This is a genomic window from Shewanella corallii (genome assembly GCF_023349125.1).
GTDB lineage: Bacteria > Pseudomonadota > Gammaproteobacteria > Enterobacterales > Shewanellaceae > Shewanella > Shewanella corallii.
Genome location: NZ_JAKIKT010000008.1, coordinates 56,120 through 113,516, shown reverse-complemented (window position 1 = coordinate 113,516; position 57,397 = coordinate 56,120). Strand labels below are relative to the sequence as shown.

At 50.0% G+C, this 57,397-nt stretch carries 55 protein-coding genes (1 of these 55 only partly in view); 36 read left to right on the top strand and 19 right to left on the bottom strand.

Annotated features, from left to right (window positions below; translation table 11 throughout):
* Window positions 1–120 precede the first annotated feature (120 nt).
* Both L2725_RS18320 and L2725_RS18315 read right to left on the bottom strand, forming a co-directional pair.
* Window positions 121–990: an alpha/beta hydrolase gene (locus tag L2725_RS18320; RefSeq protein WP_249250280.1), complete on the bottom strand. Its 870-nt coding sequence runs from the start codon at window positions 988–990 to the stop codon at window positions 121–123.
* Window positions 991–1,136: 146 nt separating this feature from the next.
* Entirely contained in the window at window positions 1,137–2,483 is a 1,347-nt protein-coding gene (locus L2725_RS18315; protein ID WP_249250279.1) for a DEAD/DEAH box helicase, read from the bottom strand.
* Between the two features lie 180 nt (window positions 2,484–2,663).
* On the opposite strand from L2725_RS18315, the gene rssA reads away from it, so the two are divergent.
* The 5 genes from rssA to ribA all read left to right on the top strand — a co-directional run bounded on the left by rssA (window position 2,664) and on the right by ribA (window position 8,124).
* Window positions 2,664–3,611, top strand: a complete 948-nt coding sequence (gene rssA, locus L2725_RS18310; RefSeq protein WP_115138150.1) for a patatin-like phospholipase RssA — start codon at window positions 2,664–2,666, stop codon at window positions 3,609–3,611.
* Window positions 3,612–4,007: 396 nt separating this feature from the next.
* Window positions 4,008–6,125, top strand: coding sequence for an anaerobic ribonucleoside-triphosphate reductase (nrdD, locus tag L2725_RS18305; RefSeq protein ID WP_249250278.1), 2,118 nt, complete (start codon window positions 4,008–4,010; stop codon window positions 6,123–6,125).
* An 85-nt stretch (window positions 6,126–6,210) separates the two neighbouring features.
* The gene (nrdG, locus tag L2725_RS18300; protein ID WP_249250277.1) at window positions 6,211–6,684 is read left to right on the top strand and encodes an anaerobic ribonucleoside-triphosphate reductase-activating protein; all 474 of its coding nucleotides are present in this window, start codon (window positions 6,211–6,213) and stop codon (window positions 6,682–6,684) included.
* Between the two features lie 163 nt (window positions 6,685–6,847).
* Window positions 6,848–7,204 carry a YibL family ribosome-associated protein gene (locus L2725_RS18295; RefSeq protein ID WP_248935816.1) on the top strand — a complete coding sequence of 119 codons (357 nt, stop codon included), beginning with the start codon at window positions 6,848–6,850 and terminating at the stop codon, window positions 7,202–7,204.
* Window positions 7,205–7,509: 305 nt separating this feature from the next.
* Window positions 7,510–8,124 (top strand): GTP cyclohydrolase II, encoded by a 615-nt coding sequence (ribA, locus tag L2725_RS18290; RefSeq protein ID WP_248935815.1) that lies wholly within the window; start codon window positions 7,510–7,512, stop codon window positions 8,122–8,124.
* A 71-nt stretch (window positions 8,125–8,195) separates the two neighbouring features.
* On the opposite strand, the gene L2725_RS18285 is transcribed toward ribA, so the two are convergent.
* The 7 genes from L2725_RS18285 to L2725_RS18255 all read right to left on the bottom strand — a co-directional run bounded on the left by L2725_RS18285 (window position 8,196) and on the right by L2725_RS18255 (window position 14,505).
* Window positions 8,196–8,552 carry a VF530 family protein gene (locus L2725_RS18285; RefSeq protein WP_249250276.1) on the bottom strand — a complete coding sequence of 119 codons (357 nt, stop codon included), beginning with the start codon at window positions 8,550–8,552 and terminating at the stop codon, window positions 8,196–8,198.
* 86 nt (window positions 8,553–8,638) lie between these two features.
* Window positions 8,639–9,220: a DUF6151 family protein gene (locus tag L2725_RS18280; RefSeq protein WP_249250275.1), complete on the bottom strand. Its 582-nt coding sequence runs from the start codon at window positions 9,218–9,220 to the stop codon at window positions 8,639–8,641.
* 71 nt (window positions 9,221–9,291) lie between these two features.
* Complete coding sequence (locus tag L2725_RS18275) at window positions 9,292–9,690, bottom strand: MerC domain-containing protein (RefSeq protein WP_249250274.1); 399 nt, start codon at window positions 9,688–9,690, stop codon at window positions 9,292–9,294.
* 244 nt (window positions 9,691–9,934) lie between these two features.
* A complete protein-coding gene (locus tag L2725_RS18270; protein ID WP_249250273.1) occupies window positions 9,935–10,219 on the bottom strand; it encodes a DUF3861 domain-containing protein in 285 nt (94 codons plus the stop codon).
* 174 nt (window positions 10,220–10,393) lie between these two features.
* A complete protein-coding gene (locus L2725_RS18265) occupies window positions 10,394–11,830 on the bottom strand; it encodes a carbon starvation CstA family protein (protein WP_248935810.1) in 1,437 nt (478 codons plus the stop codon).
* Window positions 11,831–12,109: 279 nt separating this feature from the next.
* Window positions 12,110–12,820, bottom strand: a complete 711-nt coding sequence (gene btsR, locus L2725_RS18260; protein WP_248935809.1) for a two-component system response regulator BtsR — start codon at window positions 12,818–12,820, stop codon at window positions 12,110–12,112.
* Window positions 12,821–12,822: 2 nt separating this feature from the next.
* A complete protein-coding gene (locus L2725_RS18255) occupies window positions 12,823–14,505 on the bottom strand; it encodes a sensor histidine kinase (RefSeq protein ID WP_249250272.1) in 1,683 nt (560 codons plus the stop codon).
* 118 nt (window positions 14,506–14,623) lie between these two features.
* Between L2725_RS18255 and L2725_RS18250 the strand changes: the two genes are divergently transcribed.
* Window positions 14,624–14,866: a YecH family metal-binding protein gene (locus L2725_RS18250; protein WP_249250271.1), complete on the top strand. Its 243-nt coding sequence runs from the start codon at window positions 14,624–14,626 to the stop codon at window positions 14,864–14,866.
* On the opposite strand, the gene L2725_RS18245 is transcribed toward L2725_RS18250, so the two are convergent.
* From L2725_RS18245 to suhB, 4 genes are all read right to left on the bottom strand, one after another.
* Entirely contained in the window at window positions 14,860–15,162 is a 303-nt protein-coding gene (locus L2725_RS18245) for a PilZ domain-containing protein (protein ID WP_249250270.1), read from the bottom strand. The genes L2725_RS18250 and L2725_RS18245 overlap by 7 nt on opposite strands.
* Window positions 15,163–15,276: 114 nt before the next feature.
* On the bottom strand, window positions 15,277–15,678 hold the full coding sequence (locus L2725_RS18240) for a phosphate-starvation-inducible protein PsiE (RefSeq protein WP_115138162.1): 402 nt from the start codon (window positions 15,676–15,678) through the stop codon (window positions 15,277–15,279).
* A 107-nt stretch (window positions 15,679–15,785) separates the two neighbouring features.
* Window positions 15,786–16,958, bottom strand: coding sequence for an NnrS family protein (locus L2725_RS18235; RefSeq protein WP_249250269.1), 1,173 nt, complete (start codon window positions 16,956–16,958; stop codon window positions 15,786–15,788).
* A 148-nt stretch (window positions 16,959–17,106) separates the two neighbouring features.
* Window positions 17,107–17,910, bottom strand: coding sequence for an inositol-1-monophosphatase (gene suhB / locus L2725_RS18230; RefSeq protein ID WP_248935804.1), 804 nt, complete (start codon window positions 17,908–17,910; stop codon window positions 17,107–17,109).
* A gap of 154 nt (window positions 17,911–18,064) precedes the next feature.
* Between suhB and trmJ the strand changes: the two genes are divergently transcribed.
* From trmJ to fdx, 9 genes are all read left to right on the top strand, one after another.
* Window positions 18,065–18,787 carry a tRNA (cytosine(32)/uridine(32)-2'-O)-methyltransferase TrmJ gene (gene trmJ / locus L2725_RS18225; RefSeq protein ID WP_249250268.1) on the top strand — a complete coding sequence of 241 codons (723 nt, stop codon included), beginning with the start codon at window positions 18,065–18,067 and terminating at the stop codon, window positions 18,785–18,787.
* Between the two features lie 260 nt (window positions 18,788–19,047).
* A complete protein-coding gene (gene cysE / locus L2725_RS18220; protein WP_249250267.1) occupies window positions 19,048–19,890 on the top strand; it encodes a serine O-acetyltransferase in 843 nt (280 codons plus the stop codon).
* A 478-nt stretch (window positions 19,891–20,368) separates the two neighbouring features.
* Window positions 20,369–20,830 carry a Fe-S cluster assembly transcriptional regulator IscR gene (gene iscR, locus L2725_RS18215; RefSeq protein WP_115138167.1) on the top strand — a complete coding sequence of 154 codons (462 nt, stop codon included), beginning with the start codon at window positions 20,369–20,371 and terminating at the stop codon, window positions 20,828–20,830.
* Between the two features lie 80 nt (window positions 20,831–20,910).
* Entirely contained in the window at window positions 20,911–22,125 is a 1,215-nt protein-coding gene (locus tag L2725_RS18210) for an IscS subfamily cysteine desulfurase (protein WP_249250266.1), read from the top strand.
* Window positions 22,126–22,158: 33 nt separating this feature from the next.
* Entirely contained in the window at window positions 22,159–22,542 is a 384-nt protein-coding gene (iscU, locus tag L2725_RS18205; RefSeq protein ID WP_115138169.1) for a Fe-S cluster assembly scaffold IscU, read from the top strand.
* An 11-nt stretch (window positions 22,543–22,553) separates the two neighbouring features.
* Window positions 22,554–22,877, top strand: coding sequence for an iron-sulfur cluster assembly protein IscA (gene iscA / locus L2725_RS18200; protein ID WP_115138170.1), 324 nt, complete (start codon window positions 22,554–22,556; stop codon window positions 22,875–22,877).
* 5 nt (window positions 22,878–22,882) lie between these two features.
* Complete coding sequence (hscB, locus tag L2725_RS18195) at window positions 22,883–23,407, top strand: co-chaperone HscB (RefSeq protein ID WP_249250390.1); 525 nt, start codon at window positions 22,883–22,885, stop codon at window positions 23,405–23,407.
* A gap of 70 nt (window positions 23,408–23,477) precedes the next feature.
* Entirely contained in the window at window positions 23,478–25,340 is a 1,863-nt protein-coding gene (gene hscA / locus L2725_RS18190; protein WP_249250265.1) for a Fe-S protein assembly chaperone HscA, read from the top strand.
* A 12-nt stretch (window positions 25,341–25,352) separates the two neighbouring features.
* A complete protein-coding gene (gene fdx, locus L2725_RS18185; RefSeq protein WP_115138173.1) occupies window positions 25,353–25,688 on the top strand; it encodes an ISC system 2Fe-2S type ferredoxin in 336 nt (111 codons plus the stop codon).
* 62 nt (window positions 25,689–25,750) lie between these two features.
* On the opposite strand, the gene L2725_RS18180 is transcribed toward fdx, so the two are convergent.
* Together L2725_RS18180 and L2725_RS18175 are read right to left on the bottom strand one after the other, a co-directional pair.
* Window positions 25,751–26,533, bottom strand: a complete 783-nt coding sequence (locus L2725_RS18180; protein WP_249250264.1) for an SGNH/GDSL hydrolase family protein — start codon at window positions 26,531–26,533, stop codon at window positions 25,751–25,753.
* A gap of 34 nt (window positions 26,534–26,567) precedes the next feature.
* Window positions 26,568–27,458 carry a CE1 family esterase gene (locus tag L2725_RS18175; RefSeq protein ID WP_249250263.1) on the bottom strand — a complete coding sequence of 297 codons (891 nt, stop codon included), beginning with the start codon at window positions 27,456–27,458 and terminating at the stop codon, window positions 26,568–26,570.
* 119 nt (window positions 27,459–27,577) lie between these two features.
* Here L2725_RS18175 and L2725_RS18170 point away from each other — a divergent pair, with 119 nt between their 5' ends.
* The 5 genes from L2725_RS18170 to L2725_RS18150 all read left to right on the top strand — a co-directional run bounded on the left by L2725_RS18170 (window position 27,578) and on the right by L2725_RS18150 (window position 39,472).
* Complete coding sequence (locus L2725_RS18170; RefSeq protein ID WP_249250262.1) at window positions 27,578–29,608, top strand: winged helix-turn-helix domain-containing protein; 2,031 nt, start codon at window positions 27,578–27,580, stop codon at window positions 29,606–29,608.
* A 229-nt stretch (window positions 29,609–29,837) separates the two neighbouring features.
* Window positions 29,838–30,269: a nucleoside-diphosphate kinase gene (ndk, locus tag L2725_RS18165; protein ID WP_115138177.1), complete on the top strand. Its 432-nt coding sequence runs from the start codon at window positions 29,838–29,840 to the stop codon at window positions 30,267–30,269.
* Window positions 30,270–30,705: 436 nt separating this feature from the next.
* Window positions 30,706–33,348, top strand: a complete 2,643-nt coding sequence (locus L2725_RS18160; RefSeq protein WP_249250261.1) for a TonB-dependent receptor plug domain-containing protein — start codon at window positions 30,706–30,708, stop codon at window positions 33,346–33,348.
* A gap of 432 nt (window positions 33,349–33,780) precedes the next feature.
* Window positions 33,781–36,402, top strand: coding sequence for a TonB-dependent receptor plug domain-containing protein (locus L2725_RS18155; RefSeq protein WP_249250260.1), 2,622 nt, complete (start codon window positions 33,781–33,783; stop codon window positions 36,400–36,402).
* Between the two features lie 421 nt (window positions 36,403–36,823).
* Window positions 36,824–39,472, top strand: coding sequence for a TonB-dependent receptor (locus L2725_RS18150; RefSeq protein WP_249250259.1), 2,649 nt, complete (start codon window positions 36,824–36,826; stop codon window positions 39,470–39,472).
* 93 nt (window positions 39,473–39,565) lie between these two features.
* On the opposite strand, the gene L2725_RS18145 is transcribed toward L2725_RS18150, so the two are convergent.
* Complete coding sequence (locus L2725_RS18145; protein WP_249250257.1) at window positions 39,566–39,907, bottom strand: TraR/DksA C4-type zinc finger protein; 342 nt, start codon at window positions 39,905–39,907, stop codon at window positions 39,566–39,568.
* Window positions 39,908–40,008: 101 nt separating this feature from the next.
* Entirely contained in the window at window positions 40,009–40,968 is a 960-nt protein-coding gene (gene dusC, locus L2725_RS18140; protein ID WP_249250255.1) for a tRNA dihydrouridine(16) synthase DusC, read from the bottom strand.
* 338 nt (window positions 40,969–41,306) lie between these two features.
* Here dusC and L2725_RS18135 point away from each other — a divergent pair, with 338 nt between their 5' ends.
* The 14 genes from L2725_RS18135 to L2725_RS18075 all read left to right on the top strand — a co-directional run bounded on the left by L2725_RS18135 (window position 41,307) and on the right by L2725_RS18075 (window position 54,841).
* Window positions 41,307–41,726 (top strand): HvfA family oxazolone/thioamide-modified RiPP metallophore, encoded by a 420-nt coding sequence (locus L2725_RS18135; RefSeq protein ID WP_115138182.1) that lies wholly within the window; start codon window positions 41,307–41,309, stop codon window positions 41,724–41,726.
* A gap of 69 nt (window positions 41,727–41,795) precedes the next feature.
* Window positions 41,796–42,623 carry an HvfB family MNIO-type RiPP peptide maturase gene (locus L2725_RS18130; RefSeq protein WP_249250254.1) on the top strand — a complete coding sequence of 276 codons (828 nt, stop codon included), beginning with the start codon at window positions 41,796–41,798 and terminating at the stop codon, window positions 42,621–42,623.
* On the top strand, window positions 42,623–43,366 hold the full coding sequence (locus tag L2725_RS18125; RefSeq protein WP_249250252.1) for an HvfC family RiPP maturation protein: 744 nt from the start codon (window positions 42,623–42,625) through the stop codon (window positions 43,364–43,366). Before L2725_RS18130 ends, L2725_RS18125 begins: the two co-directional genes overlap by 1 nt.
* Window positions 43,367–43,465: 99 nt before the next feature.
* On the top strand, window positions 43,466–43,588 hold the full coding sequence (locus tag L2725_RS23275; protein ID WP_283164365.1) for a hypothetical protein: 123 nt from the start codon (window positions 43,466–43,468) through the stop codon (window positions 43,586–43,588).
* A gap of 86 nt (window positions 43,589–43,674) precedes the next feature.
* Window positions 43,675–44,049: a YbaN family protein gene (locus L2725_RS18120; RefSeq protein ID WP_248935789.1), complete on the top strand. Its 375-nt coding sequence runs from the start codon at window positions 43,675–43,677 to the stop codon at window positions 44,047–44,049.
* Window positions 44,050–44,184: 135 nt separating this feature from the next.
* Entirely contained in the window at window positions 44,185–44,580 is a 396-nt protein-coding gene (locus tag L2725_RS18115) for a response regulator (protein ID WP_249250249.1), read from the top strand.
* A gap of 145 nt (window positions 44,581–44,725) precedes the next feature.
* Window positions 44,726–45,277 (top strand): adenine phosphoribosyltransferase, encoded by a 552-nt coding sequence (gene apt / locus L2725_RS18110; protein ID WP_115138187.1) that lies wholly within the window; start codon window positions 44,726–44,728, stop codon window positions 45,275–45,277.
* 116 nt (window positions 45,278–45,393) lie between these two features.
* Window positions 45,394–48,387 carry a DNA polymerase III subunit gamma/tau gene (dnaX, locus tag L2725_RS18105; RefSeq protein WP_249250248.1) on the top strand — a complete coding sequence of 998 codons (2,994 nt, stop codon included), beginning with the start codon at window positions 45,394–45,396 and terminating at the stop codon, window positions 48,385–48,387.
* 134 nt (window positions 48,388–48,521) lie between these two features.
* A complete protein-coding gene (locus L2725_RS18100) occupies window positions 48,522–48,851 on the top strand; it encodes a YbaB/EbfC family nucleoid-associated protein (RefSeq protein ID WP_115138189.1) in 330 nt (109 codons plus the stop codon).
* Window positions 48,852–48,863: 12 nt separating this feature from the next.
* A complete protein-coding gene (gene recR, locus L2725_RS18095; protein ID WP_115138190.1) occupies window positions 48,864–49,463 on the top strand; it encodes a recombination mediator RecR in 600 nt (199 codons plus the stop codon).
* A 151-nt stretch (window positions 49,464–49,614) separates the two neighbouring features.
* Window positions 49,615–51,528 carry a molecular chaperone HtpG gene (htpG, locus tag L2725_RS18090; protein ID WP_249250247.1) on the top strand — a complete coding sequence of 638 codons (1,914 nt, stop codon included), beginning with the start codon at window positions 49,615–49,617 and terminating at the stop codon, window positions 51,526–51,528.
* Between the two features lie 92 nt (window positions 51,529–51,620).
* Window positions 51,621–52,469 (top strand): tetratricopeptide repeat protein, encoded by an 849-nt coding sequence (locus tag L2725_RS18085; RefSeq protein ID WP_249250246.1) that lies wholly within the window; start codon window positions 51,621–51,623, stop codon window positions 52,467–52,469.
* Between the two features lie 153 nt (window positions 52,470–52,622).
* A complete protein-coding gene (gene adk / locus L2725_RS18080) occupies window positions 52,623–53,267 on the top strand; it encodes an adenylate kinase (protein WP_249250245.1) in 645 nt (214 codons plus the stop codon).
* Between the two features lie 269 nt (window positions 53,268–53,536).
* On the top strand, window positions 53,537–54,841 hold the full coding sequence (locus L2725_RS18075) for an inosine/guanosine kinase (RefSeq protein WP_115138194.1): 1,305 nt from the start codon (window positions 53,537–53,539) through the stop codon (window positions 54,839–54,841).
* Between the two features lie 111 nt (window positions 54,842–54,952).
* Here the strand turns inward: L2725_RS18075 and L2725_RS18070 are convergent, their stop codons facing one another.
* Together L2725_RS18070 and L2725_RS18065 are read right to left on the bottom strand one after the other, a co-directional pair.
* Entirely contained in the window at window positions 54,953–55,696 is a 744-nt protein-coding gene (locus tag L2725_RS18070; RefSeq protein ID WP_249250244.1) for an oxygen-binding di-iron domain-containing protein, read from the bottom strand.
* Complete coding sequence (locus tag L2725_RS18065; RefSeq protein ID WP_249250243.1) at window positions 55,696–56,325, bottom strand: chemotaxis protein; 630 nt, start codon at window positions 56,323–56,325, stop codon at window positions 55,696–55,698. Before L2725_RS18065 ends, L2725_RS18070 begins: the two co-directional genes overlap by 1 nt.
* Before the next feature lie 84 nt (window positions 56,326–56,409).
* On the opposite strand from L2725_RS18065, the gene L2725_RS18060 reads away from it, so the two are divergent.
* Together L2725_RS18060 and L2725_RS18055 are read left to right on the top strand one after the other, a co-directional pair.
* A complete protein-coding gene (locus L2725_RS18060) occupies window positions 56,410–56,904 on the top strand; it encodes a GNAT family N-acetyltransferase (RefSeq protein WP_249250242.1) in 495 nt (164 codons plus the stop codon).
* 83 nt (window positions 56,905–56,987) lie between these two features.
* Window positions 56,988–57,397, top strand: partial view of a GNAT family N-acetyltransferase gene (locus L2725_RS18055; RefSeq protein ID WP_249250240.1) — the 5' portion only. 187 nt of this gene lie beyond the right edge of the window; the window shows 410 of its 597 coding nt (coding positions 1–410); its start codon is at window positions 56,988–56,990; its stop codon lies off the right edge, out of view.

Below are 57,397 nucleotides of genomic sequence, written 5' to 3'. Positions count from 1 at the left end.
GTTATTTTTGCATGGCAATTTCAGCTCATCCCTTGAGGGTAAAACCAATATCTATTTTCCTGCGGTTATCTTGGCTTAACCTAACTGGGGCTAACCGGGAACTGAGTTCCATAAGTTTGCTTAGTGAGCGCTGGTATACCCATAATGTTCGAGGAAATCCTGCAGTGAGCTAAAGCCATCCTTTACAAACTCTGGATCAGGGTCGAAATTGCGCTCCTGAACCTTCAGGTTTCGGGTGAGCAGGTGCCCCACGCCGGGATACAGTTTTAATTCACAATGGCTTTTTAAGTCAGTCGCCTTTTGACAAAATTTACGGGCGCCGGATGTTGGTGTGAGCGTGTCCTGCTTCCCCTGAATTATCATGCTGGGAGCGATGGTGGATGTGAGCGTGTAGACAGGTGAGTAATCTGCGACTTTGGCTTTTCCTGCCAGCAAACCCGCAAACCAGTTGTCATGTTCCATATCCAATGCCGGCGACCAAAGCAGTAAAAGATCTGTGCCGCCATTTTTATACTTACCCTCCTTGTTACCGCAACCTCTGGTCGCAGTCATCGCGGCCAGGTGGCCACCGGCGGATACCCCAAAGGTAGCGACTTTTTCCGGGTCTACCAGCCACTGGCTTTGGTTACGCACCCACTTAAGGCTATCGCAGATATCCTGCACTGCATCTATCGGGGTGATTTCACCTTTGGTCAGTCGGTATTCCACTGCAACAGCCAGGATTCCCTGGTCTGCGAATTTCTTTGCTGAGTCAAAGGTCCAGGCTGCTTCTCCGACAGTCCAGCCACCACCATGGATAGTGAGAATAGCGGGTAACGCTTTATTGTGAGGCTCAGAGGGAGGAAACAGATACAGGGCAATCTGATCACCATCCTGAGTGGTGATTGTTTGTCGCAGTGGGGGATTGTCAGCAGCCAGACAGGAGCTGAATGAGGCCGCCAGAATCAACAGCAGCGAGCATTGTCGGAACCAACGAGTTATCTGCTTCATAGGCATTTAAGCAACTGATGAAAGATAAGTTCAGGCTAACAGCAGGATGACGTCATGTCTCTCAGCCAAAAGTGTTTGCCGCCAAGCTTGATTGGGCGCAGATACAAAAAATCCCCGCCGGGCGGGGATTTTCTATTCAGGGATGATTACTCATCATCATCCATAAAGTCGAGATTCGGTTTGGTCTTTTTGCGCATTGGCGCGTCACCCACATCCACACCTGTAATAAAGCGCTTGTCGCGCTTGGGCGCTGGCTTGTCGGTGGCTTTCTTGGTTGGGCGCTTGGTCGCAGGCTTAGCCGAACCTTTCTTGGCTGCAGCCTTCTTCTGAGGGGCGTCTTTCAGGCCGCTGAACTTAGGCTCCAGACCGGGCAGGGTGCTGAAGTCAAAAGTCTTGCGCATAAATACCTGCACTTTTTTAAAGTTCATCCAGTCTTTTGGACCCACCAGAGAAACGGCATCACCTTTGGCACCGGCACGACCTGTACGGCCGATGCGGTGTACGTACTCTTCAGCAAACTTGGGCATATCAAAGTTCACAACCAAAGAGACGTTGGCCAAATCCAGCCCGCGGCTGGCCACATCCGTGGTCACCAGGATCTGCTGCTGACCGCGGCTAAAGCTGTCCATAATCTGGTTACGGGCGCTTTGTTTCAAATCGCCACTCAGGGCGGCTGTAGAGAAGCCCTGCTCAGACAGTAAGGTCGCCAGACGGTCGGTATCACCCCGGGTGGCGGTAAACAGGATCACCTGTTTGTGCTGCTCCTGCTTGAGCAGTTCCATCAATACCGCTTCTTTATGGGTCAGGTTGTCACACAGGAAGATACGCTGGGTGATATCACCATGCTCTGTGTGGCTCGCTCCAATAGCGACGTGCTCAGGTTGTTTCAGCAACTGGGCGGCGATTTCATTAACCTCTTCATGATCCAAAGTGGCAGAAAACATCAGAGTCTGACGACGTCTGTGATCTGCAGCCTCATGAATGGCTGTCAGCTGAGGGGCAAAGCCCAAATCCAGCATACGGTCAGCTTCGTCCAGTACCAATAACTCCAGACCATTCAGGTAGAGTTGCTTTTGGAACAGATGGTCGGTCACACGACCCGGAGTACCCACAATAAAGTGTGGATCTTTGGCCAGGGCTTTGGCCTGATCGTTGAAGTTTTCCCCACCGAGAATTGATACCGCCTTGTATTGGGTATTGGCGATCAGCAAACGAAGCTGGCTGTATACCTGGTGCGCCAACTCCCGGGTTGGCAGCAGGATCAGTACACGGGGATCCCTCTTTGACAGCGCCTTGGTGGAAATGACTCTCTGCATGGCCGGCAGCAGGAACGCCAGTGTCTTACCTGAGCCCGTTTTGGATGATGCCATCAAGTCACGGCCGGACATGGCCACAGGAATGGCTTGTTCCTGAATTGGGGTAGGGGTGCTGAGACCCATGTGCTCAAGGCTGGCCAATAAACGCTTGTCCAGAGAGAAATCGGAAAATTGCAAAGGTGTACTCCTATAAATTTGACGCGCTATTGTATACCCAAACCGTGACAAGGGGTATGTACCCGCAGAATTTTCGCACCTGACATTATATGTTGTCATCCTGCTGACTTGGTGGTGACTCAGCATCTGCGTATACTGCGTCCCCTGTTAGATCGAACAAAGAGATAGGAGAACTTGCCTGTGAGCGAACAAAAACCGCTGACGATAGGACTGGCTCTGGGGAGTGGCGCGGCTAAAGGCTGGGCCCATATAGGGGTGCTGAAAGGGTTGGCGAAGCTGGGGATCTATCCCGACAAGGTCGCCGGTTGCTCGATTGGTGCCTTGGTTGGCGCAGCTTATGCCAATGACAACCTGGAAGAGCTGGAGTCCTGGGTAAGAGGATTTTCTCACTGGGATGTTCTGGGGCTGATGGATTTAAGCTGGCGTAAGGGTGGGCTGATTGGAGGCGAGCGGGTGTTCAATGTACTCGAGTCTCATATTGGTGACGTGCGTATTGAAGATCTGAAATTACCATTTACTGCCGTGGCGACCGACCTGTATTCAGGCCAGGAGATCTGGTTCAGTGAGGGTGAACTTCGTCATGCGGTACGGGCATCCTGCTCCATGCCGGGCATTTTGTCCCCGGTTCAACAGGGAGACCGTTGGTTGGTGGATGGCGCAGTAGTAAATCCGGTTCCAGTGTCTGTTGCCCGAGCTATGGACGTCGATGTCGTTATCGCGGTTGATCTGAGTGGTGAACGTCGCCGTCGAATCCAGGCTGTACCAGTGAACCTGAAAAGTGAGCAACCTACTGAAGCTGAGCTGGTCAAAGCGGATGAACACAGTGCAACCGGCTTTACAGATCTGTTGGCCAGAGGCCGGGACTACCTGACCGGGCTGACCGATGTGTTCACCAGTAAGCCCAAACAAGACCCTGGCATGCTGGCGGTAATGTCTCAGTCTATGGATATTCTGGAGCAACGACACAAGCGTGCCCGTCTGATGGGTGATCCTCCGGATGTCTGTATTCTGCCGAAGGTGTCCGATATTGGGATTATGGAGTTTCACCGTGCAGAAGAGGCGATCGCTGCTGGTGAACAAGCGGTACTGAAAGCCCAACACCAGATTGAAGTTGTGCTTGGTAAGTAGCATCACAAATAACTGGCTACAAAAGGTAACGTTAGTCGCCATATCAGCATCGGCTGATTAACAATGCCATGATAAAACACCCGGTCTTTTACCGGGTGTTTTCGTTATACCTGCAAGCTGAAGTAAGTGAACAGTCATTAAATTTTCTTTCTGAGCTTGAACGCACATTCGGCCTCCGACTAGCGCCAAAGAAACATGGGGTCAAGGAGATCCTGGTCACTTTTTGGGGCTGGCAACACTAATCACTCACGCTTTGAACTGTCATCCCCGGAACTTGATCCAGATCAAGGTAAAAGCCGGTTGCTTGGCGCTTAATACGCAACATCTTGTGTTCTAGTACATGCAAGGCACTATATATAGTAAGTGTCTTGTCTACCTCGGGAGTGATAAAGCCTTATGCCAGTTGTGATTAAGCGGGACGGTTGCCGTACCTCTTTTGACGGTTCCAGGATTAGGGACGCGGTAATTGCAGCCGCAAAATCTGAAGGGATTACAGACGTTGATTATGCGCAGACCGTGGCTGATGGTGTCAGTCAGGCCGTAGCACATCTGGACGAAGTGGAGATCTCTCACCTGCAGTCTCTGGTGGAAAACCAGTTGATGGAAGGTCCATATAAGCAGGTCGCCCGTCACTATATCGAATACCGTCACGACCGTGACGTGTGTCGTGAGACCTCAAGCCGCCTGAACATTGAAATTCGTGGTCTGATTGAGCAGAGCAACGCCTCTATCCTCAACGAGAACGCAAACAAAGACTCCAAGGTGATCCCAACCCAGCGTGATCTGCTGGCTGGCATTGTGGCTAAGCATTACGCCAAGTGTCATATCCTGCCAAAGGATGTTGTTGGTGCTCATGAGCGCGGTGAAATCCATTACCACGACCTGGATTACTCACCATTCTTCCCTATGTTCAACTGTATGCTGATTGACCTGGCTGGCATGTTGACCCAGGGCTTTAAAATGGGCAACGCCGAGATTGAGACTCCTAAGTCTATCTCTACTGCGACTGCGGTTACTGCGCAGATTATTGCTCAGGTAGCCAGCCATATCTATGGCGGTACCACGATTAACCGTATCGATGAGGTACTGGCGCCGTTTGTGGCCAAGAGCTATGAAAAGCACTTGGAGATTGGCCGTGAGTGGGCCATTCCCGATGCCGAAGCCTATGCCCGTGCCCGTACCGAAAAAGAGTGTTACGACGCATTCCAGTCACTGGAATATGAAGTGAATACCCTGCACACCGCCAATGGCCAAACGCCATTTGTGACCTTTGGTTTTGGTCTGGGTACCAGTTGGGAGTCCCGCCTGATCCAACAGTCCATCATGAAGGTGCGTATTGGTGGTCTGGGCAAGAACAAGAAAACGGCAGTGTTCCCTAAGCTGGTGTTTGCTATCCGTGATGGTATCAACCACAAAGCTGGCGACTGTAACTACGACATCAAGCAACTGGCATTGAAGTGTGCCACCCAGCGTATGTACCCGGACATCCTCAACTATGAAATGGTTGAGAAGGTCACAGGTTCCTTTAAGACGCCAATGGGCTGCCGCAGCTTCCTGGGTACCTATGAAGAGAATGGTGAACTGATCCACGAAGGTCGTAACAACCTGGGTGTAGTTAGCCTGAACCTGCCGCGTATCGCGTTGGAAGCCAAGGGGGATGAAGCAGAGTTCTACCGTTTGCTGGAAGACCGCCTGGCGATTGCCCGCAAGGCATTGGATACCCGTATCGAACGTCTGCAGGGTGTTAAAGCCCGTGTTGCGCCAATTCTGTATATGGAAGGTGCCTGTGGCGTGCGTCTGAACCCAGACGATGAAGTGTCTGAAATCTTCAAAAATGGCCGTGCATCGATCAGCCTGGGTTACATTGGTCTGCATGAAACCATCAATGCCCTGTACGGCACTGAGACTCATGTATTTGACAGCGAAGAGCTGCGTGAGAAGGCGGTTGCCATTGTGGCTCGTCTGAAAGCTGCCACCGAAGCCTGGAAGAAAGAAACCGGCTATGGCTTCAGCCTTTACTCCACGCCAAGTGAGAGCCTGTGCAGTCGCTTTGCCAAACTGGACGCCAAAGAGTTTGGCCTGGTTGATGGTGTGACTGAAAAAGGTTACTACACCAACAGCTTCCACCTGGATGTTGAGAAGAAAGTGAACCCTTACGATAAGCTGGATTTTGAACAGCCTTATCCGGAAGTGGCTAACGGTGGCTTCATCTGTTACGGCGAATACCCGAACATGCAGCACAACCTGGAAGCGCTGGAAGACGTATGGGACTACAGCTTCAGCCGCGTACCATATTATGGTACCAACACGCCGATCGATGAGTGTTATGACTGTGGTTACACAGGTGAGTTTACCTGTACCAGTAAAGGTTTTACCTGCCCTAAATGTGGTAACCACGAACCAAGCCGTGTGTCGGTAACCCGCCGCGTATGTGGTTACCTGGGTAGCCCGGATGCGCGTCCGTTCAACCACGGTAAGCAGGAAGAAGTGAAGCGTCGGGTTAAACACCTGTGATCGTCAGACTTCACTGAAGCATTTAGTTTTAAAGGCGCTCCTTGTAAAGGGGCGCCTTTTGTCCTTTCCCGTCAGGAGAAATGAGATGAATTATCACCAGTATTATCCGATTGATGTGATCAATGGTCCGGGCACCCGTGCCACCTTGTTTGTGGCCGGTTGTGAGCACCAGTGCCGCGGCTGCTACAACCAGAGCACCTGGGATCCCCGTTCGGGTCATCTGTTTGATGAGGCGATGATGGATACCATTATCAAAGATCTCAATGACACCAGAGTGAAGCGTAAGGGCTTATCCCTTTCAGGAGGCGACCCTTTGTTTCCCGGTAACCTGTCTGCCATCAAAGCCCTGCTGGAGCGAGTGCGTGCGCAGTGCCCGGGGAAAGATGTGTGGATGTGGACCGGTTATACACTTGAAAACTTAAGCCCGGAGCAGCGCGCTGTGGTCGCACTGGTTGATACTTTGGTGGACGGCAAGTTTGAACAGCAACTGCATGATCCTTCACTGGCTTTCAGGGGCAGCAGTAACCAACGTATTATTCCATTGACACAGGTCGAATAAGCTCTGCAACTATCGGGGGATACTGATATAATCCCGCCAATCTTCAGCAGGTATGCGGTGCTTTCCCGGACGGTTTGAGTTGATGTTCAGCTAAATGTCGGGCAAATAGTGTCACCCCAAATCCTGCATTGCTATTTGCCGTCAGGCTATCAGAGGTTTACCAATGAATTTGAAACAAGAACTGCAGCAGATGCACGACAAGCTGGATAAATTCCGCCGCAAACTGGCTGCCGCGGAGCAGCGTGGCGATGCCGCTATTGTTATGCAGTTCAAGCGTGAAATCGCAGCGACCACCAAGCGTATCGATGCTATTAAAGGCCAGCAGAACCGTTTGCTGGGTAAAGAAGGCCAACAGCTTAAAGATATGGCGTTTCGCCGTGAGCTGACCAAGGCTGAGCAGGCCGATATGGGTAAGCTGAAAAAGTCAGTGAAAGGTCTGGTGGTGGTTCACCCTATGACCAAACTGGGCCGTGAAATGGGTCTGGAGAAAGTCACCGGGTTCGCACCTAAGGCTTTCTAAACCAATCCGATGCTGCATTTGTGGCCCGGAACAGCTTAAAGGGCACGGAATTGATTCGTGCCTTTTTTGTCTCTGCGGTATTATTCGCCGCCTCGACAGGGGATTGCCTGAAGTGTGACGGGAAGTACAGACCGGCAGGCAATTAAATCAGACTATTCCGGTCGGGTAAAAAAACACATAGAATACCGCATTCGTCCCCATATCAACCTATGGTTGAAACAAAGGTTTATCCCACGGGGTATTAGTATTACTGATCAGGGAAGAGAACTGTCTCAGGGAGTGAGAGCAGTCGTAAAGGTTAATTCATGTCGATTAAATATATCGCAACGTCCAAGCTGCCAACCCCCTGGGGTGTGTTCGCCATGCATGGCTTCGAAGACACAGAAACCGGGAAAGAGCATGTTGCACTGACATTCGGTGAACTCAGTGGCGACCAGCCTGTGCTGGGGCGCATTCACTCCGAGTGCCTGACAGGTGATGCCTTGTTCAGCTTGCGTTGTGACTGTGGTTTCCAATTACAGGCGGCGATGCAGAGTATTGCCGAGGCAGGCCAGGGCTTTATTCTATATCTGCGTCAGGAGGGCCGTGGTATTGGTTTGCTGAACAAAATCCGTGCCTATGCACTGCAGGATAAAGGTGCCAACACAGTCGAAGCCAATGAGCAATTGGGTTTCGAGGCGGATATGCGTCGCTACGATATGATCCAGCCTATGCTTGAACATCTGGGTATCACCAGTGTACGCCTTATGACCAACAACCCGCGCAAGGTAAAGGCCATGCAGGATGTGGGTGTGGATGTGGCTGAGCGTGTACCTTTGCAGGTGGGTAAGAACCAGTACAACGAGGCTTACCTGAAAACCAAATCGACTCAGCTGGGACACCTGATGTCCGAGCATCACTTTGCCGACGATGAGTTTTAATCTCGTTGGAGCAAAACCAAAAAAGCACTCCGAGGAGTGCATTTTTTGTAATTTAATGCGAGAAAATCCGGCTATTTACCCCAGATATGCGCATTAACCACTTTTCCCTGAGATTTATCTTCGGGGCGTTTTTGGCTTTTGGCCGCAGCGGGTTTGTTGCCCGGTTTACTGCTTTTGGGGGCTTGAGCTCGCGAAGAGCGGTATTCAGGTACAGGCAAGCCACTTATCTTGATATAAAGCCGTTCGACTTTATCCCGTGCCCACTGCTCCTTGCGTAAAAACTTCAAACTGGATTTGATGCTTGGGTCATGGGTAAAACAGCGGATAGCAACCAGCCGGCCTAACTCTTCCCAGCCTAATCTATCGACCAGTTCGGTCAACAGGGTTTCCAGGGTGATACCGTGCAGTGGATTATTGGCCTGTGTCATGGTGTTTTAGCTACTTCAAAGTGAATTCCGGCGGGATTATACCCTAAACCCGGCCGGGATCTCCCGGCCGTTGAATGTTTTTGCAGTTATCCCTTTAAGCCCGTTACTGCACTGGCGACCGGGACACCGTCTATAAAGAAGGGGTTGGGTTGATGCCTTTTATTGAACTTTCCTTTCACCATAAAGGCGATAATTTTAGGCATAGAGGATAGTGGAAAACGCTCGTGGGCGTCTTGTGGCATTTCACCTATGGCGTACTTGCCGAAGGCTTTAACAGTGACAGGCCCAAGAGTGTCTTGCCGCGTCTGCTCATCGGCGAATTGCATCAGCTTTACCGAGATACCAACAAAAGGCACACTGCCTGAAGTCATGGTATTGGCCAACGGCATATTGCAGCAGCTGGTGTACCAACGATAAAGTCCTTTCGGGTGGAGTTGCATGCAGGCAATATTCCCTTTTCCCTGGGTAATATCCATATAGGCAGGGTAGGTTTGGAACAGTTCTGAACCACCATGTTTATCCAGAATTTTGTCAGCATTGCCCAGTTCATTGGCAAACTGCTGACAATCACAACACAGGCAGTGAACATGAAAAAAGTGACCGGGAACGACCTTTAGCTGTCCTTTGACTTCACCACATGCGCACTGTAGTTGTACGGTTTCTGCCATGCTTCCCCCGAAGAGTTCTGCGTATTTGTATTGCCTGTCAAAGGCCTGACCAGGATCAGGTTTGAGTTTGATCAGTTGTCGCAATTGTCTTTGCGACACAGACGATAATTTCTGACGTGGGCGAAGGCCAGCATGGCACCACTGATCACAGTCGCTACTTTCTCTCCGGTTTCACCCAGCAGGTCATGGCCAAAAAAAGCGACCGAGACCAAAGCTGCCAGACCGAATCCTCCCAGTAGCAGTACCTGAGTGTCTTTGTGACTCTTACATCCCAGAAACAGCGCCAGCAAACTGGTTGGGAGTACAAATATGACCAGTGCCTGGTGAAATGCCTCGTCGGCCAGGAAAGTTGAGGAGATTACCGGTGCAGCGACAAGGAGCAATGGGGTAACTATGCAGTGCAGCATACAAAGCAGGGATGCTGATATGGCCAAACGATCCATCAGAGTTTGAACATTGGCTTTTTCCATTTTGACTATCCAATCTTGATATTAAGGAATTAACGGGTGTTTTAGCATTGCTTAATATGCTTGAAAATCCCCCATATTTCTATTCGGGAAGTGATTGGCTGCTTGAGCCACTGAGCCTGGTGTTGTCTTTGGAGGGATGAGAGAAGGAAACTGGAGAGCTATCGGGCTGTGGCGCTGGAACATGGCCAACGCCACAAAAAACACTGAAGGGACTGTATGTGACTATTGCCGGGTCATTAAAGGACTACTGCTTTTTCAGGGCTTTCATAAACTCGGTGAACTGAGGCTTAAACTCTTTAAACAGCGGATTGTCGCGGTTTTTTAACATCACCTCTCCAAACAGTTTAATGCCAATGGCAAAGGCTGTGGCATCGGTTTCATCCAGTGGCATCCTGGCTTTGAGCGCGTCTACAATCTTAAAAATATCATCGTGGTTACGGACTTTAAATTCCAGTGGGGCGGAATCAATTGCCTGACCCCTGGGGTCCTCAAGATGCTCGACAGTAAATTGATAAAGATGGCCTTTCATTGCTCTCTCCATACTGATTGCTGCAAGTTCCAGCCTAAAGGGCAGAATATACACAGATAGGGTTATACCATGGCAAAGCGGGTTGCGGCCTTTTGTGAGACAAGTTTCATCTTGGGTTGGAAAAAACAAAAACGCCGGGCATAGCCCGGCGTTTATTGGTGTCAGTGCTGCTTATCAGGCGTCTTCGGCCAAATTGTCCACACCTTTGCCTTTGGATTTCACGATGATCAATCCAGTGACAACCAGAGTAACCACAATACCTGCAACGGTAGAGACCATCATCGGCAGGCCTGCACCCAGGGTCGCAGAGCTCAGCAGGAAGCTGATAACCACTGTTGTCATAAACATCGCCGGTACGGTACAGATCCAGTGCAGTTTGTTGTGGCGCAGCAGGTAGGCTGACGCAGTCCACAGCATGAGAACTGCGGTCGCCTGGTTTGCCACACCGAAGTAGCGCCAGATGATGCCAAAGTCTACCTGAGTCAGGATGCCACCCAGAGCGAACAGAGGCAGAGCCAGAATCAAGCGTTTTGGCAGTTCATTCTGAGGCAGCTTGAAGAACTCAGACAGGATTAGACGGGCAGAGCGGAACGCAGTATCACCTGAGGTGATTGGCAGAACGATTACACCCAGAACCGCCATAAAGCCACCGACAACACCCAGCAGACCGGTTGATGCCTCGTATACTACGTTGGCAGGGTTACCGGCCATACCTTCGTTCAGACCTTCAACACCACCGAAGAAGGACAGGGCGATAGCACACCAGATCAGAGCGATAATACCTTCACCAATCATGGCGCCGTAGAACACGAAACGACCATTGGATTCATTTTCCATACAACGGGCCATCAGCGGGGACTGAGTGGCGTGGAAGCCGGAGATGGCACCACAGGCGATGGTAATGAACAGAGCTGGCCACAGAGGCATATCATTCGGGTTCAGGTTGGAGAGGAAGTCAGAAGCCTGAACGCCCGGCAGCAAAGTGTGCTCGCTGGATACGATCAGCGCCACTGTCAGACCCACAGACATAAACACCAGCAGCGCGCCGAAGAATGGGTACAGGCGGCCGATGATTTTATCTACCGGCACGATAGTCGCCAGCAGGTAGTAACAGAAGATGATGCCAACGAATACCGGCATGCTCCAACCGGTCAGTTTAGCCAGCAGACCTGCCGGGGCAGAGATGAACACGACGCCAACCAGCAACAGCAGAATGATGGCGAAGGCGTTCATAAAGTGCTTGGCACCTTTACCCAGGTATTTACCGGTCAGGTTGGGGATTGACTGACCGCCATTGCGAACAGACAACATACCTGAGAAGTAGTCGTGCACTGCACCGGCAAAGATACAACCGATTACAATCCACAACATGGCCGCCGGGCCATAGAGGGCACCCAGAATAGGACCAAAGATGGGGCCCACGCCGGCAATGTTCAGCAGTTGGATAAGGTACACACGACCCTTGGACATAGGCACATAGTCTACGCCGTCAGTCTGGGCAAAAGCCGGGGTCTGACGCTTGGGATTAATACCAAATACCTTTTCCACAAAGGCACCGTAGATAAAGTAGCCGGCGACCAACAGGCCGACACACAGGAAGAACCAACTCATAGCATCATTCTCGTAATTATATGACTGCCGCGGATTTTACTTCTGTGAAAGCTGAAGTGGTGGCAGGAATGACTGAGCGGCTCATCCGGTTACCTGAGCGGTCGAAATACAGGGCCAAGAGGATTGAGTCTGAGGATGAAAGGTGACAGGCAGATACTCAGCGGCAGGATTTGAGGGCTGAGTGGTTAACCCGAGGATGATAAACCTGAGGATGATAAACCTGAGGATAATGAATAAGTGCCGTCAATGACGGCACTGGGTGTTTTTACTTTATCAGACTCATTGAAACCCGAGCATCTGTTTGAGGCTTTTCAGATAACGGCGGGATACAGGTACCTTGGCACCGCTGGGAGTAATGACCTCTGCTCCTGTATCCAGTAACACGATTTCACGAATCGCGGAGGGCATAATCAGGTACTGACGGTGACAGCGTACCAGAGGCGTTTTCTCCTCCAGCAGTTTCAGTGTCATCTGGGTGTGCACCTGGCTGGTAGCTGTGGCGACATGAATTCCCCCCAGATCGCTGAATACAAACTCCACATCTTTGACTGGCACGACTTTAAGGCGGTTGCCGCTGTAACAGGGCAGTATCTCTAGACTGTCAGGGGCAATCACTGTCATATCTTTGGGGCGCAGATCTTTACGAAGCTTATCCAGAGTTTTGGCCAGACGCTGCTCATCTACTGGTTTAAGTAGATAGTCAAAGGCATGATTTTCAAAGGCTTTGATGGCGTACTCATCATATGCAGTGACAAACACTACTCGTGGCATATTGTCAGGATCCAGCATGGCTATCATCTCCATACCGGTTATCCGTGGCATCTGGATATCCAGAAACACCAGATCAGGCTTTTGTTTGTGGATAGCCTGCAGAGCTTCAACGGCATTGCTGCACTGACCTATGACCTGAATATCTCCAGCGGCCTCAAGTATGTCCGCCAGTTCTTCCCGGGCGAATGGCTCGTCATCAACAATCAAACAGCTGATCATGGCTACACTTCCTCCAGCGGAATTCGAATACTGACTGTGGTGAACTGCTCAGGTTGACACTTCACCTGGATGCCATATTGACAGCCAAACTGATTCTGGATGCGCTTGTGCACCAGGTTCATTCCCAGACCTTTTTGCTCTGGGTCTTCCACGGGATTCTCCGGGTAAAGACCGGCATTGTCTGTGATGGAGAGGACAACTTCATCGCCCTCCTGTAGTCCCTTTACCTGAATATGACCTGTATCCAGCATATGAGAGGTACCATGCTTGACGGCGTTTTCAATGATGGGCTGCAGGGTAAAAGCCGGCAGACGGACTTTATGCAGCTCGTTGGGGATATCTATCTCTACCCGCAGTCGGTCAATAAAGCGCGCCTTTTCAATATTCAGGTAAGCGTCGATATGATCCAGCTCGTCGGCCAGCGTAACCAGGCCTGCCGTTCGTTTCAGGTTGATACGCAGAAACTGGGACAACTGTTGCAGCAGGGTTCTGGCCATATCCGGATTACGGCGGGTAATGGCACTGATGGTATTAAGCGCGTTAAACAGGAAGTGAGGATTTACCTGTGCCTGCAGCAGCTTAAGTTCTGTCTGAGTCAGTAGATTTTGTTGTTGTTCAACGCGGCCATAGAGGATTTGGTTGGACAGCAACCTGGCAATACCTTCGCCCAGGGTACGGTTAATGTTCAGAAACAGCTTATTCTTGGGCTCATACAGCTTGATGGTGCCGATCACCTCGGTGTCATTTCTCAACGGAATGACCAGGCTGGAGCCGAGCTTACACTGACGTGAGATAGAGCAGGCATAGGGGGTTTCAACACCATCGGCAAACATCACCTTATTCTGTTCAATGGCGTCTTTGGTGATCTGCGAGGCGATGGGCGTTCCCGGAATATGGTGGTCTGCCCCTGAGCCGATAAATGCCAGTAATTTATCCCTGTCAGTAATGGCTACAGCGCCGACTTTGGTTTCTTCAATGATGATCTGTGCGACTTGAGCTGTGGTTTCTTCATTGAATCCCCGGGACAGGAGGCCAACGCTGCGCTCGGCAATCTTCAGTGCTTTGGCAGAAAAGGCCGATGACAATTTATCGAACATGGTTTTCTGGTCGCGGATCATACTCATAAACGCAGCCGCCCCCAATGAGTTGACCAGCAGCATGGGCGGGGCTATTTGACGCACCAATTCCCAGGCTTGATCGTAAGGTTTGGCGATAAGCATGATTAACGCCATCTGCATTAACTCTGCATACAGGGTGACCATGGCAACCAATACCGGGCTGTAAATAAGCTCGCGTTTGCCCTGACTTCGCAAATAGTGGCTGATAAGCCCGGCACTTAACCCCTCCATAGTGGTGGAGATGGCGCAGGCGACATCAGTAAACCCGCCCATGGAATATCTGTGCAGACCACCGGTTAATCCCACAAAGAACCCGGTTACCGGACCACCCAGTAGACCACCCAGCACAGCGCCCATGGCCCGGGTGTTGGCAATGGCGTCATTGGTTTGCTCACCAAAGTAGGTAGCCATGATGCAGAATCCGGAAAATACCAGATAGATAAACAGCTTATGTGGGAAGCGTGGCGCCTCTTCGGTGAAGAGTTTGAAGAGCGGCGTTTTGCTGACCAGATAAACGATCACCAGATACACACACATCTGTTGAGTCAGCAGCAGGATCAGGGACATGAATGAATAACCCAAACTAAGATATCGGCGTATTTTGCCAGAGAATTTGCGCCAAATCAGTGTTTACTGATTAGATATCCCTTATAAGGTTTAAATTATATGAATGTTTGAGGTTGAAATGATTAAATCTGTCCACGGTCATGATGTGATGGCCTTGATGCAGGCGCAGCAGAAGCCTGTTTCTGCTGAAGAGCTAAGAGCGCTGATGATTGCTGAGTTCGGTGCCGACACCCAGTATCACACCTGCAGTAAAGAGGGGATGAGCGCAGATGAGTTGATCGACTTTCTGCGCAGCAAGAAGAAGTTTCTGGAATCTGAGTCCGGCTGGGAAGTTGATGCCCGCCGTATCTGTAATCACTGATCCAGTTTCAGGGCGATGTGGAAACACTCGCCCTTTGGTGTCACCCGTAATACCTGACCGCTGACCTGGTTTTCCAACTCTGAATTGGGATTCAGGCTTACTGTTACCTGATAACCCTCACCGATAGCGTCGGCGGTTTCCAGCAGGGCACCACTACGGGACAGATCAAGGCAACGTCCTGCGGTCTGTTGACGTCTTTCATCTTTGTCCTGCCAGTTGATGATAATGTCCGCTTCTTCCATATCTACACGGCGGGACTGGCGACGTTCTTCAAATCCTTTGACGGGAGATGACATATCCTTCTCACTCCTGAGTCCATTAGAAAATACTATCTTATTGATCTCAGTCACCTTTGCGCAAGCATAAAAAAGGCGCACCCTGTGATGCGCCCTGGAAGCAACGACTGAGTGTCAGTCTTCGTCATGAGATTTGGGGTAAGGGAGTTTCAGCTGACCCCAACGGATCACTATCACTGTTGCTGCCAGCACCAGTGTGGCCATGGCAATACCGATAATGCGCCAGTCATCCATGCTTTTCATATCCAGAATCAGATAACGTGCCAACGCCACAATGGCAATATAGAGTGGCATCCGCACCGGTAATTTTCCGGATTCAATGTAGTTGGCGACCATGGCCAACACTTCCAGATAGATAAACAACAGCAGTAGGTCTGCCAGGGCGACTGTGCCCATTTTAAAGATATGGTGAATTTCCTGACCAATTGCGAACACAGTCGCGATTGCGATCACGACCAGTACCATGTGCTCGACAATTTTGACGCTCTTTAATCCAACTTTCCTGTAGATACCCATAGTTAGTCCTGTCAGCGGAACTTAATCGGGATCTTATCAGGATTTCACGCTTTGAAATTGAAAAAACTGAGTGACAAAAATCACAGTATTGGTCACGAATCTTCTTTTCAGCCCGGACGACCATCAAGTCTTGGTTGGCACAGCAGTTTTCCGTAGAAATAGCAAAAGCCACCGAAAGCCAATATCCAGGCAATTCCCGCCATCCAGATCCCGGTCAGATAGAAAGAGGGCACCAGACTGGCGGCAGCTCTCAGTGCTGCGCCCAGCAGGATTAATCCAAAGCAGACTGTCATCGGCTTGGGCGGGGTTAACGTTCGGCCGGTATGGCCTAAGGAGACTCTCGCCATCATTGCCAGAATCATCCCTCCCATGCCGCCGACTGCACCAAGGTGAAACCCGGCAGATACCGGCAGGCCTGAGGCAATAAGCATGAGACCAAGGGGAATGCACAGGTAACTTAAATGCAGTGACCACAGCAGTGGTGCACCAAGGCTATGTTGGCCTCCCCAGCGACAAAAACGCACTAACAGCAGTAGCGAAGATATACCCGCAGCCCAGGGCAGTGCAGTGTTGAACTGAGTAATAACTGTGATAACCAAAGCCCCAATGGCAATGAAGTTTGCCGCCTCCAGCCAGGGGAGGTTGGGTCTTCTCTGCCATTTGGTCGCCCGCTCGGTAAAGAAGGGAATCACCCTGCCACCCAGGAGGGCAATCAGAAACACCACGATAAAGGCGGCGCCATAAAGCGCATTGTGGCTCAACCCCGGGTTTGAAGAGAGCAGGCCGTAGTAGCTGATGGCATTGGCCAATGTCATCAGCAGTAACACAGGCACAAAGATAAGATTGCGCCACTGTTTTACCCGGATGACAGCTTCAGCCAGTACCCAGGCTGAAATTGGCAGAAAGGCCAGATCCAGCAGCATTATAGCTTCAATTGGTACCCAGCTGTTGTTGATCAGCATGACTCTTGGCAAGAGCCACAAAAGCACCAACGCCTTTAATGGGGTACCTGACAGCCCCGGATTGCCGGTCCAGTTCTGCACTGCGGTTAGCAGAAAACCAACTATGATAGCTGCGGTGAAACCAAACAGCATCTCATGGCCATGCCACCAAAGAAGATTACCGTGAGGCTGAATACTCATCAGTCCCAGCATCTGCAGCACCCATAAGCTCAACGCCAGAATGCTGAAGGCACTGCCAAACAAAAACAGGGGACGAAAACCAAGCCTGAATAAAGGCATAGTGCGTTCGGTTGTTTTGGGATCATGAATTTGCAGCATAGTCGCTCCCACTGGGTTATAAAGCTGAGTAAAATACTCGGATATTATAAGCTGCAAAATTAATGCATGTTAAGTGGAGAGAGAGATTTTATTTTCAACAGACATAAAAAAACCGCCAACAGGCGGTTTTTTCTTCAGCTGGAGCTGATTAGCGCTTCAGCGCCTCGCTCAGCAGAGGACGCACAGTCTTAACCAGAGTCATAGTGCTCTTCGGGTTACCGGCAATGATGTTACCGGACAACAGGTAACCGTGGCCGCCGGTGAAATCAGTGACAGTACCACCGGCTTCACGAACGATCAGATCGCCCGCAGCAATGTCCCATGGCTTCAGGCCGATTTCGAAGTAACCTTCCATACGACCGGCTGCAACATAAGCCAGATCCAGTGCTGCGCTGCCGCTGCGACGCAGGTCTGCGCAGTGAGCGAAAACTTCACCCAGAATGTTCATGTAGGTTTCAGTGTGCTGACGGGCCTTGAAAGGGAAGCCGGTCGCAACAATGCTGGTGCTGATATCAGTGTTGTTGGAAACACGAACGCGGAAGTCATTCATTTTGGCACCCTGACCACGTACCGCAGTGAACATTTCATTGCGAACAGGATCGAATACCACGGCAACTTCAGTTTTGCCTTTGTATTGCAGAGCGATGGAAACCGCGAAGTGAGGGATACCCTTCACGAAGTTGGTGGTGCCATCCAGAGGATCTACTACCCAGATATAATCTTTGTTGGTACCACGGTTTTCGCCGCTCTCCTCGCCCACAATAGTGTGGTCAGGGTAAGATTTGCGGATCTGGTACACGATAGCTGCTTCTGCTTCCTTGTCTACACTGGTCACGTAATCGTTAATACCTTTGGCGCTAACTTCAACGCGATCGAAGTCAGTGTAAGCACGCATAATTGTTTGGCCGGCAGCGCGGGCAGCGCGGACAGCGATGGTCAGCATTGGATGCATTGCAATCCCCTGGATGTTAAAGAACGAGTAAAAATAGCGGCGCGATTATACCCGAAACGAAGGACATATCAAATGCAGATTTTGTTGTTAAGTAAACCCTCGCCGACATGTTAGTATTCAGCCCCAGTGTTTGTGAATTAAATTAAGATCTTCCATGCTCAGTAATATCCGCGTTGTTTTAGTCGGTACTTCTCACCCGGGAAATATTGGTTCCGTTGCCCGCGCCATGAAAACCATGGGGTTGTCCAATCTGTATCTTGCCGAACCAAGGTGCGAACCAGACGGTCAATCTGTGGCCCTGGCTGCTGGTGCCTGCGATATTCTCAAGTCGCTGAAAACTGTCGACTCAATGGAAGAAGCCATTAAAGACTGCAGCCTGGTGATCGCGACCTCTGCCCGCAGCCGTACGCTGGACTGGCCAATGCTGGACCCTCGTCAGGCCGGCGAGAAGATGGCTGCTGAATCTGCATCGGGGCAGGTTGCCATTGTGTTTGGTCGTGAAAATCATGGCCTGAACAATGAAGAATTGCAGCGTTGTAACTACCACCTGTTTATTCCTGCCAACCCAGAATACAGCTCACTGAACCTGGCTCAGGCCGTGCAATTGGTGTGTTATGAAACCCGAATGGCCTGGTTGGCCGGTCAGGAGCAGGAAGCTGACGTCGTTGAGTATCCATCCAACGAAGACCATGAGCGTTTTTTCACTCATCTGGAGCAAACTTTGACCCGCACCGGTTTTATTATTAAGAACCATCCGGGCCAGGTGATGACCAAGCTGAGACGTTTGTTCACCAAGGCACGTATCGAAAGTCAGGAAATGAATATTCTGCGTGGCATTCTGACGTCGGTGGACAAGAAAGTCGGCGACGACAAATAAACGCAGGCAGGACAGAACTATAAGTGAGGCAAGGTTAGCCAGTTTAGGTTATCAGCTTATAAAGGGGCCGGAGGCTACTTGGGTTGTATGCTTCTCTTAGTTTAAGATTCTTCAATGGATGGCGAGGGCGTGCAAAAGGAAGTTGCTGTCAGCTGCGAACGTAAATGAGCCAATGTTAAGCGTGAGCATTGTTATTGAATGAAACATAACGATGCGAAGCAGGTTCTTAATAGTGTAAGTGAAATAAGTAGGGTACAGGCATGCAAAGGACATGTGGCGAAGGTCGGGAAAAAAAGTGTCAGCAAGACAACGTCTGGAATGCGATTAAGCGAGAAGCAAAAGAGCAAACTGAACGTGAGCCCATGTTGGCGAGCTTTTTCCATGCAACCATTATTAAGCACGATACGCTCGCTGCAGCACTGAGCTATATTTTGGCGAACAAGTTGGCAACGCCAAGTATGCCTGCAATGGCTGTCCGGGAAGTCGTGGAAGAGGCTTATGCCGGGGACAAAGAGATCGTTTTATCTGCTGCTTGTGATATTTGCGCAACGGTGGAGCGAGACCCGGCTATCGAACTTTATTCTACGCCACTCCTTTATCTGAAAGGTTTTCATGCACTACAGGGCTTTCGGGTGGCCAATTGGCTGTGGTCGCAAGGTCGTCGTGAACTGGCTGTTTATCTGCAAAATCAGATTTCAGTTGCCTGTCAGGTTGATGTCCATCCGGCCGCGAAGATTGGTCGGGGTATCATGTTTGACCACGCGACTGGCATAGTGATTGGCGAGACCGCAGTAGTGGAAGATGATGTATCCATTCTTCAGGATGTCACCCTGGGTGGCACGGGTAAAGAAAGTGGTGATCGTCACCCTAAAATTCGTACCGGTGTCATGATTGGCGCGGGGGCTAAAGTACTGGGTAACATCGAAGTGGGAGAAGGTGCAAAAATCGCAGCCTGTTCTGTGGTGTTAATTCCGGTTCCTGCACACACCACTGCTGCAGGTGTGCCAGCCAAGATCATTGGAAAGCCCGCGACAGACAAACCTTCCCTTGAGATGGACCAGAACATCAGTAATTCAGGCTTTATGGAGGGCGGCGGTATCTGACCGGGTGCCGCTGATTCTGCTTAACTCTGCTTAAGTGGTCTGAATAACAAGCACTACATAAGATAAAGAGCTGGTGGAGAGCTTGAGCGCTTTCATCTCCATATGGACTGCTCAGCCCATCCAGAACATCCTGGGCGGGCCGCCGGTGCTTTTGACCAGATGCTGACACTTATGCAGTTCCGCCGCTGGCTATCTAAGCCGGATGTAGCTGGGTTCTGTGGCTCTGAATGAGAGGGCGCGAGGGAGCGCCCGAAGTCTCTGGATGAGTTTGATCTCATTATCTGACCTAATCGCTGTGATTTTAATCTCCTGCCATTGAATAGTGGCAGCGAAATAAGGTTAAATACGTGCGCCTGAAGGTGAGGTAGGATTGTGGCGAGGACTTTAATACTTGAGTGATTTGGTTGGTTAAATACTTGACTGTTTTACTTGGGTATGATTAACTGCTTCCATATCAACAGGGGAGCAATATTGAGTTATGAAACTGACATCTAAAGGTCGCTACGCAGTTACCGCCATGTTAGATGTGGCGATTCACTCTACTGCGGGACCCGTCCCTTTGGCAGATATCTCTGAAAGACAGGGGATATCATTGTCCTATCTCGAACAACTTTTTGCCAAGCTGAGAAAGCAGGGGCTGGTAGCCAGTGTACGTGGACCCGGAGGCGGATATCGTCTCGGTCTGGAGGCAGATGAGATTTCCGTCGGCATGGTAGTTATGGCGGTGGATGAAACCGTCGACGCCACACGTTGTCACGGCAAAGGCAACTGCCAGGGTGGTAACCGCTGCCTGACCCACTCTCTGTGGGGTGACCTCAGCAAGCAAATTTCAGAGTTTTTAAACGGTATTAGTCTGGCTGGACTGATGCAGAAGCGGGATGTGCAATTTATCTCGATTCAACAGGATAAAATCCAGCAAGACCAGCGGGTAACCGCTTGAGCCCCGGATTATAAAGCAAATTTTTGAAGTACGTTGTCGGCAGTAAGGCCTGTATGGCAATGCCAAGTACGGAGTGAGTGATGAAGCTTCCTATCTACCTTGACTATTCAGCAACAACCCCTGTTGACCCTCGTGTCGCAGAAAAAATGATGCAGTACATGACTATGGACGGCATCTTCGGCAACCCGGCCTCCCGTTCTCACAGATACGGCTGGCAGGCAGAAGAGGCGGTTGATAACGCTCGTGCTCAGGTTGCTGAACTGATTAACGCAGACCATCGTGAAATCGTACTGACTTCTGGTGCGACCGAGTCTGATAACCTGGCTATCAAAGGCATTGCTCACTTCTATCAGAAGAAGGGCAAGCACATCATCACCAGTAAGACTGAGCACAAAGCAGTGCTGGATACTTGTCGTCAGCTGGAGCGTGAAGGTTATGAAGTGACCTATCTGGAGCCAGCGGCCAACGGCATTATTCCGATGGAGCGTCTGGAAGCAGCAATGCGTGATGACACCATTCTGCTGACTCTGATGCATGTTAACAACGAAATTGGCGTTGTTCATGATATCGATGCTATCGGCGAACTGTGCCGCAGCAAAGGTATTATCTTCCACGTTGATGCTGCCCAGAGTGTTGGCAAAATGCCAATCGACGTGCAGAAAACCAAAGTAGACCTGCTCTCAATTTCCGGTCACAAGATGTACGGCCCTAAAGGTATCGGCGCACTGTATGTTCGCCGCAAGCCTCGCATCCGTCTGGAAGCGCAAATGCACGGTGGTGGTCATGAGCGTGGTATGCGTAGCGGCACCCTGGCAACTCATCAGATCGTGGGTCTGGGTGAAGCGGCAGCCGTTGCCAAAGCGGACATGGAAAAAGACAACGACCGCATCCGTTTCCTGCGCGACAAGTTGTGGAACGGTATTAAAGATATTGAAGAAACTTATATCAATGGTGATGTGGACCAGCGTTATTGCGGCAACCTGAATGTCAGCTTCAACTATGTTGAGGGTGAGTCGCTGATGATGGCCCTGAAAGATCTGGCAGTATCCTCAGGCTCGGCCTGTACTTCCGCCAGTCTGGAGCCAAGCTATGTGCTGCGTGCTCTGGGTCTGAACGATGAGATGGCTCACAGTTCCATTCGCTTCTCCATTGGCCGTTTTACCACTGAAGAAGAAATTGATTACGCCATTGAAACCATCAGGAACTCCATCGGCAAGTTGCGCGAAATGTCGCCGCTGTGGGAAATGTTCAAAGACGGTGTGGATTTGACCAAGGTGCAGTGGAACCACCACTAATCCTGAGCAGAATATTAGAGTTGGAGCAGTATCATGGCATATAGCGAAAAAGTAATTGACCACTACGAGAACCCTCGCAACGTTGGTTCTTTCGATAAGAACGACCCATCCGTAGTAACCGGTATGGTTGGCGCCCCAGCTTGTGGCGACGTGATGAAGCTGCAATTGAAGATCAATGATGCTGGCATCATTGAAGACGCCAAGTTCAAAACCTATGGCTGTGGCAGTGCAATCGCATCCAGCTCATTGGTGACTGAGTGGGTGAAAGGTAAGAGCATCGATGAAGCTGCTGCCATCAAGAACACCGACATCGCTGAAGAGTTGGCCTTGCCACCGGTAAAAATCCACTGCTCAATTTTGGCAGAAGATGCCATCAAGGCAGCATTGGATGATTACAAAGCCAAACAAGGCGAATAAGCGGAGTCTATATGGCAGTTACAATGACACCGGCAGCAGTTGAGCGGGTTAAGTCATTCCTGGCCAACAGAGGTAAAGGTCTGGGTTTGCGCCTGGGCCTGAAAACCTCAGGTTGTAGCGGTATGGCCTATGTGCTTGAGTTCGTTGATGAGCTGAATGCCGATGATGAGATATATGAAGTGGAAGGCGTGAATATCATTATTGATGCCAAGAGCTTTATCTACCTTCAGGGTATTGAGCTGGATTTTGTTAAGGAAGGCCTCAACGAGGGTTTCCAGTTCAATAACCCCAACGCCAAAGGCGAATGTGGTTGTGGCGAGAGCTTCACTGTCTGACGTCTATGAACTACTTCGAGTTATTTGATTTTCCCCAGTCCTTCGAGCTCGACACCGCTGAGCTGTCTTCCCGTTACCGGGAGCTGCAGCGGGCGGTGCATCCTGATAAATTTGCAGGAGGCAGCGAGCAGGAGATCATGTTAGCTGTGCAAAAAACGGCTCAGGTTAACGATGGTTTTCAAACGCTGAAAGATCCTCTTCGCAGGGCAGAACATATACTGGCCCTTCGTGGTTTGGACATTAGTCACGAAACCACGACAGTGAAAGACACTGGCTTTTTGATGCAGCAAATGGAATGGCGTGAGGCGCTGGAAGATATTGCTCACAGCAGCCAGCCTGATGCCATGATTGACGAGCTGCACACCTCATTTGCTGCCTACCAGCGAGATGTTTTTTCCAGCCTTTCCGCTCTTTTGGCAAGTCATGCCGAGGATGACGACATCAAGGCCGCTGATCAGATCCGTAAGCTCAAATTTATGGCTAAGTTACAGGATGAACTCGCCCGGGCCGAAGACGCCTTGTTTGAATAGTTCGCTGTAGCTGTTTTCATTTTCTTTGGCTCAATTTAATATTGGGCCAAATTTTTAAGAGTTAAGCATTATGGCCCTATTGCAGATTGCAGAGCCAGGTCAGAGTGCCGCGCCACATCAGCACAGATTGGCCGTCGGTATTGACCTTGGCACCACCAATTCTCTGGTTGCTGCTGTACGCAGCGGCGAAGCGACGACCTTGCCGGATGAGCAAGGCAGACATTCCCTGCCATCTATCGTGCATTATGGCGAAACTGACATTCAGACTGGCTATGAGGCTGCAGCTCACTCTGCCAAAGACCCCGTCAACACCATAGTATCCGTTAAGCGCTTTATGGGCCGCAGCCTGGCTGATATACAGTCCGGTGAGCACCAACACGCCTATGAGTTCAGTGCCAGTGAACATGGATTGCCGGTATTTAACACCCGTCAGGGGCAGGTTAACCCTATTCAGGTCAGTGCAGAAATCCTCAGACCGCTGATTACCCGCGCAGAAGAGACCATGGGTGGCCAGCTCGAAGGTGTGGTGATTACCGTCCCCGCATACTTTGATGATGCCCAGCGTCAGGGTACCAAGGATGCCGCCGGACTGTTGGGACTTAAAGTTCTGCGTTTGCTGAACGAGCCAACCGCTGCAGCGATTGCTTATGGTCTGGACTCCAAACAGGAAGGCGTGATCGCCGTTTACGACCTGGGCGGTGGTACTTTTGATATCTCAATCCTGCGCCTGAACAAGGGCGTGTTTGAGGTGCTGGCCACTGGCGGTGACTCGGCATTGGGCGGCGATGACTTCGATCATCTGTTGCAACAGCATCTCAAGCTTGAGTGGGAACTGCAGGAGTGCAGCGCTCAAACTAATCGCCAGTTGCTGATTGAAGCCCGCCGGGTTAAAGAAGCCCTGACCTATGCTGACACCGCAGTTGCGACTATTTCGCTGGATGACGGCCGCGAACTGCAAGCAGAGGTAAGCCGTGCTCAGTTCGACGAGATGATAAGCTCTCTGGTACGTAAAACTATCGCAGCCTGCCGCCGCGCTATGCGTGATGCAGGAGTATCGGTGGATGAAGTGCTGGAAACCGTTATGGTAGGTGGTTCTACCCGTGTGCCACTGGTTCGCGAGCAGGTGGCCGGTTTCTTTGGAAAGACGCCTTTGACCTCCATTGATCCTGATAAAGTCGTGGCGATTGGTGCGGCTATTCAGGCGGATATTCTGGTGGGTAACAAGCCTGAATCTGACCTGTTGCTGCTGGATGTACTGCCACTGTCTCTGGGTATTGAAACCATGGGCGGTTTGGTGGAAAAGGTGGTGTCCCGTAATACCACTATCCCGGTTGCCCGTGCACAGGAATTTACCACCTTTAAAGATGGCCAGACAGCCATGGCCTTCCATGTGGTCCAGGGCGAGCGTGAGTTGGTTGACGATTGTCGCTCGCTGGCGCGCTTTACGCTTAAAGGTATTCCGCCTCTGGCTGCCGGTGCTGCCCACATTCGCGTTACTTTCCAGGTCGATGCTGACGGTTTGCTGAGTGTGACGGCCATGGAGAAATCAACCGGCGTACAATCCAGCATTCAGGTGAAGCCCTCTTTCGGATTGTCTGATACCGAAATTGCCACCATGCTGAAAGATTCTATGAAGCATGCGAAGGATGATATCTCCCGTCGTATGCTGGCCGAACAGCAGGTTGAAGCTGCGCGGGTGCTTGAATCCTTACATTCTGCGCTGGCTAAAGACGGCGAATTGCTGTCTGAGCAGGAGCGTAATGCCATTGATGCAGCTATGGCTGATTTGGCGAACCTTGCCGGTGGCGAAGACGCTGACGCCATCACCAAGGCGATTGAAGCTCTGGACGTTAAAACTCAGGAGTTTGCTGCGCGCAGAATGGACAACTCTATTCGTCAGGCCCTGGCGGGTCAGTCGGTCGATCAAATATAGGTAATTGCAGTTATGCCAAAGTTAGTATTTTTGCCACACGAAGATCTGTGCCCTGAGGGTGCGGTGGTTGAAGCTGAAGTCGGTGAGACCATTCTGGACGTTGCCCTGCGTAACGGCATTATGATTGAACACGCCTGTGAGAAGTCCTGTGCCTGTACCACCTGTCACTGTATCGTTCGTGAAGGCTTCGATGAACTGGAGCCAAGTGACGAGTTGGAAGATGACATGCTGGATAAAGCCTGGGGACTGGAGCCGGAAAGCCGTTTGTCCTGTCAGGCCAAGGTTGTCGACTGTGATCTGGTAGTGGATATTCCAAAGTACACCATCAATATGGTGAGTGAAGGCTAAGGCTAACCGCCAGCTTCACAAAAAATCCCCGCAGTTGCGGGGATTTTTTTGTTTTAGGGTTGTTATTCACAGGCTGGATTTGCCTGAATAGCTTCTGACGCGATCTGTCCCAACAAGGATTGAGTAAACTCATCGACCTGAACATCTGGTATATAGGGCAGTAAATCTGCTGACTGGCCGGAGGTCACTTCATAAAACACCAGCGCAGTTAACAGTCTTCCTGCAATTGCGGCGTGATTGCCATCGTCCGCATGGAGTCGTAAGCCAGGTTCTTTCTCAAGCGCCAAATCCCATGCCAGCCCAACAGGAGCAACACAACTGGCTTGCTGCTCAGCAATATTCTTGTGAAGGTTGTGAACTTGCCTTGCTTCAAGTGCATTCCCTATTTGAGGATGTTCAGGAAACAGTACAGGAGTAGCACCCTGTTCTTTGGCTCTGGCTATCCATATCTGAGCGGCGGTTGTGGGGTAGACGCGAGTACCTGATTGAGAGTACTTCTGCCCCTGTAAAATGACATGAGTCCAGCGCTCGTCCTTAAGCTTATTAATGGCACTCTGGTTGTACAGGTTGTCACTTAGAAAGCCGCCTCCGGCACCTACCACCTCAGATTCATGTTGAGGTAATCCGGTATTTAGAAGTGTCTGTATGAGAGGCGCAATACCTGCAGTGTGGCTGTTTCCAAATATCAAGATTCGATAGGGGTAGTGGTTTTTATTATCGGGTATCGTCCTATTTGTTTGCGGCCCTTTGGGATTGCCTGGATACTTGTCTGGCTGCACAGAATCCTGGCTTTCACTTCCACCACAAGCTGCCAATAAAACCAGGGTAATCAGATAGAGTCTCATTGAGTATTCTCCATGATTCGCTGTGGACGCCAACTCACTCGAAAATCGATGAATAAATTTGCCGTAAGACGTCACTTTGGTATGCGGCTTCATGAGGCACCCCATCCATCTGCGAGAATAGTAGTTGGCTGGAGCAATTGTCCCAGGATTGAGTTCTGGTCCCTGCACTTGAGGAAGTTACCCCTGGATGATTTACATGTGATGACGTACCACTACAGCCATTGATTTGCCGCCAATGAGCCAGGGTCTCAGAAACTGAGCGGATTTGGCCTGTACTCCTGCCCGCTATTGGGACATCTGAATCTGAAGGACTGTGGAAGTGGTGCACTTTTAAGGAGGTAGAGGTACTGCAATGTTCAAATTCACCTCTGAACTGTCCAGCAAGGGAAATAATACCGGTCAACTGCTCTGGCATGGTGCAGGCAAGCTTATAGGCCATAAATCCCCCCGCTGAATAACCGAATACATACACTTGATCCGCAGTGATGTTGTTTTCAGCTCTCAAAGTGTCCACAAGGCCTGATAGATACTCGGTATCTGTCACTGAGGTGCCATTGTTTATGCTGCTCCATCCCCAGAAACTGTCACTGCCCTGTGGTGCGGCAGCCAGTAAGTCTAGGTCAGAAGAGATGGATTGAGCATCGAATATATTCATTACTTTCTGAGGATGGCCCGGTGCACCATGAAGAAACAAAGCGATCCCGGCTGCCTGGTTGTCCGGACTGAAAATGATCACATCGCGACCATTGTGACGCATACATTCAGCTCCGTCTGATAATGTCTGCCCTGCGCAAGTTTGAGTAGTTGGGGGAGTGGGCTGTGGCGTTGAGCTGTCATTACCGTCACCACCGCCACACCCGGCCAAGGCGATACTCATGCTCATCAGTAACACCATTAGCTGAAATCCTGACTGATTATTTGTCATTTTTATTTCTCCTGTTAGCTGGTAATCGCAGGATGCCTTGAGCTTGCGTAAGAGTAATAAACAACTGACAATGGTTTGATAATGAAATGCTAATATTTAATTGATTCATAGGGATGGAGATGTATTTAAGGCTCGGGACGATTGCGCTTAATACCCACAAAAGGCAGATATTGAAAGCTGGTGACGAGCTGGCGTGCGAGCCAAGAGTGTTTGATTTGCTGGTCTATTTTTGTTCTCACCCCCAAAGAGCAATATCCAGAGAGGAGCTGATTAACAAGGTTTGGAATGGGCGAGTTGTTTCCGAGGCGGCGGTAAACAGGGCGGTCGGTGAGCTGCGTAAACTGATTGAAGCCAATCCATCTTCACCTGTATTGCTAAAAACAATCAGTAAAGTCGGTTATGAATTGACCGTGAGGCCTGTATTTGAGGAAACAGAGAGTAATGGAGAATTGCAACAGTCGTCTGAGTCAGCCTCTTCGTCCGGTATCGTTGGAGGCCCTGGCGTTAAGCTTTTTGGGGTAATGATTTTACTATCGGGGCTCCTGGTGTGGGCTGTAATAGCCATATATGGTGGCAAGGTCCCTAAAATGCTAGTTGATTCCCGCGAGCCCGTGACCCAGCTAAAAGGTGAAGCGTTCAATCCTGCCATCAGCCCAAATGGTGATGTTGCTTTTTTGTATAAGCGAGAAGTGTCTGACAATGCTCAAATTCGGGTTGTCGACGCTCAGGGCGTGGTTTCGGCGCCTATCAATGACGATTACTACTACACAGACGTTATTTATGGCTCGGACGAGGTAATTTACGCGTCCCGACTGGACGACCTGCATGCTCGGAATTGTTTTGTCGTCAGCTTTTCCGCTCCCGAATGGCGCGAGACTCCGCTTTTTTCCTGTGGTTCCAAAGTGGTGACTGAGCTGGGGTTGGCAGGTGACGGAACGCAGCTGATATTTAAATATAGAGATAAGGTATCAGAACCATATGCTGTGTATTCTTACCACTTGTCCACCGGACGGCGTCAGCAGCTGACTCTTGCTCAACAATGGGGAAATACCCCAGGGCACTATGCCTTCGCAGTGGCTCCTGGAAAAGACCGACTTGCTGTGATTGAGTATTTTGATGAAGGCCCGGATTTACTGAAAATTGTCGATATAGGGCGAGCCGAAATCATTTTTCAGGCTCCTTTTATTGATGGTGTACGCGGGCTGATTTGGTTCTCTGATGACCTTTTGCTGTCGTCGAACTCCTCAGGGCTTTATCAGTTTAATCTCATAACAGAACAGATAGGGGTGATTGAGAAAAGTGGTGCTTTTGGCAGACTGGCTGTCACCAATGTTTCTGAGCGGTTGCTGACAGAAAAAGCAGAGAGCATTGTGAATTTACAGTCCTTATCTATTTCAGCGAATCAATGGACTCAGGTCACCGATAATACAGGGATAAATACCCAGCCCATATTTGCTAATCGAGACGAAACATTGGCTTACCTGACTCAGACCGGTGATCTCAAGTCTATAATGATTGCCGGGCCTGTAGATAAGCATATCAGACTGCCATCACCAGTAGACATCGAGTACCTTGGCGCATTGGCCTGGTCTGATAATGATGAGTTTCTTGCCGCTTCTATTAACGGAAGACTATTCCAGTTCGAAGTGGCAACGGGTGAGTGGAACCTTCTGCCTATTGACCTAAGGCCCGTGCATCACCTGGTCTACAAAGATGGGGGGCTGATTTTTAGCGCTGAGCATCAAGGAACCTGGAATTTATGGCGCTATGACGCCGTGAGTGATTCCGTCACCCAGCTGACTCAGGCTGGGGCTTATAGTGTTCAAAGTTCGTCAAAAGGGCTGCTTTACACCAAGTTCAACCTTGACGGCCTGTTCCTGCTTGACCCTGACTCCGGGGTTGAAGAAGTGGTTATTCCTGAATTTCCCATCACTTCCTGGCGGAAATGGCAGATACGTGGCGATAGTATTTATTATTTGGATGAAAACAAACTCAGCCATCTTGACCTGAATACTCTGGAAACCAAGACGTTACACACTTTTACCGGGAAAGCACCCAATCGTTGCACAGTATCTTCCTCCGGTTACCGGATAGTTTGTGATCGCGCAGACGCCAGTGTCAGTAATATTTGGCGTCTTAGCCTTGATTAATTTGCTTAAAATCATATGCTTACGCTTGCCTTGTGTCGCTTGTGGCGCGATTGAGAAGTTAACCCTAAAACAGCTGATACTAAAATGTGTGCGCGAGGCATAAGTTCTCAAGATGGCGGTTGTGATAAAAATCACATATTAGTGCGTTATAAAGATAGGCTTTAACACTCAAATTTCGTATAATCCGCGCGGAATTTATTACATTCGCTAACAAAGGAAGCTTGTTACTATGGCGATCGAACGCACTTTTTCTATCATTAAGCCTGATGCAGTTGCCAAGAACCACATTGGTGCCATCTACAACCGTTTCGAGTCTGCTGGTCTGAAGATCATCGCCTCCAAGATGGTTCACCTGTCAAAAGAGCAGGCTGAAGGCTTCTATGCAGAACACAGCGAGCGTCCTTTCTTTGGCGCACTGGTTGAGTTCATGACCTCTGGCCCTATCATGGTTCAGGTTCTGGAAGGTGAGAATGCGGTTCTGGCTAACCGTGAAATCATGGGTGCAACCAACCCAGCTGAAGCTGCCCGTGGTACTCTGCGTGCAGATTACGCCAACAGCATCGACGAGAACGCCGTTCACGGCAGCGACGCTCTGACTTCTGCTGAGCGTGAAATTGCTTACTTCTTCAGCGCTGAAGAGCTGTGCCCACGCACTCGTTAATTCTTCGCTGAATATTAATAAAAAGGAGCCTGATGGCTCCTTTTTTATTGCCCCACCGCCATATTTTGATAATCACAGTTTCTCTTCATAATTAATAAGCTTCTCTCTTAACAATCTATCAGCATTTATATTGCGTTTTTATGCAGATGATCTTGTGACCCACTTCTTGCTTTTTTATTTTGCCAACCACTAAATAAACAGTATTGTTTGTTATTTGTTAACTCTCATTCTTGCTGTATGCCGCACGCGGATTGGGTGTGTGTTTTTGGTTGAGGATTGTTGTTTAAATATGTGGGTTATTATGTTGCGGCGGGTCACCAATTTATCGTTCTTTGTCTGTTGACTGATTTTTTAATATTTAGTGATACTTATGTTGTGGCGCGCATTTGTGTCACATTTAATAAAAGCTAATACAACAAATATAGGAATGATGAATATGCCAACGCAGACTGCTGTTGCAAAAGCGGTGAGCTTTTGTTTGTTTGCAATATCTTCAGTGTCTGTTTCCAGCATTGCTGCTGCACAGGACACCGGAGTTAATAACGATGTAGAAAGAATTGAAGTAACAGGCTCGCGTATTAAGCGTACCGATATGGAAAATGCCTCTCCTGTAGTGGTTATCGGTGCTGCAGATATTGAAAAGGGCGGCTTCAACTCTGTTCAGGATGTGTTGGATAACTTGTCTCAGAACTCAGGTGGCTCCATGACTCAGCAGGAAGTGCATGGCTTTACCCCTGCCGCTTCCTCTGTAAACCTGCGTGGTGTTGGTGCAGGACGGGTACTGACACTGATCAATGGTAAGCGTGTGCCCAAGTATCCATTTGGCGCAGGCGGTACCAGCAGCTTTGTCGATACAGCCAATATCCCTATGGGGGCAATTGAGCGCGTTGAAATTCTGACCACAGGTGCGTCGGCCATTTATGGTTCAGATGCGATGGGTGGTGTAATCAACATTATTCTGAAAAAGAATGTTGAAGAAACCACCTTCAAATATCGTCTATCCGATACCCACGACGGCGGTTTTCAGAATAACCAATTCTCTTTGATGACCGGCGCATCCAGCGAAACAACCAACTTAACTTTCTTCCTTGAGTATGAAGATCGTGAGGCTTTAAAGAGTGGTGACCGTCCGGAGTGGGGAACAGACTTAATTCCAGGATCACCTTATGCCGGCTATAGCTCCTACGGAGCAAGCTTATCATCGCTCGATGGCAAAACACTGGTAGATACCTTGTCGGCTCAGGAGTGTGAGGCCCGCGGCTTCGTTTGGTTAGGCGAGAAATCAGGTTGTGGTTTTGATCGTACCTCTCAGCGCGACTTTATGCCTGAGCAAAAGCGTTACTCGACTATGATCAATCTGACCAAGGAAATTGGTGATGATCATGAGTGGTATTCCCGTCTGGATTACACCCATTCCTCTTCATACACAGAGATCGAATCAGGTACTTTAGATAACGATCTGATATTTAATGTACATGGTGACCAGGTTACTGTGACTGACGGTGGCGGTTTCGGTCTGAGTCAGACCTATGATAAGTCTGTCGGCTTCGGTGGGGATTTTGCCAATTTGGCTGATGGTGAGTACAAGTACAAGCGTCGTCTACTGGAGGTAGGCCCACGTACTTCTGAATTTGAAACTAACAACTTTGCTTTCGTTACCGGGTTGACCGGTTACCTGACAGACAGTATCGAATACGATACTTCCTGGTCTATCGCCCGTCAGGAAGTCAGTGCCTATTATGGTGGTTCACCGACTTACCATGGCATGTTCGACTATGTGACATCCGGTGAGAATGGCGTGTCCTTGTTGGATCAGATTAGCGTTGAGGATGCAGAGGCACTTAATTTCATTGGTAACAAACGCGGCCAATCAACCCTGTCGACCTTTAACTTCGGTATTAATGGTGAGTTGCCGTATGAACTGCCAGGCGGGGCTATCGGCTATGCTACTGGTGTTGAATACTCGTTGGAGCGCTTCTACGACAAGTCTGATGCAATGTCGACCCAGGGAGCGGTTATCGGCAAGGGTGGCAGTTCTGCAAGTGGTAAACGTGGACAATACGCCGGTTATGCTGAAGCGGCATTGCCAGTCATTGATGACTTAACCGTGACTCTGGCTGGTCGTTATGACTACTATGATGATGAGTCAGATGTAGGCGGTCAATTCAGCCCGCAGGTGGCCGTAGAGTACCGTCCTGTTGATAATCTGCTTATTCGTGCCTTGTATGCTGAAACCTTCCGTGCACCGGATATGCAACGCCTGTTTGGTGAGCCTACCCGAGCCTACTCGACAGTGGTTGACCATGACGGCACCAAATATGACTCCATTAATGTACTTGTCGGTCCAAACCCTCACCTGGAAGCGGAAACTGGTACCAACTACAACATCGGCCTGGTCTATGATTACGAAGACTTCAACCTGACTCTCGACTATTGGGTTGTTGATATCGACAACATGGTCTCAAGTCCAAGTGCGCAGTACATAGTCGATCATGAAGATGTTTATGGTGATAAGGTTGAGCGGGATGCCAATGGTAACCTGATCAGCGTTAATACTCAGGCTATGAACATGTCTTCCAACAAGACGGCTGGTATCGACTTTAGCCTGGGTTACTCCTTCGAGACTAACCACGGTGACCTGAGTGCGACGCTGAATGGTACTTATCTTACCAAATGGGAAAGGCAATTGACTCCGGACTCAGCTCCGCTGGATCTAATTGATGGTGAAGACTCTGCTCCTCAACTCAAAGCCAATCTGAATTTGGGATGGAATCTGGACAACTTCTCTACCAATGTGCTGGTTGTTTATACCGATAGCATGAATGGCTATAACATGGATTACTTCATCGAACATGGATACGACGAAGAATACGATGTAACAGTCGATAGCCATGTTGAAGTGAACTGGACCGCATCATATTTCATTACTGATGCAGTAAAAATGTCTGGTGGTGTAAATAACATTTTTGATGCCGGTCCTGAATTGGATGCTACTTATCCTCAGTGGCCACACTACCCACGGAGTTACTACAACGTGATAGGTCGTGAATACTATTTAGGCATCGAAGTGACTTTCTGATGAAATTATAGCCGGGAAATTTTTCCCGGCTTTTTTGTGTTTGTTTGATATTTAATCTGGACAGACCATGTGATGAAGGTCTTGTAACAGAGTAATATGCTGGCTGGGATGTGACACGTGTCACAAAATGATTAAATCCATTGAACTGGGCGAAAAATTTTCAACTTAATTATGTTTTTTAAATGTGAAGATACAGTCTGTTGCAATAGGGCTTTAAAGTCCTTTGGTTTCGATATTGTGATTATTTGGAAAATATATATTGCCAATCAGTTTTACACTAAAAAAATATACCACCAAAAAAAGCAACAAACGACCATATTGCTATTGTTGATGTTATTGATAAGTTTTCTTTCCAAGAGGTCTCAGTAACCAAAAATAAGCTTGTGTGAAAACCTCTTTATTCATATAAGCAAATTATAAAGGAAAGATGATATGTCAAAGCAGACTGCAGTTGCTAAAGCTGTTCGTTTTAGCATGTTTGCCATCGCTTCATCTGCTGTCAGTTCCGGTGCGACCATTGCCCAGGAGTCAGCAGGTGCGGATGTTGAGCGTATTGAAGTAACAGGCTCCCGTATTCAGCGTACCGATATGGAAACCGCCAGCCCGGTAACCACTATCGATGCCGCTTCTATTCAGGCAACGGGTGCGACCTCCATTGATGAAGTACTGCAAAAGATGACTTCAGCCGGTGGCGCCATGACTAACCCTGCGGTTAACAATGGTTCTCTGGGTAATGCCAGTATCAACCTGCGTGGTTTGGGCTCTCAGCGTACTCTGGTACTGGTTAACAGCCGTCGCATGGTTAACTCGGGTACCGGCGCAGCAGCCCGCGTTGACTTGAACACCATTCCGGTATCCATGATCAAGCGTATTGAAGTACTGAAAGATGGCGCATCTGCCGTTTACGGTACTGACGCGGTCGCCGGCGTAGTGAACATCATCCTGAAAGATGATTTTGAAGGTCTGGAAATGAACCTGCAAACAGGTGTTTCCGGTCATGGTGACGGTGAGGAAGTGAGCTTCGACATCACCATGGGTGGCAGCTTCGACCGCGGTAACGTGGTGATGGGCATCCAATACATGGACCGTGGCGGTGTAGGTCAGGGGGATCGCGACTTCTCAGCCTGTCCATATGCAGAACGTACCAACGCCCAGGGTGAGTTGGAACTTTACTGCGCAGGTAGCGTGTATTCAGAGTTCGGTCACATCTATAACGGCTCAGATAAAAACGTGACAGACCTGCAGGGTAGCGCCAGTGGTGAGTGGAAAGAGTTTGAAGACTCCGACCGCTACAACTACGCGCCATCAAGCTTCCTGTACACTCCAATGCAGCGTCTGAATATTACTGCTTTGGGTAACTATGAGCTGACTGACGATATCAACCTGTTCGCAGAAGCGATGCACACCAAGCGTTGGTCCAGTCAGTCAATGGCACCACAGCCTATCTACACCAGCTTTGATTATGATGTAGCGACTATGGGCGATGCCCTGGTCTCCCATGGTTACAAAGATGGTGACGAAATTGCTTACTACCGTCGTATGAGCGATGTAGGTGACCGCCTGTTCAGCCAGGTTGTAGACACCTCCCGCGTGGTACTGGGCCTGGAAGGCTATCTGGATAGTGGTTTCCAGTGGGATGCATCCATCAACTATGGCCGCAACGACTCAGTAGAGCACCTGGAAAACCTGGTGAACATGGGTTCTGTTAACGAAGCCATTGAAGCCGGTACCTTCAACCCATTGCAGCAGTCTTCCTGGCAGGGCGAGAGCATCAATGAGTTCGTTTATACCGAGCTGAACTCTGGTGGCAGCGAAATGTTTATTGCTTCTGCCAACATTGCCGGTGAATTGTATGAGCTGCCAGCAGGCTATCTGGGCATTGCTGCAGGTGTTGAACATCGTAAAGACAAGGCATGGTTCGTACCTGACTCTCTGACTTCTCAGGGACTGGCCAACGATCCTAAGGTAGAGCCTACTCAGGGTGAGTTCGACGTTAACGAAGCCTATGTTGAATTGGCTGTGCCACTGTTGGCTGACTTGCCGGGTGCCCAGCAGGTTGATTTGAGCGCGGCAATGCGTTTCTTCGACTACAGCACGTTTGGCTCCGACAGCACCTGGAAGCTGGGTCTGACCTGGCGTGTATATGATGACCTGATGTTCCGTGGTGTTGCTTCTACCGCATTCCGTGCTCCAACGGTTAATGAGCTGTTCAGTGGTGAAAGTCCTTCCATGGATATGATTACTCATCCAGTTGCTCAGGAGCAGGCGGTCACTATTCGTGGTGGTAACCCGAATTTGACTCCTGAAGAAGCTGACATCATGACTCTGGGTATGGTGTACTCGCCATCCTGGTTGGACGGTATGTCTCTGACTGTTGATTACTATGATATTGAAGTGACCAACGCGATTGCACTGGTAGACTCTCAGTACATTGTTGATCAGTGTGTTGATGCTCAGGGTAACCTGATCAACCAGGGCAGTGCACTTTGTCAGTCTGCTGCAGTTGAGATGCTGCCGGGCAACCGTCTGCAGTTTAACAACCAATTGCAGAACATCGGTGCTGAAAAGACCGCAGGTATTGACGTCAACCTGGCGTACAGCTTTGATGCGGCGGGTATCGACTGGAGAACCAGTGTTGACTCCACCTTCCTGCTGAAGAATGAAGTCACAGTAACCGGTGACACAGTGGACTATACAGGCCTGATTACCAAGTTGTCTGGTGGCTACGCCCGTAACAAGACAAACATGGAAGTGATGGCGCAGGGTGAATCCTGGTCGGCGGCTTACAATGTTCGCTTTATCTCAGGTATGGATGACTACTCATTTGTGTCCAAACCTGAAGAGGCACTGGCGCCAAGTACTGGCAGTGTGTTCTATCACGATGTTTCTGCCAGTTACTACTTGCCGAAAGGCTGGAAAGTTACCGCTGGTGTGAAGAACCTGTTTGATAAGGAGCCACCATATTACACAGGTTATAACGACTCCAACACTGACCCTTACTCATTCGACACTATGGGCAGATATTTCTACCTGCAGTTTAATTTGAGTATGTAAATTAAAATAAATAAAAAAGCCGGCATTCATGCCGGCTTTTTTTATTTAAGGGGAGTGCGGCTCTCTGTTGGGTAATTATTAAACGGTGGTGTTGAAATGTAATGATACATATTGGTGTAGGTTGTTAATAATGTTTTTTAAATGTGTTTTTGATGTCTGTTATTTTGGGCTTTTTTAGCTTGTGTATCAACAGGTTGAATTTTGTTCGTGTCTATTTGTGAACCTTGGCGTGCGTGGGTTTTACGGACTTGTGTCACGCTTTTTGTGTTTGTTTTGAGTTTCGCTTTATTTTGTTATGTAAATGACGTTGACGGTTATCACGGCGTTTAACAGTATCTATCTCAGAGATTAACGTCTCGACTACATACAAATTATAAAAAAGCATTGTTTTGACACATTGAGTCAAAATTGGGAGACAGATATGAGTTCGTTGACCAAAACAGCATCAGCTATTCGAGTATCATTATTGGCTGCTTCTGCCAGTGTTGCATTTTCTGGTGCAGCATTCGCCGAAGAAGACAAGAACGTAGAACGTATTGAAGTAACAGGTTCCCGTATCAAGCAGGTTGATATGGAAACTTCTTCTCCAGTGACTGTGATCAGCGCTGCTGATATTAAAGTAACCGGTGAAACCTCCGTGGCAGACGTACTGAACAACGCCAGTATGAACAGCTTCGGTTCATGGCGTGGTGTGTCCGGTTATGGTGCCGGTGCAAGTGCTACCAGTGACGTAAACCTTCGTGGTCTGGGTTCTCAGGCTACCCTGATCTTGCTGGACGGCCGTCGTATGCCTGGTACCAGCTCCAGCTCCGGTACTGTTGCGGATACCTCCAGCATTCCTATGTCCATTGTTGAGCGCATTGAAATTCTGCGCGATGGCGCGTCAGCTGTTTATGGTTCTGATGCGGTTGCCGGTGTAATCAACATCATTACCAAGAAAGATTTCGACGGTGTAGAGATCAACTATACCGGTGAAACCCCAGATGTTGAGGGTGGTGAATCCAATCGTTTTGCCGTGACTGCAGGCTTTAACTCAGAGAAAGGTAACATCACCTTTACCTTTGAACATTATGATTCTGCGTCTATCTACGATCGTGACGTATGGCGCTTGGACGATCCAACTTACTCGGGCTATAGCTCATTCAGCGTAATTCCCCGCGGTAAATACAAGGATGCTGACGGCAAGACTCAGTACTTTACCAACAGCGACCTGTGTGCGGACTCTGATAACGTCGTTGACGGTACCAATGGCAACAACAACGGCAGCTGTTACTACAGCTTTGGTGAAGTAACCAAGTTGTTTGGTAACGTCAACAAGAACAGTATTCTGTCTAACTTCAGTTATGACCTGACCGATGACATCAAGTTTAGAGGTCGTGCGTCTGCCAATCTGAGCGAAACCAACACCCGTTACGCTGGTACTCCTGTGTCGACCAACATGCCGACCATGTCAGCAGACAACAAGTACAACCCGGTTGATACCGACATCAGTGAAATCCGTATGCGCTCCGTGCACATCGGTGAGCGTGACACTCTGACCGAAAATAATGCGATTGATTTCCTGATGGGTCTGGTGGGTTATGCGGATATCGGTCACGGTCTGGACTGGGAAATCAATGCCCAGCATACCCGTTCAACCACTAACTCCTTCAACTACAATCTGATCAATGACGATATCGTCCAGGACCTGATTGATTCTGAGCAGTACGATATTTTCAACACCACAGGTATGAGCCTGGATGCGTGGAACAGCATGATGACTGATATGTACAGTCAGGCTGCTCACACTGGTGTTTATCAGGCGCAGTTCAACAGTACTCAGTTTGACGGTCTGGTATCCGGCACTCTGATTGATGATGGTGACTTCCTGCTGGCCGCAGTGGGTGGTGTTGAGTACGAGATGATTGAATTTACTCAAACCAGTGACCCTCAATCTGCTCTGGGTATCATTTCCGGTGGTTCAGGTGGTGATGATGTGAACGCTGAGCGTGACCGCAGCAGTGCTTATATTGAGCTGCAGTCTACTTTGCCAGGTAATGTAGACCTGTCTGCTGCACTGCGTTATGAGCGTTATGAGCAAGACGGTAATATTGCCTCTGGTTACGCTTCATCAACCTTTGACAAAGTCGTACCTAAGCTGGGTGCCAGCTGGCGTCCAGTAGACAGCCTGCTGTTGCGTGCAAGCTGGGGTCAATCCTTCCGTGCCCCAAACATGGGTGAGATGTTCGCCGGTGAAGCCCTGAGCTTTGAACGTGCACTGGATACTGTATGGTGTGACGCTAACCCAGGCGCTGATGAAAACTACTGTCAGCCAAGCAACCAGCACAAAACTCTGTACGGTGGTAATCCGGATCTGGAAGCCGAAGAGGGTGAGTCTCTGACCGCGGGTTTTGTGTGGGATGCGCTGGATAACTGGAGCATTGAGACTTCTTACTATCAGATCACCTATGACAACAAGATTGAAGTAGTTGGTGTTAACCGTCTGATCGCTGAAGAAGCTGCTAACGGCTACAACCCTGACATTATCGAGCGTGACGCTGACGGTCGTATTGATGTTATCCACTCTGAGTACCGTAACCTGGGGGGTCTGGAAACTTCAGGCTTCGACTTTGTATCTCGCTACAGCCAGGAAACCGGTATTGGTGACTTCAGCCTGAAGGTTGAGCTGTCTCATGTACTGGAGTACAAGAGCAAGTCAACTCCAGAGTCCGACTGGTTTGAAGAGTCTGGTCTGCAGGATCGTCCTGACTGGCGTGGTAACGCCACCCTGCGTTGGGACATGGATAACTGGAGTGCGGCATGGGCAACCTACTGGATTGGTGCTCAGGAGTCAGGTAACGAAGAATACGGCGTGACTTATCTGGCCGATATTCCTAACTACTTCAAGCACAACGTTCAGTTTACCTATACCCACGATTGGGACGGCTCTATCACCATGGGTGTTAATAACGCCTTTGATAAGCAGGCTCCAACCTGGTATGACGGTTTCTACGACTATCGTGACGTGAACATTGGTCTGTACGACGTACTGGGTCGTACCTGGTTCCTGAGTGTGAACCAGAAGTTCTGATAATCACAGGAACCTGAATGAAAAAGCCCCGCATCGCGGGGCTTTTTGTTTTCAGTGCGCTTTCAGGAGAATGATCTCCGTAATGGCCAGCTGCTATAGTGCCAGCCTTAACTCATGTCTTTGCTCTTTGTCATATTTGAGCTGACACCGATGGCACCGCTGCACGGTAATATTTGCATCAAGTAAATGCTGGGGTATTTCTTCTTCACAGTCGGCACACAGGCCAAACAGCCCCAGCTCCAGCTGACACCTTGCTGCGTCAAGTTTAAGCAGTTGCACGTACACACTGTGCTGAGTCAGCTTATGTTGAACCAGGGCGTTGATGAGCTGCTGCAGATTGTACTCTGATGGCGTTGATGGCAAGAGTGCGATTGCCTGCTGCTCCAATTCAAGAGCCAACGCGTTCAGGCGATGATGAATATCAGAATCGTTCACTTTGTTGGGCGCTTATCTGAAAAGGGCTGATGTCGACAGTCTACGAGTTGACTCCTGCCTAACCATGATAGAGATCAACTCCCAACTAACTAATCTGAAGATCAGTCTTTTGCCGACAAATTATCCATCGCATGGCCAAGGCATGACACTATGCTCTGGGTGTCCTTATGGACTCTAAGCTCCCTGAACAGTTCACTGGCTTCAGCATATTGCCTGTTCAGGTAGCTGAACCACTGCTTGATGCGCGCCGGGTAGTAGGTACTCTTGCGTCCACTCAACTCCCGCTCACTGTAATCCAGCATCAGTTGCAGAGTCTGGCGCCAGTCGTATGGCGCTTCTCCGGTTTTAATGCTGGCGGCCAGATTGGGCAGAGATATGGCACCGCGACCTATCATGACTGTCTCACAGCCTGTTACCTCAACGCAGCGTTCGGCGTCCTGCGCAGACCAGATTTCACCGTTGGCAATCACCGGGATATTCAGGTTATTGCGAATCTCGGCAATATATTCCCAGTATGCCGGGGGCTTGTAGCCATCGACTTTACTGCGGGCGTGCACGGCAATTTCACTCGCTCCCCCCTGGGCCACGGCATCTGCGATCTCCATGTACATGGATTTATCTTCGTAACCCAGGCGAACCTTGGCCGTCACCAGGTGCTCGGCCGGCACTGCGTCTCGCATTGCTTTAACAATACGGTACATCTGCTCAGGATATTGCAGCAGCGCCGCGCCACCCTTACTGCGGTTAACCAATTTAGCCGGGCAGCCGAAATTGATATCCACGCCGTGGGAACCCAACTCGATGGCACGGTTGGCGTTCCAGGCAAGCATCTCTTCATTCTGTCCCAGCAGCTGAACTCTGACAGGTGTGCCGGAGGGCGTCTTGCCGCCGTTTTCCAGTTCCGGACACAGGCGGTAAAACACTTTGTCCGGCAGAGGCAGGTCAACGACACGCACAAACTCTGTCACCAGCAGATCATAAGGATTGATAGTGGAAAGCAGGTCTCGCATCAGGTTATCGACCACACCCTCCATGGGGGCCAGTACTACTTTTGGGATCATTAGGTTGTCGTTGTTGCCGTTAAAGGGCGGCAATTTTACTCCATCACAGGCCGCAGACAAAGTACCAGAGGAATACTGATGCTGGCTTTACCTGAGTATGGGGCTGGCAGCCAATGAGGGTGGATATCACGGGACTACCTAAACACTTTGAGGCTTGATTTTGCAGCTAAATGTGAGATAACAGAGTGCATGCCTATCAAAAATCGCGATGATTTTTTGTGAAGTTGGGCAAAAAGTGAAATATATCCGTAGTTGTTCGGGTCTGTTTGAACAAGTCGGCGTTAACCAAAAGCGCTGACCCCAAAAACACAATCAGCAAATTTTGCGAGGGATAGAGTATGAGTTCAGTTAAAAAAACCGTAGTTGCAGCTGCTTTGGGTGCCGTTGCTGTTGGCAGTGTGTATGCGTCTGAAGTTGAAGCCAGCCCATTTGGATTTGAGCAGATGTCAGCCGGTTACCAGCTGGTTGGCGGGGAAGGTAAATGTGGTGAGGGCAAGTGCGGCGGCGACAAGAAAGGCAAAGAAGGCAAGTGCGGTGAAGGTAAATGCGGCGGCGACAAGAAAGCCAAAGAAGGTAAGTGTGGCGAAGGCAAGTGCGGCGGCGACAAAAAAGGCAAAGAAGGCAAGTGCGGTGAAGGTAAGTGCGGCGGCGACCATAAAGCCAAGAAAGAAGGTAAGTGTGGCGAAGGCAAGTGCGGCGGCGACAAAAAAGGCAAAGAAGGTAAGTGTGGTGAAGGTAAGTGCGGTGGCGCTCACTAATACTTAAATGACCTGCTGAAAACGGGGCCGGCATTGCTGGCCCTGTTTTGTCTGACAAGGAGAAATAGCATGAATAAACTGGCTGGACTCGGTTTACGACGTGAAATGCTGGATGAGTTTTGCGAGCGTGTGCCCGAAGGGATTAACTTTTTTGAGGTTGCGCCGGAAAACTGGATGACCCTTGGAGGCAAGTATGGTCGTCAATTTCGTCAACTCACAGAGGCCACTCGCTTTTTTGCCCACGGCCTGTCCTTGTCTATAGGTGGACCAGAGCCTCTGGATATCGAATTTGTTAAAGGGGTAAAGAAGTTCCTCGAGGAGCATAATATTGACAGGTACTCGGAACACCTGAGTTACTGCTCCGGAACCGGTCATATGTACGACCTGATGCCTATTCCTTTCACCCAGGAAGCGGTTCACTATGTGGCAGATCGGGTCAGGCAGGTAGAAGATATTCTGGAGCGTCCGCTGATCCTCGAAAACGTTTCCTTTTACGCAGCCCCCGGCGCTGAGATGAGCGAGCTTGAATTTGTTAATGCTGTGCTGGACGAGGCCGACTGTCAGCTGTTGCTGGACGTTAACAACATCTATGTGAACTCGGTTAATCATCAATATGACCCAAGAGCCTTCCTGCAGGCCATGCCTACCGAGCGTATCAGCTATATTCATATCGCCGGGCACTATGAGGAAGACAAAGACTTAATCGTAGATACCCATGGCGCCGATGTGATTGACCCTGTGTGGCAATTGCTGGCGGATTGTTATGCTATCCATGGTGTCCATCCGACATTACTGGAGCGTGACTTTAATATCCCGGCTACCGAGGTGATGATGCAGGAGATAGACAGGATTCATAAGTTGCAGCAGCTGGCGCAACCTGCTCAGTGGAGGGCCTGATGTCGTTTCGTGAAGTTCAGTCCAGCTTTATCGATTATATCCGGGACCCGAGCAGGCCATTACCTGTCGATACCGATGCCCGTCGGATGAAGGTATACCGGGAACTGTTTTTCAATAACGTTGAAGGGTTTGTCAGTAACGGTTTTCCGGTACTGAGAAGTCTGTACCGGGATGAGCAGTGGCAGGCCTTGGTGCAGCAGTTCTTTGTAACCCATGATTGCCAGACACCGATTTTTGTTGAGATAGCCGGTGAATTTCTTCAGTTTCTGGTCGCGGAATATCAGCCACAGGATACAGATCCTCCATTTTTGCTGGAGCTTGCTCACTACGAGTATCTGGAACTGCAGGTGGCTGTGGCACAAGAGTCTGAAAACCATCAAACGCTGGAGTTAATCAACCAGGATGATCTCCTGCTGTTATCCGATTGTGCCCGGGTGGCTCAATATGCATTTGAGGTGCAGCACATCAGCGCCGAATATCAACCCGATGAGCCTGCATCGCGTCCCCAGTGTTTCTGCGTTTACCGGGATGAAGAAGATGAAGTCCAGTTTCTGGCGTTGGCACCTTTGACTGCTCAGGTGTTGAGTATGCTGCAGCAGAATGAAGGTATGACATTGGACGGTATCATCGAGTGGTGCAAAAGTACTTTTCCTCAGCTGGAGGACAGTGCGATAGAGCAGGGGATTTTACCCTTACTGACTCAAATGGCTCAAAAAGGCATCATTCAGACCCGGATTGGTTGAAGTTTGTTCGCTTGGTAAGTTGAAAGTATGACTCCCTGATAATATCTCGTCTAAAATGTGATGTAAGTCACAGTGAGTTGTAGCGAAAGGACGAATGTTATGAGTGATACCGAGTTTAAAGAGCCATTTAACGGATTGTATGTTGCGGTGTTTTTGTTAACCCTGTTGATTCCGACCTTGCCGGCAACTTTGTCATGGTTGAAACTGGCTGGCATCCTTTGAGTCGACAGTTTACCTGACGTTTGCATTCATTATATTCTACAGCCACTTTAATTAAGGAGTGGCTGTTTGCTTTTCTGGGAATACAGATGATTGTAAAACGTGGTTTTTTTCTGTTTGTCGGCTTGACCAGTTTGGGACTGGGCGTGCTTGGTATTGTTTTACCACTCTTGCCAACCGTTCCTTTTATCCTGTTGTCTGCTTATTGCTTTGCCCGCTCCAGCGAGAGGCTGCATAACTGGCTGCATCAGCATCCCTGGTTTGCCCAAAGCCTGAAGGACTGGGAACAACAACGAGCAGTCAGACCTGGGCTGAAGCGCAGGGCTATGATTGTCAGCTTAATCAGCTTTAGCCTCAGTATCTATGTGGTGCCTTTGGTTTGGGTCAAAATTATGCTCAGTTGCTTTTGCGTGACCTTGATGATCTATCTGTGGCGACTGCCCGTAATCCCCGATGAAAGTTGAACATCATCAAATAGTTAAATTTGGATACAGTATACTTTTCCGATTTGTATCGATTTTTTGGTCTTTTCTCATGAAATTGTCATCTATTTAGTATAGGATCCCCGCGCCTTTCGAGACAGGAGCAGAGAATTCAGGATGACTCACAGAGTTTTGATCGTAGATGACAACAGGATCAGTCGGGATACACTTCAAGACTTGTTGACTTCGGCCGGTTGGGAAACCGAGGTCCGTGACAATGGCATTCAGGCTCTGCAAGCCTGTGAACAGCAGACGTTCGATGCAGTTATCACCGGCTTTTTTATGCCTATCATTGACGGCCCTCATTTGTTGGGGCTGCTTAAATCCAATCCCCGTCATCAATCCATGCCCGTGGTGATGCTTTCGACCCGCAGTTTTGATGAAGTCAGTCGTCATGCCAATACAGATCAATTGGCGTTTTTCATGAACAAACCTCTGAATTGTGATGCCAGACAGCAGCTGGTGGAACGCCTGACTGCGGTTGTAGTTGCAACCAAAGAAAAAGCGGCTTAAGCTTGTCCCGGATTAGCGACCTTCACTTTGTTCTCCTGACTTGAATGTGGTGAAGGCATGTATGAGTCCACCTCGTGTGGACTTTTTTGTTGTTTACGCCCGGCACAAAATTTCCTTTTGTTCCCGGCGAGTTAAGTAATTGAATATGTCTATGAACAGTGAAAGCTTAACCCTCATCAAGCAGAGCATTAAAACCATTCCCGATTATCCTAAGCAGGGAATCATGTTCCGCGATGTCACCAGTCTGCTGGAAGATGCAAAAGCCTATCAAGCTACCATTGCTGAGTTGGTTGCCCAGTATCAGGGTATGGGATTCACCAAAGTTGTGGGTACTGAAGCCCGCGGCTTCCTGTTTGGCGCACCTTTGGCGTTGGAGTTGGGAGTAGGATTTGTACCTGTGCGCAAGCCAGGTAAACTGCCTCGCGAAACCATCGCTGAAAGCTATGAGCTGGAGTATGGTCACGATACGCTGGAAATCCATAAAGATGCCATCTCTGCCGGTGACAAGGTGCTGGTTGTTGATGATCTGTTGGCGACCGGTGGCACTATCGAAGCCACTGTTAAGCTGATCCGCGCACTGGGCGGTGATGTTAATCATGCCGCTTTCGTTATCTCTCTGCCTGAACTGGGCGGTGAGCAGCGTTTGCAGGCTCAGGGCCTGGAATTGTTCAAACTTTGCGAGTTTGAAGGCGAATAATCCAGCGCACCCAAAGCTCGGCGTAGTCACCATATAGCATGTCCATAAATAGCGTGCTATTGTGCCCAGACTACGCGGAGCTTGCTCCCGGAACTAATTAACTTTTGGGGAGTTTCATGTCTTACCAGGTGTTGGCCAGAAAATGGCGCCCTGCCAACTTTGATCAGGTTGTTGGTCAATCCCATGTACTGCACGCGCTGACCAATGCGCTCAGCCAACAACGTCTTCACCACGCTTATCTGTTTACCGGCACCCGGGGGGTGGGTAAAACCAGTCTTGCCCGTTTGTTTGCCAAAGGTCTGAACTGTGAAACCGGTGTAACCGCCAACCCATGCGGTAAGTGCCCCAGCTGTGTCGAAATTGCCGAAGGCAGATTTGTTGATCTGATTGAAGTGGACGCGGCCTCCCGCACCAAAGTCGATGATACCCGTGAGCTGCTGGATAACGTACAGTATCGTCCTACCCGTGGGCGCTTTAAGGTGTACCTTATCGATGAAGTTCACATGCTGTCGCGCTCCAGTTTCAACGCCTTGTTGAAGACATTGGAAGAGCCGCCTGAGCATGTGAAGTTTCTGCTGGCGACAACCGATCCTCAAAAGCTGCCGGTTACTGTACTGTCGCGCTGTTTGCAATTTAACCTCAAGAGTCTGACTCAGGATGATATCGCCGGTCAGCTGAACCATGTGTTGACTCAGGAGCAGTTGCCTTTTGAGCCCCAGGCGCTGACGCTGCTGGCCAAATCTGCCAATGGCTCTATGCGTGACGCGCTAAGCCTGACTGATCAGGCTATCGCTTTCGGTGCGGGCCAGGTCATGTTGCAGCAAGTGCAAACCATGCTTGGCACCATAGATGAGCAGCAGGTAGTTGCCTTGCTGGACGCGTTGCTGAAAGGTGATGTTGCCCACTTGATGCATCTTACCGCGCAAATCCTCAGCTATGGAGCTGATGCAGACGAAGTGCTGCGCAGTCTGCTGGAACTGCTTCATCAGGTTACTCTGACCCAGTTTGCTCCGGCTGCGGCGCAAATGTCATTGTACAGCGACCAAATCAAGCAATTTGCCTCTGTGCTGAAGCCCGAGCAGATCCAACTTTATTACCAGATATTATTGACTGGCCGTAAAGACCTACCCCATGCGCCGGATCCCAAGTCGGGACTCGAAATGGCACTGCTTAGAGCCATTGCGTTTTTACCCGAATCTGTCGCCGGTCACTGGACTCCAGCCCAGGGAGGCGGTGATACGCCGGGAAAGGCTGAGCCTGCCGGTGGGGCGACCGGTACTGAGGGCAGCGAAACCTTAACGTCGGCTGCTACTGTTCAGCCCCCGTCTTCAACCGAAAGCACCGCACCTGAGAAGCTTGATGAAAGCCCTGCGAAGGAGCTTGAATCTCAGCCTAGGGCGCAGGTTGTTGCCCAAACGCCTGTGATACCTGAAAGCCGTGAGCTTTCAAATCCGGATGCGTCTCAAGAGATTGAGCAAGCTGACGATTCTGATGATGAGGAAGATGCGCTGCTGGCTGAGCAAACGCTGCTGCTCAGTCAGGCTGAGTCCATGGGCTATGCCAATGCTCAAGCCCCATCAGACTTGCCGGGCGAATCAGACTCAGATGAATCCGAGCCTGTCGGGCCTGCCCCGATAGCTGCTGAATTCAGGGCCCCGGAGTCAGGTACAAATGTCACTCCTGCAAAGCCAGTGGTCCAGAAAGAGAGCGCTCTGTACAGTGTTGATGAGCGGTCACAAACCACTGCCGACACCCAGGCAGCGAATGTCCAGGTTAAGGATAAGCAGGGCGACGCTGAGACCACCGGGGATATTCCTGCGACTGAGAGCGTTACTCCAGCAGCGACTGCTGACACGGTAAGTGATAGTTCAGAGCCCCAATTTGGTCCTCCATCATTTGGTGAGGACGACCTTTCATCCTACGAACAGTACTTTACCGGCGATAGCGACGGCGAAGATACCCAGGATATGTCGGGGCTGATGTTCGAGCCTGCCACTCCTGTGCCCGCTGCACCAGTGGTTACGCCGCCGGCAGCGAAACCACTGGATGATGATTTTCTCGATGCTGTGCTGGCTGCCAGAGATCTGCTGATGTCGGGGCTTGGCGGTGAAGAGTCTCAGGAGGAAACTCCCGGTGTTAAGGTCGCCGGACCTGGCTCTACCGACAAGAAGCCTAACGCGCCAGAGACTCAAACAGATGAGAAATTATCTGAGCCCCGGGATGTGCTTGAGTCAACGGAAGAGTCTGCAGGTGCCGACACTGCTGGTGACCAGGTATTAACCGGCACCACTGATAACCAGCCGCAGCAAGTTGCTTTGCAACCTGAAGCACCAAAACCTCAGCCTGAGGTTTCTCAAGCGGAAGAAGTCTCTCAAGCAAAAGAAGACAGGCCGCCCTGGGAAGAATCTCAGGCTGTCGCAGCTATGCCGCCGCCAAGTGATAGTTTCTCGGCTGAGTTTATGGCTGATGATGCAGATGATACTGAGTCTGACAACGCTGATACCAATGTGATGGCCGCAGAGTCGGCGATGGCACAGGTGCAGTTCAGTCATGATGAGGCACAGCAAAGCGCTGAACAGCAAGGTGTAACCAAAGCTGAGGAGATTGCTCCTGAGCAAAGTTGTGATGCAGAAGCTGGCATTATGCTGCCGGCAGAACTGTTACCTGTTACCGGTAACGAACTGGATCTGCATTGGTATAAGCAGATGTCAGGCCTGAAAATAGGTGGACGGGTAAGACAGTTGGCTGTGAACTCCATCTGTATGGAGTGGGGCGATCAGATTGACCTCCTGCTTAAACCTGATCAAAAACACCTGGCAGCCGCCTCCGCCGTTGAACAACTCAGGGTTGCTCTGGTCGAACTGGCAGGGAGAGAGCTTACACTGCAAATTCAGGTCGGTAGTGACCCCCAAAGAGAAACCCCCAGAGAGGTGCGGGCAAGGTTCCATCTGGAATTGTTGCAACAGGCAAGAAGCTCACTGGTCAGCGACGAGAATATTCGTTGGCTCAGCAGTTTTATGGGGGCTCAGCTGGATGAAGATTCAGTCGCTTACCCTCAGGATTTGTTGGCTTTGCGAGGACGAGGTATTCAGGGGCTGACTTCAGCCTGAGTGCGGACTGTGCGCCGGGACTCAAAGCGCAAAGATTTGTCCTGGGGCTGTCGCCAGCCTCAGGCACGAGATTGCTAATCTGCATGATTTGAGTAAGATTAGCCAGCTTAACATTAACTTTAGAGAAGTAGACTATGTTTGGAAAAGGCGGAATGGGCAACCTGATGAAGCAGGCCCAGATGATGCAGGAAAAAATGGCCCGCGTGCAGGAAGAGATCGCCCGTATGGAGATGACCGGTGAAGCCGGTGCAGGCCTGGTTAAAGTAACCATGACCGGCACTCATAACGTTCGCAAGGTCGAGATTGACCCAAGCCTGCTGGAAGATGACAAAGAGATGCTGGAAGATTTGATTGCTGCCGCCTGTAACGATGCAGCGCGCCGCATTGAAGAAAACCAGAAGGCCAAGATGGCTGAGGTGACCGGTGGTATGCAGCTGCCACCTGGCATGAAGATGCCATTCTAAGCAGGGGTTGCAATGAAGTTTTCTCCTCTGGTGGATGAGTTGATCCAATCTTTGCGTTGCCTACCCGGTGTCGGCCCAAAATCTGCCCAGCGTATGGCATTCCACCTGCTCGAGCGTGGAAGACCTGCGGGTAAGGCATTGGCCGATGTAATGGGCAGAGCAATGAGCGAAGTGGGTCATTGTCGTTCCTGCCGAACTTTTACCGAACAGGAACTATGTCCTATTTGCGACAGCAGTCGCCGGGGGAAATCCGATACCATTTGTGTGGTAGAAACGCCGGCAGACGTGCTGGCAATTGAAGCGGGTGGGCATTTCAGCGGTCGTTATTTTGTGCTGCTGGGCCACCTGTCACCGCTGGATGGTGTCGGGCCTGAAGAACTGGGATTGTCATTGCTGGAGGAGCATCTGGCCGGAGGAGAAGTGTCAGAACTGATCCTCGCCACCAACCCGACAGTAGAAGGGGATGCCACAGCGCATTACATCGCCGATATCGCCAGACGTTATCAGATAAACATCAGCCGTATTGCCCATGGGGTTCCCGTTGGCGGCGAGCTGGAGTATGTCGACAGCACTACGCTGGCACTGGCATTTACCGGCAGACAGTCTTTGTAACATCAAACTTGAATCCAAAAACCAGACCTTGTGTCTGGTTTTTTTTTAGCCGCTTGTTTGTTCAGTTAATTTTTCCCCTTGAAATGTTGTATCCAGGCCCCATTTCTTTATCAAGAACGAAATTCATTGTGTAACAACAAGGGAAATATTCATGTCACATCAGGAAACTCATGGTTTTCAGACCGAAGTAAAACAGCTGCTGCATTTGATGATTCACTCTTTGTACTCCAACAAAGAGATCTTTTTGCGTGAGCTGGTGTCCAATGCTGCCGATGCCGCTGACAAACTGCGCTATATGGCATTAACCAATGACGCCCTGTATGAAGGTGATGGTCAACTGCGGGTTCGCATCAGCACTGACAGCGAGAAGCGTACCATTACTATCGAAGACAATGGTATCGGTATGACCCGTGATGGTGTGATTGAGCACCTGGGAACCATTGCCAAGTCCGGTACTGCTGAATTTTTCAAAAATCTGTCCGGTGATGCGGCCCGTGACTCTCAGCTGATCGGCCAGTTTGGTGTGGGCTTCTACTCCGCCTTTATCGTAGCGGACAAGGTGACTGTGCGCACCCGTGCAGCCGGTCATGGTGTTGATGAAGGGGTTAAGTGGGAGTCAGAAGGTGAGGGTAACTTCACCGTGGAAAGCATTACCAAAAACAGCCGTGGTACCGAGATTACTCTGCACCTGCGTGAAGAAGAGAAAGAGTTTGCCGATGACTGGCGTCTGCGCTCTATCATCACCAAGTATTCAGATCATATCTCAATTCCGGTAGAGATGTGGGAAGAGGGCAGCCCTGAAAGCGACGGTCCTGATGGCGAAGAAATCCCGGCGACTGAAGGCCAGTGGAAAGCCATGAACAAGGCCACCGCATTGTGGATGCGTGCCAAGTCAGAAGTGTCTGATGAAGAGTATCAGGAGTTCTATAAGCATATCTCCCACGACTATTCCGACCCTCTGACCTGGTCTCACAACAAAGTGGAAGGCAATCAGGAATACACAAGCTTGCTGTATATCCCGGCAAAAGCCCCATGGGATATGTGGAACCGTGACCGTAAACATGGCCTGAAACTCTTTGTTCAGCGCGTATTTATTATGGATGACGCAGAGCAGTTTATGCCGTCATACCTGCGCTTTGTTCAGGGTCTGATTGACTCCAATGATCTGCCACTTAACGTGTCCCGCGAGATCCTGCAGGACAACAAAGTAACCCGTACTCTGCGCAATGCATTGACCAAGCGTGTCCTGAGCATGTTGGAAAAGCTGGCCAAAGATGACGCCGATAAGTACCAGCAATTCTGGACTGAGTTCGGCCAGGTAATGAAAGAAGGCCCGGCAGAAGATGCTGCCAACAAAGAACGTATTGCAGGCCTGCTGCGTTTTGCTTCTACGCACACTGAATCAGCGGCGACAACTGTCTCTCTGGACGACTATATCGGTCGTATGAAAGAGGGCCAGAAGCACATTTACTACATTGTTGCCGACAGCTACGAAGCTGCAGCCAACAGCCCTCATCTGGAGTTACTGCGCAAGAAAGGCGTTGAAGTACTGTTGATGAGTGAGCGCATCGACGAGTGGCTGGTTAATCATCTGAGCGACTTTAAAGAGAAACAACTGCATAGCGTGACTCAGGGGGATCTTGACCTGGGTGAGCTGGAAGATGATGCGGAAAAGCAGGAGCAGGAAAAGCTGGCCAAAGAGAGCGAATCTTTGGTGGAACGCTTTAAAACTGCGCTGGGCGAGCAGGTTAAAGAGGTGAAGGTGACCACTCGTCTGACTGACACCCCAGCTTGTGTTGTTGCCGGAGAGGGCGAAATGTCTTCCCAGATGATCAAGCTGATGCAGGCAGCAGGCCAGCAGATCCCTGAGTCCAAGCCGGTATTTGAGGTGAACCCGAACCATCCTCTGGTGCAACGCCTTAACGACGAGCAGGATGAGCAGGCGTTCGGAGATTGGGCCAACCTGATCCTGCAGCAGGCGCAGTTGTCCGAGAAAGGGAATCTGGCAGACCCATCAAGTTTTATTAAACTGATGAATAAGATGCTGGTTGCCGGCCTGAAGTAAGCTGGAATTAACGGGGCCTCTAGGCCCCGTTTTGTTGAATAAGACCGTATGACTGAGCAAATATCGCTCGGTTACAGGGGCTGGGGAATAATATGGAAACCATTGTTAACCTTACCAAAGAGAATATTCAGGACGTCGTCAACGCCAGTATGGAAAAAGTGGTGGTGTTGGCATTCTGGGCCCAGCAACAACCTGAAAGTCTCAGTGTGACCGCCTTGCTGGAACAGATGTGTCAGGGACGCTATATCCTGGCCAAGGTGGACTGTGAAACTGAAATGGAGATCGCCTCCTATTTCCGTATTCAGTCGCTGCCTACCATTATGGTGCTGAGTAAAGGTCAGCCGGTAGATGGCGTGGTGGGACCTCAGGATGCAGCTTTGCTGACTGCTATGCTGGAAAAACACCTGCCGGCAGCCTGGGAGTTGAAGCTTAACGAAGCCAGACAGATTCTGGCACAAGAGCCAGATGCGCAGGCGCTGACTAATGCCATTTCCCTGTTAATTGAGGCTCAGCAGGAAAAGCCGGGTGATGATATCAGCCTGGCGTTGGCGGATGCTTATCTGCAAAACCATGATCTGGTTGCCGCCAAGGCTCAGCTCGAATCTGTGGGTCTTGCCGGTCAGGACAGTTTTTATCAAAACCTGATGGCCAAGCTGCAATTGGCTGAAGAAGCGGCTGATACGCCGGAGATACGTGACCTGCAACAGAAATTTGAAGCGCAACCGGACAATCTGCAGGTGAGACAGGCGTTGGCTAAAGCGCTGCACCAGGCCAGACGCGATGAAGAAGCGTTGGAGCTGTTGTTTGAAGTACTGCAAAAAGACCTGTCGGCAGGCAATGGTGAGGTCAAGCAGGCATTTCTGGATATCCTGACCGCGATAGGGCAAGGCAACGCGCTGGCCAATCAATATCGCCGTAAGCTGTACTCATTGCTTTACTGATCTAAAGTCGGGGCAGAACTAATTCGATAAGACGATGAAATATTAAGCGAGCTTAGTCTAAGGTCTTAGTAAAACCCCTTCTATATGGCAGCTATATGTGCGAAGATCGCTGCCCGAAAACATATACGAATGCGAAACGAGAGGATTTCAGAGATGCGCATTATCCTATTGGGTGCCCCGGGTGCCGGTAAAGGAACCCAGGCTCAATTTATTATGGAGCACTTTGGTATTCCACAGATCTCCACCGGTGACATGCTGCGCGCAGCAGTGAAAGCTGGTACTCCACTGGGTCTGGAAGCCAAGAAGGTGATGGATGCAGGTCAGCTGGTATCTGACGACCTGATCATCGGTCTGGTTAAAGAGCGCATTGCCCAGGACGACTGTGCCAAGGGCTTCCTGCTGGACGGTTTCCCACGTACCATTCCACAGGCGGATGCCATGGTTGCCAACGGTATCGGCATTGATCACGTGATTGAAATCGACGTACCTGATGAAGAGATCGTCAAGCGTATGAGCGGCCGTCGTGTTCACCCAGGTTCCGGTCGTACCTACCACGTGGTATTCAATCCACCTAAAGTGGAAGGTAAAGATGACGTGACCGGTGAAGAACTGGTTATCCGTCCGGATGACGAAGAAGCGACTGTTCGCAAGCGTCTGGATATTTACCACGAACAGACCAAGCCACTGGTTGACTACTATGGCAAGATGGCTGCCGAAGGTAACACCAAGTACAGCAAGTTTGATGGTACTCAGTCTGTTTCTGACGTTACCGCAGCTGTTGTAGAAGCGCTGAAGTAAGTTTTACTTTGCTCAAAAAGCCCGCATTTGCGGGTTTTTTTGTATTTATGGGCTGACAAATATCATCTCTGGTCTCTGGGATAAATCACTTCTGGGTGACTGGTGCGCTGAGGATTTTGTGATAGAATCTGCGGCCTTTACGCCAGACCCCCACAGAACGGGTTGCAGATTGCAGCACAGTTCAATTCTGGCGTAAGCTAAATTTTCCAGATGGCGGCAGGAGCGAGTCGTTATCCGTAGTGCAAGGAAGCCGCAACAGAGAATGAGATATGAAGTTTCCCGGTCAGCGCAAATCCAAGCACTACTTTCCAGTCAAAACCCGTGATCCTCTGTTGGCTCAGCTGACTCAGTTACCCGAGCCTTTTACTACCTACATCAGCGGCATTGACCAGACTCTGGTTGATATTGAAGCCAAGGTAGAAGATGAACTGCTGACCCGCTATCAGTTGCCCAAGGGTAACTCTACACTGATCAATGATGAGCAGGCTCATGCGCTGTACACTGAGTTGCAAGCCAACGGTCTTATCAGTGATGAGTTTGCCGGTGGCACCATTGGCAATACAGTTCACAACTACTCTATTCTGGCCGACGATCGCTCTGTGCTGTTTGGCGTGATGTCAAAGAATATCGAAGTAGGCAGCTACTCCTATCGTTACCTGTGTCATACCTCATCCAAAGTTGATCTGAACTACCTGCAGCCTGTTGATGGTCCTATCGGCCGTTGTTTCACCCTTATCTCCGAGTGTGGTGAGCGTACTTTTGCTATCAGTAAAGGCGCCATGGACAAGCTGACACCTGACTACATCAATAAAGAAGTCGTACAGGGTGGTTCAGCGTTGGTGTTAACTGCTTACCTGATGCGTGCCAGCGAAGGCGATGGCATTACCGATGCAGCCATGACAGCGATTCAGTTCGCCAAAGAGGCCGATGTGCCGGTTGTGCTGACTCTGGGTACCCGTTTCCTGATTGCTGAAGACCCGGTTTGGTGGCAAAACTTTATCTCCGAGCATGTGACTATTCTGGCCATGAACGAAGATGAAGCTGAGGCTTTGACAGGTCATAAAGACCCTCTGCTGGCCTGTGAAGCGGCGCTGGAGTGGTGCGATATGATTCTGCTGACGGCTGGCCCGGTTGGTTTGTACACGGCGGGATATGCGGATGATGCCGAAAAGCGTGAGACCTCTCATCAGCTGCTGCCAGGCTCGATCCCTGAGTTCAACCGTTACGAGTTCTCCCGTCCAAAGAACAAGGCGGATTGCGAGAACCCACTGAAGGTATATGCTCACATCTCCCCATACATGGGTGGTCCTGAGCGTATCCGTAACACCAATGGTGCAGGTGATGGCGCTCTGTCTGCTTTGCTGCATGATCTCTCGGCCAATACCTTCCATAAGGCGAATGTCCCTGGCTCAAGCAAGCACAAGCGTGATGGTCTGTGTTACTCCTCATTCTCCCAGATCTGTAAGTACGCCAACCGCGTAGCTTATGAAGTGCTGGCGCAACACAGCCCACGTTTGTCCCGTGGCCTGCCGGAGCGCGAAGACAGCCTGGAAGAAAGCTACTGGGGACGTTGATACAGCTGGTATAGCGCTGCTTCCTTGCTCTAATAGAAGCGCCTGATGAATTTCATCGGGCGTTTTATATTTAGGCCAACAACTAAAAAGGGCCCGTGGCCCTTTTTCTGTTTATGCGCTTCTGTTGATGCCAGTCCCCACATCCAGTTGTTCGAACCAGTCGAGGAATTGAGCGACTTGTTTACCCTGAAAGATCCGCCCATGTTGCGGGCAGAGGTATTCAATATCCAACTGCCTGACTCTCGCAATCCAGTCGTTCTTGGCGGTATTGGAGGGCATCCAGCGTTGGTGAAAAAAGCGCATCTTTTGAGTGTGAGCGTCAAAGTCTTCTACAAATATGTCTGCTTCCGGGCCCTCCAGCGCAGCCCCAACATCTCCTGACATCAACACTTTGGCGGCAGGGTCATAAACGTGATAGTTACCCGAAGAGTGGAGATAGTGGGCAGGAATAAATTTCAGTTCAACCTGCTCAAGGTTAATGCTCATACCTTCATCGGGTATAGCTTCATAACTGATGTTGTCCATCCCAAAATGGCGGATAAAGCCTTCCCACATCCAGGCTGAATAGAGTTTGGCATCCGGCAGCGTCTGATCCCAGAGTCCAAGGGAAGAGATAATGTCCGGGTCCTGGTGGGAGGCAAACAGGTGGGTTAGCTGCTCCAGAGGAATCATTTTGACGATATTTGCCAGCATAGGGGCAAACAGTTCAATACCGCCCGGATCCATCAACAGCGCCTTGTTTGAGGTAATGACCATGTACTGGTTGGTGTCGATAATTTTATTGGGTTTTTCAGGATCTCGCCCGAAGAAGACCCATTTGTGAGTTGGGGTTTCAATCAGCTGGTGGCATTTCATCAGGCGGCTTCCTTCTCTTCAGTTTGGGTAAACAGAGTGACAGCGGTATCCACCCGCTGACGAATTGCCTCTGCAACCTCATCGACTTTGTCAGCAACACCGATAAAGGTGTCCTGGTTTTGTTTATCGACCCGGCAGGCTTCGATACGACACACTGATGCCAATGCATTGGCTGTTCTCAGTGTCTTTTTCAGATCATCAAGATTGGATTGGATCTGCTCTATCATGCCGTTGAACTCGCTTCGTTGGCTGTGAAACTTCTCTCTGGTTTGTTCCTCTGCTCGTTTCATGGCAGGTTGCGCTGTGTGGGTTCCCAGTTTTTGTCTGGCATGGGCAAACTGTTTCAATGCCATTTGAGAGCGGGCTATATAGGTGGAGAGGGTGCTGGCCTGACGGGCCAGATAGTTAATATCTCTTGCAGCTTTTTGGGTTTCACTGGCCAGTTCGTCGATAAAGTGGGTCAACACCTTAAACCCCATTGCAGAGTTACCAATCCGGGTTGATGCTGCTTGTGCATTACTGGCGGTAAGGTTGATTTGGCGGCAGCTTGCCAGGGTTTTATTCAGTTCGGCGGCGACCTGAGCCACGATGACATAATAGGGGCGCTTTTGAGGCTGCTGATCAGTCATAGTAAACACTCCGTGTTAGACTTCTGGAAAGTATAGTTCGGATGTGCTGTTATGCTGGTTAAGCTACTCAATTAATTAATACTTATGATGATTCAGACTGAAAGACTGACCTTAAGCCATTTGGATGAAACCGATGCAGATTTTATGTTGGCACTGCTCAACAGTCAGGGGTTTCTCAGCTATATAGGCGACAGAGGTGTGCGAACACAGCAGCAGGCTGTCGAATATATCCTGGATGGGCCGGTGAAAAGTTATCGGGAAAATGGCTTTGGAATGTATCGGGTTCAGTTGAGAGCTACTGGCGACGTTGTCGGACTGTGTGGCTTGGTGAAACGGCCGCAACTTGAGCATGTGGATATAGGGTACGCTCTGCTGCCAGAGTATTTTGGACAGGGCTATGCCATTGAAGCCTGTGTTGCAGTGATGCAGGAAGCCAAAGAGAAAAATATCCACCCGGTTGTTGCTATCGTCGACAGTAACAATGGTCCCTCCATCTCGCTACTGAAAAAGCTGGGGCTGCGCTTTCACTCCACTATCCAGCTCACTCCTGATGATTCTTGTGTAGACCTTTACCGCTGAAGATAAATTTTTTCTCCTCTATCGCGATCCGGCTCCCGTTTTGGTAATTTGATGCGACTTGAATCACGCACCAGGGAGTCGGTGTGACTGCGACAACACAAGATGTTTTCCTTAAGGGCAATCGGGTAAATCTGGAGCCGCTATCACGAGAGCATATTCCGGCTATGCAAACAGCGGTCACTGACGGCGATTTGTGGGAGCTGTGGTTTACCGGCGTGCCCCGTCCTGAAGATGTCTCTGACTATATTGATAAAGCGCTGGCTATGCAGGCTGCGGGTACGGCCATTGCGTTTGCTGTGAGGGATAAATGCAACGGTGACATAGTTGGCTGTACCCGAATCTGTAATTGGGAAAGGCCCCATAAGCGATTGGAGATTGGTTATACCTGGTATGCCAAACGCTGCTGGCAGACAGGTATTAACAGTGAGTCTAAATTGCTGCTGATGACCTATGCCTTTGAAACTCTGGGCGTGATTGCCGTTGAGTTCAGAAC

What these genes read in the sequence shown, in the direction of transcription:
- L2725_RS18320 (WP_249250280.1), bottom strand. Translation starts at nt 990, where the DNA reads ATGAAGCAGATAACTCGTTGGTTCCGACAATGCTCGCTGCTGTTGATT.
- nrdD (WP_249250278.1), top strand. Translation starts at nt 4,008, where the DNA reads ATGCCAGTTGTGATTAAGCGGGACGGTTGCCGTACCTCTTTTGACGGT.
- nrdG (WP_249250277.1), top strand. Translation starts at nt 6,211, where the DNA reads ATGAATTATCACCAGTATTATCCGATTGATGTGATCAATGGTCCGGGC.
- L2725_RS18295 (WP_248935816.1), top strand. Translation starts at nt 6,848, where the DNA reads ATGAATTTGAAACAAGAACTGCAGCAGATGCACGACAAGCTGGATAAA.
- ribA (WP_248935815.1), top strand. Translation starts at nt 7,510, where the DNA reads ATGTCGATTAAATATATCGCAACGTCCAAGCTGCCAACCCCCTGGGGT.
- L2725_RS18285 (WP_249250276.1), bottom strand. Translation starts at nt 8,552, where the DNA reads ATGACACAGGCCAATAATCCACTGCACGGTATCACCCTGGAAACCCTG.
- L2725_RS18280 (WP_249250275.1), bottom strand. Translation starts at nt 9,220, where the DNA reads ATGGCAGAAACCGTACAACTACAGTGCGCATGTGGTGAAGTCAAAGGA.
- L2725_RS18275 (WP_249250274.1), bottom strand. Translation starts at nt 9,690, where the DNA reads ATGGAAAAAGCCAATGTTCAAACTCTGATGGATCGTTTGGCCATATCA.
- L2725_RS18270 (WP_249250273.1), bottom strand. Translation starts at nt 10,219, where the DNA reads ATGAAAGGCCATCTTTATCAATTTACTGTCGAGCATCTTGAGGACCCC.
- L2725_RS18265 (WP_248935810.1), bottom strand. Translation starts at nt 11,830, where the DNA reads ATGAGTTGGTTCTTCCTGTGTGTCGGCCTGTTGGTCGCCGGCTACTTT.
- btsR (WP_248935809.1), bottom strand. Translation starts at nt 12,820, where the DNA reads ATGATCAGCTGTTTGATTGTTGATGACGAGCCATTCGCCCGGGAAGAA.
- L2725_RS18255 (WP_249250272.1), bottom strand. Translation starts at nt 14,505, where the DNA reads ATGTCCCTGATCCTGCTGCTGACTCAACAGATGTGTGTGTATCTGGTG.
- L2725_RS18250 (WP_249250271.1), top strand. Translation starts at nt 14,624, where the DNA reads ATGATTAAATCTGTCCACGGTCATGATGTGATGGCCTTGATGCAGGCG.
- L2725_RS18245 (WP_249250270.1), bottom strand. Translation starts at nt 15,162, where the DNA reads ATGTCATCTCCCGTCAAAGGATTTGAAGAACGTCGCCAGTCCCGCCGT.
- L2725_RS18240 (WP_115138162.1), bottom strand. Translation starts at nt 15,678, where the DNA reads ATGGGTATCTACAGGAAAGTTGGATTAAAGAGCGTCAAAATTGTCGAG.
- L2725_RS18235 (WP_249250269.1), bottom strand. Translation starts at nt 16,958, where the DNA reads ATGCTGCAAATTCATGATCCCAAAACAACCGAACGCACTATGCCTTTA.
- suhB (WP_248935804.1), bottom strand. Translation starts at nt 17,910, where the DNA reads ATGCATCCAATGCTGACCATCGCTGTCCGCGCTGCCCGCGCTGCCGGC.
- trmJ (WP_249250268.1), top strand. Translation starts at nt 18,065, where the DNA reads ATGCTCAGTAATATCCGCGTTGTTTTAGTCGGTACTTCTCACCCGGGA.
- cysE (WP_249250267.1), top strand. Translation starts at nt 19,048, where the DNA reads ATGCAAAGGACATGTGGCGAAGGTCGGGAAAAAAAGTGTCAGCAAGAC.
- iscR (WP_115138167.1), top strand. Translation starts at nt 20,369, where the DNA reads ATGAAACTGACATCTAAAGGTCGCTACGCAGTTACCGCCATGTTAGAT.
- L2725_RS18210 (WP_249250266.1), top strand. Translation starts at nt 20,911, where the DNA reads ATGAAGCTTCCTATCTACCTTGACTATTCAGCAACAACCCCTGTTGAC.
- iscU (WP_115138169.1), top strand. Translation starts at nt 22,159, where the DNA reads ATGGCATATAGCGAAAAAGTAATTGACCACTACGAGAACCCTCGCAAC.
- iscA (WP_115138170.1), top strand. Translation starts at nt 22,554, where the DNA reads ATGGCAGTTACAATGACACCGGCAGCAGTTGAGCGGGTTAAGTCATTC.
- hscB (WP_249250390.1), top strand. Translation starts at nt 22,883, where the DNA reads ATGAACTACTTCGAGTTATTTGATTTTCCCCAGTCCTTCGAGCTCGAC.
- hscA (WP_249250265.1), top strand. Translation starts at nt 23,478, where the DNA reads ATGGCCCTATTGCAGATTGCAGAGCCAGGTCAGAGTGCCGCGCCACAT.
- fdx (WP_115138173.1), top strand. Translation starts at nt 25,353, where the DNA reads ATGCCAAAGTTAGTATTTTTGCCACACGAAGATCTGTGCCCTGAGGGT.
- L2725_RS18180 (WP_249250264.1), bottom strand. Translation starts at nt 26,533, where the DNA reads ATGAGACTCTATCTGATTACCCTGGTTTTATTGGCAGCTTGTGGTGGA.
- L2725_RS18175 (WP_249250263.1), bottom strand. Translation starts at nt 27,458, where the DNA reads ATGACAAATAATCAGTCAGGATTTCAGCTAATGGTGTTACTGATGAGC.
- L2725_RS18170 (WP_249250262.1), top strand. Translation starts at nt 27,578, where the DNA reads ATGTATTTAAGGCTCGGGACGATTGCGCTTAATACCCACAAAAGGCAG.
- ndk (WP_115138177.1), top strand. Translation starts at nt 29,838, where the DNA reads ATGGCGATCGAACGCACTTTTTCTATCATTAAGCCTGATGCAGTTGCC.
- L2725_RS18160 (WP_249250261.1), top strand. Translation starts at nt 30,706, where the DNA reads ATGCCAACGCAGACTGCTGTTGCAAAAGCGGTGAGCTTTTGTTTGTTT.
- L2725_RS18155 (WP_249250260.1), top strand. Translation starts at nt 33,781, where the DNA reads ATGTCAAAGCAGACTGCAGTTGCTAAAGCTGTTCGTTTTAGCATGTTT.
- L2725_RS18150 (WP_249250259.1), top strand. Translation starts at nt 36,824, where the DNA reads ATGAGTTCGTTGACCAAAACAGCATCAGCTATTCGAGTATCATTATTG.
- dusC (WP_249250255.1), bottom strand. Translation starts at nt 40,968, where the DNA reads ATGATCCCAAAAGTAGTACTGGCCCCCATGGAGGGTGTGGTCGATAAC.
- L2725_RS18135 (WP_115138182.1), top strand. Translation starts at nt 41,307, where the DNA reads ATGAGTTCAGTTAAAAAAACCGTAGTTGCAGCTGCTTTGGGTGCCGTT.
- L2725_RS18130 (WP_249250254.1), top strand. Translation starts at nt 41,796, where the DNA reads ATGAATAAACTGGCTGGACTCGGTTTACGACGTGAAATGCTGGATGAG.
- L2725_RS18125 (WP_249250252.1), top strand. Translation starts at nt 42,623, where the DNA reads ATGTCGTTTCGTGAAGTTCAGTCCAGCTTTATCGATTATATCCGGGAC.
- L2725_RS23275 (WP_283164365.1), top strand. Translation starts at nt 43,466, where the DNA reads ATGAGTGATACCGAGTTTAAAGAGCCATTTAACGGATTGTATGTTGCG.
- L2725_RS18120 (WP_248935789.1), top strand. Translation starts at nt 43,675, where the DNA reads ATGATTGTAAAACGTGGTTTTTTTCTGTTTGTCGGCTTGACCAGTTTG.
- L2725_RS18115 (WP_249250249.1), top strand. Translation starts at nt 44,185, where the DNA reads ATGACTCACAGAGTTTTGATCGTAGATGACAACAGGATCAGTCGGGAT.
- apt (WP_115138187.1), top strand. Translation starts at nt 44,726, where the DNA reads ATGTCTATGAACAGTGAAAGCTTAACCCTCATCAAGCAGAGCATTAAA.
- dnaX (WP_249250248.1), top strand. Translation starts at nt 45,394, where the DNA reads ATGTCTTACCAGGTGTTGGCCAGAAAATGGCGCCCTGCCAACTTTGAT.
- L2725_RS18100 (WP_115138189.1), top strand. Translation starts at nt 48,522, where the DNA reads ATGTTTGGAAAAGGCGGAATGGGCAACCTGATGAAGCAGGCCCAGATG.
- recR (WP_115138190.1), top strand. Translation starts at nt 48,864, where the DNA reads ATGAAGTTTTCTCCTCTGGTGGATGAGTTGATCCAATCTTTGCGTTGC.
- htpG (WP_249250247.1), top strand. Translation starts at nt 49,615, where the DNA reads ATGTCACATCAGGAAACTCATGGTTTTCAGACCGAAGTAAAACAGCTG.
- L2725_RS18085 (WP_249250246.1), top strand. Translation starts at nt 51,621, where the DNA reads ATGGAAACCATTGTTAACCTTACCAAAGAGAATATTCAGGACGTCGTC.
- adk (WP_249250245.1), top strand. Translation starts at nt 52,623, where the DNA reads ATGCGCATTATCCTATTGGGTGCCCCGGGTGCCGGTAAAGGAACCCAG.
- L2725_RS18075 (WP_115138194.1), top strand. Translation starts at nt 53,537, where the DNA reads ATGAAGTTTCCCGGTCAGCGCAAATCCAAGCACTACTTTCCAGTCAAA.
- L2725_RS18070 (WP_249250244.1), bottom strand. Translation starts at nt 55,696, where the DNA reads ATGAAATGCCACCAGCTGATTGAAACCCCAACTCACAAATGGGTCTTC.
- L2725_RS18065 (WP_249250243.1), bottom strand. Translation starts at nt 56,325, where the DNA reads ATGACTGATCAGCAGCCTCAAAAGCGCCCCTATTATGTCATCGTGGCT.
- L2725_RS18060 (WP_249250242.1), top strand. Translation starts at nt 56,410, where the DNA reads ATGATGATTCAGACTGAAAGACTGACCTTAAGCCATTTGGATGAAACC.